This is a genomic window from Aeromonas bivalvium, assembly GCF_046078285.1.
GTDB lineage: Bacteria > Pseudomonadota > Gammaproteobacteria > Enterobacterales > Aeromonadaceae > Aeromonas > Aeromonas bivalvium.
This window is the reverse complement of record NZ_JBGXBV010000007.1, coordinates 55890-113560: the sequence shown is the minus strand read 5'-3', so window position 1 is coordinate 113560 and position 57671 is coordinate 55890. Positions and strand designations below refer to the sequence as shown.

The following is a 57671-nucleotide window of genomic DNA, read 5'->3' as shown; positions in this document are numbered from 1 at the left end:
TGGCCCAGCTTGTGGCGATAGCGCTTCTCCAGGGTCACCACGCTGCGTTCGCCGCGTACCAGCTCGCCATAGCAGGCCAGGCTGCGCAGCCAGTCCTTGGGATGGTGCAACTCGGCGGCCGTCCGATGCAGCAGCTCCTCCTCGCGGTAACCCAGCATCTTCTCGATGGCCGGGTTGGCCCACAGCAGGCGCCCCTGCAGATCCAGCTTGCCGATGCCCACCGGGGCGTGGGCCAGCATGCTGTCCATGGCGGGCAGAGGCAGCTTGGCAGGAACGTCTGTCCGGCTCAGGCTCAGCGCCAGCTCGCGGCCCGCCAGCGGCGCCAGCAGGCGCAGCACGCTCATCACCCTGTCCATGCTGTCCATCCCCTGGCGAAACCAGAGGCTGCAGATGCCGATGGTCTGCCCCTGGGCATCCCGCAGGGCAATGCCGGCATAGCCACGGACCCGATGGGCAATGAACAGGGGCGCCTGGGGGAACAGCTGGGGCAGGCGATCGCAGAACCAGGCCTCTCCCTGCTGCAGCACTATCTCCCCCGGGGTGGCGGCGATGGGCACTCGCGAGCCCTGGATGCCCAGGGTCGCCGGGAAGGCGGAATGCAGCTCGAACGAGGCAGTGACCGGATCCCGCCCTGCCACCAGCACCACATCGGCATCAACCGCCGCCGCGAGCTCTGTGACGAAGCTGTCAAAGTACCCCAGCCCACTGGCGTGGGACAGGTTTGACATGATCCGATAGACAGACGTGAGTGCTCGCCTCATGGCAAGATGCATTCTCTCCTGTGGGTATGGACTGCGACTCTACTCAAGCACGCAGATCAGTGCAAATGGGCGCGAGGCAAGGCCTTCAAATTACGTGAAAAAAGGGACCAATGGTCCCTTTTTCTCGCAAAAATCAGGCAGAGATCCCGCTATGGCACCAAAGTGTACCTGCTTGACACTCCCGAGCCCGAAGGGCGGCCGCATCAGGCCGCAATCCCGCTGTGGCGCAACAGGGCGTCCACCTTGGGTTCCCGGCCCCGGAAGGCGCGAAACAGCTCCATGGGTTCTTTCGAGCCCCCCTTCTCCAGAATGTGCTTCAGGAAGGATTGGCCTGTGGCCTGGTTGAAGATCCCCTCCTCTTCAAAGCGGGAGAAGGCATCGGCGGAGAGCACCTCGGCCCACTTGTAGCTGTAGTAGCCCGCCCCGTAGCCGCCGGCGAAGATGTGGGTGAAGCTGTGCTGGAAGCGGTTGAACGCAGGTGGGCTCAACACCGCGACCTGGCTGCGCACCTCATCCAGCAGTGCCGGGATCTGCCCGGGGTTGGCCGGATCGAACTCCTGGTGCAGGCGGAAATCGAACAGGGCGAACTCCAGCTGACGCAGCATCTGCATCGCCGCCTGGAAGTTGCGGGCGGTCAGCATCTTCTCCAGCAGATCCGCCGGCAGCGGCTCTCCCGTCTCATGGTGGCTGGAGATGAAGGCCAGCGCCTCGGACTCCCAGCACCAATTTTCCAGGAACTGGCTCGGCAGCTCCACCGCATCCCAGGCCACACCGTTGATTCCCGCCACGCCGGCCACATCGATCTGGGTCAGCATGTGATGAATGCCATGGCCGAACTCGTGGAACAGGGTCACCACCTCGTTGTGGGTGAACAGGGCGGGCTTGCCATCCACAGGGCCGTTGAAGTTGCAGGTGAGATAGGCCACCGGGTTTTGCAGGGAGCCATCCTGGCGGTAGCGACGACCGAGGCAGACATCCATCCAGGCCCCGCCCTGCTTGTGCTCGCGGGCATAGAGGTCGAGATAGAAGCTGCCGCGCAGCTCGTCTTCACCATCGAAGATATCGAAGAAACGCACGTCCGGGTGCCAGGTCTCGATGCCGTAGCGCTCGCGCACCTTCATGCCGAACACCCGGCGCACCACCTCGAACAGGCCGTTGACCACCTTGCCCGCCGGGAAGTAGGGACGCAGCTGCTCGTCGGAGATGGAGAACTTGTGCTGTTTGAGCTTCTCGGCGTAGTAAGGGAGATCCCAGGCGGCCAGCTCGCTCTGGCCATATTGCTCGGCGGCAAAGGCACGGATCTCCGCCAGCTCGGCCTTGCCCTGGGGCAGGGAGCGCTCGGCCAGGTCGGTGAGAAAGCCCACCACCTGCTGCGGTTTCTCCGCCATCTTGGTGGCCAGCGACAACTCGGCGTAGTTGGCGAAGCCCAGCAGTTGGGCCAGCTCCCGGCGCAGGGTGAGCAGCTCGGTCATGATGGCGGAGTTGTCCCACTTGCCGGCGTTCGGACCCTGATCCGAGGCGCGGGTGCAGTAGGCGCCGTAAAGCTCCTCGCGCAGCGCCCGGTTGTCGGCATACATCATCACCGGCAGGTAGGAGGGGATGTCCAGGGTGAACAGCCATCCCTCCTTGCCCTTCTGCTCGGCCATCTGGCGGGCGGCCGCCTGGGCGCTCGCGGGCAGACCGGCCAGCTCGGCCTCGTCGGTCACCAGCTTGCTCCAGCCCATGGTCGCATCCAGCACATTGTTGCTGAAGCGGGACGCCAGCTCGGAGAGACGAGCCTGGATCTCGCCATAACGCTGCTTCTGCTCCGCCGCCAGGCCTATGCCGGACAGGCGGAAATCCCGCAAGGTGTTTTCTATCTCCTTGCGCTGGGCGGCGCCGAGACGGGGGAAGTCATCGCTCTGGGCCAGCTCGCAATAGGCTTCATACAAGCCCTCATGCTGGCCGACATAGGTCTGGAATTCCGACAGCAGCGGCAGGCAGGCATCATGGGCGGCGCGCAGCGCCTCGCTGTTCTGCACGGCGTTGAGATGGCTGACCGGTGACCAGATGCGGGCCAGCCTGTCGTTGGCCTCTTCCAGCGGGGCGATCAGGCTGTCCCAGGTATGGGGGCCGCTCTGGGCCAGCACATCCTGGATCTTCTGCTTGCTGTCGGCGATGGCCTGCGCCACGGCAGGCTGGACATGTTCAGGCTGAATGCGGCTGAAAAGCGGCAAGGAGTCCATTGTCAGCAAAGGGTTATTCATCCTGTCGTACCTCATTTCTCAGCCCCTGCTGTCCAGAAGCCTTATCATTTTGCTTGGACCACCTAAGATGTAGGCTCCGGGCGCATTAATCAAGCCTTTGCCTGCAACACTCTCGACTCAGCCACAGCTTGCGGCAAACCCCCACGACAGCGGTGAGTGAAGCGGTTAAACTGATGCCCTTCCCATCCAGACCGCAAGGACGCCATGTCAGGACTCGTCATCAGGACCGCAAAGGCCACAGGCTTCAACGGCCTCTCCTATCGTCTGCTCTCCTACATTCTCATCTGCAGCACGGCCCTGGCCCTCATCATCACGGCGCTGCAACTGGTCTGGGACTACCGCAAGGATGTGGCCCTCATCGAGGGCAGCATCGGCCAGATCGAAGCCTCCTTCCTGCAACCCATCTCCGCCAGCCTGTGGAACCTGGACGAGGAACAGGTCAAGGTGCAGATAGAGGGCATCATGAACCTGCCCAACATGCAGTTCGTCATGGTCAAGGAGCTGCTGGGCAGTGCCGAGGTGCCCCTGCTGACCCAGGGGGTGGAGCGGGACAGGTACGACATCTCCCGCGAGTTCAAGCTGAGCTATCAGGGGGAGATGGTCGGCAAGCTGTTCGTGGCCGCGTCGCTGGAGCAGGTGTATCAACGCCTGATAGAGAAGTCCGTCCTCATCCTGATCAGCCAGACCATCAAGACCCTGGTGGTCTCCTTCTGCATACTGACCATCATCTACTATCTGGTGGTGCGCCACCTGCACCGCATCGCCCACTACGCCCAGCACTTCAACCTGGAGCGGCTGGACGTGCCCCTCACCCTGGAGGGGCGCACGCTGCCCCGCAAGAGACCCGATGAACTGGATGCCCTGGTTGCCACCCTCAACGAGATGCGCAGCCGGCTGCAGGACGAGTTCATGGCCCGCCATCGTTCCGCCGAGCAGCTGCAACAGGAGCGCGACTTCTCCGCCACCCTGATCAACTCGGCCAACATGATCATCTGCTGCCTGGAGCCCGACCTCACCATCGCCAGCGTCAACCCGGCCGCCGTCCTGCTCACCGGCTATCACCAGCAGGAGATCCAGGGGCGCAACTGGCTGTCTCTGTTCGTGGAGGAGGCGCAGCGCGACCCCATTCAGGCCAGGATCGCGCGCCAGGAGAAGATAGAGGATGAAGAGCTGACCATGTTCGATCAGGACGGCGGCGAGCTCACCCTGCAGTGGACCTTCGCCCCCTTCTACGAGGGGGAGAACCTCAAGTATCTGATTGGCTTTGGCTATGACATCACCCGCCTCAAGCGGATAGAGCGGGAGATCACCGAATTCAGCGAACAGCTCGAAGGCAAGGTGCAGGAGCGCACCCGCAGCCTGAGCGAGGCCAACGATCAGCTGGGCAAGGCCTATCACGACCTGAAGCAGGCCCAGCAGACCCTGGTGGAGTCGGAAAAGATGGCGTCGCTGGGTTCCCTGGTCGCCGGGGTCGCCCACGAGATCAACACCCCCATCGGCATCAGCGTCACCGCCTCTTCCTATCTGCAAGAGCAGGTCGCCGACTTCAGGCAGCACCTGGAGGCCAAGCAGCTCTCCCGCTCCTATCTCAATGAATTCACGGTCAATCTCGACGAGTCCATGCAGCTGCTGCAGGGCAATCTGCGCCGCGCATCCGAGCTCATCGCCAGCTTCAAGCAGGTGGCGGTCGATCAATCCTCCGAGGCCCGCTACAGCTTCAACGTCGCCGAAAACCTGCATCAGGTGGTGGTCTCCCTCGGTCACAAGCTCAAGAAGGCCCAGTGCGAACTGGATATCCAGTGCGATCCCAAGCTCAGCCTCTTCTCCTTCCCTGGCAGCTTCACCCAGATCTATTCCAACCTGATCCTCAACTCCATCCATCACGGCTTCGACGAGTGGGACAGACCCAAGAAGATCAGCATCCGGGTCGAGCGCCAGGGGGAGGATCTGGTCATCGACTATGCCGACAATGGCCGGGGCATCCCTCCCCACATACTGCCGCGCATCTTCGATCCCTTCGTCACCTCCAAGCGAGGCCACGGAGGCAGCGGGCTCGGCACCCACATCATCTACAACCTGGTGGTGCAGCTGCTGCGCGGACGCATCCATTGCAGCAGCGAACCCGGCCATGGCGCCCAGTTCCACATTCGCGTGCCCATGCAGGAGGGGTGAATCGGCTCCTCCCGGCACGGTTCAGGGCGCGCCCATGACCCCGCTGCCGGACACTGGCGCTTGTGAGCCGACCCTTTTGTCCCCATCATCGGGTATTGCACCCTCAACCAGTGGAGAGCCAACCCAATGGCACAGCATTTCGACTATATCGCCATCGGCGGCGGCAGTGGCGGCATCGCCTCCGCCAATCGCGCCGCCATGCACGGCAAAAAAGTTGCCCTGATTGAAGCCAAAGATCTGGGGGGAACCTGCGTCAACGTCGGCTGTGTCCCCAAGAAGGCCATGTGGTATGCCGGCCAGATCGCCGATGCCCTCAGATACGGACCCGACTACGGCTTCGACACCACCCTCAACCACTTCAGCTGGGCCAGGCTGGTGGAGTCTCGTCAGGCCTATATAGGTCGCATCCACCAGTCCTACGAAAATGTGCTGGGCAAGAACGGCATCACCGTCATCCGGGGCTTCGCCCGCTTTGTCGACAGCCACACCGTCGAGGTGAATGGCGAGCAATACAGTGCCGATCACATACTGATCGCCACCGGCGGCCGCCCCGAGGTGCCTGCCATCCCGGGGGCCGAATACGGCATCGACTCCGACGGCTTCTTTGCCCTGGAGAGCCAGCCCAAACGGGTCGCCGTGGTCGGCGCCGGCTATATCGCGGTCGAGATCGCCGGGGTGATGCAGGCCCTCGGTTCGGAAACCCACCTGGTGGTGCGCAAGCAGGGCCCCCTGCGCAGCTTCGACCCCATGATCCAGGAGACACTGGTGGAGATCATGGCCGCCGAAGGGCCCAGGCTGCACAACCACGCCATCCCCAAGGCCGTGGTCAAGAACGCCGACGACAGCCTGACCCTGCAACTGGAAGATGGCCGCCACCTCACGGTGGACTGCCTGATCTGGGCCATTGGCCGCGCCCCCGCCACCGACGGCCTCAACCTGGCCGCCACCGGCATCACCCTGGACGAGAAGGGCTATATTCCGACCGACAAGTTCCAGAACACCGCCGTCGCCAACCTCTATGCGGTGGGTGACAACACCGGCCGCATCCAGCTCACCCCGGTGGCCGTCGCGGCAGGCCGTCGCCTCTCGGAGCGGCTGTTCAACAACAAGCCGAGCGAGCACCTCAACTACGATCTGGTGCCGACCGTGGTGTTCAGCCATCCCCCCATCGGCACCATAGGCCTGACCGAACCGGAAGCCATCGCCGAATATGGCGAGGCGCAGGTGAAGGTCTACCGCAGCCAGTTCACCGCCATGTACTCGGCCCTGACCCAGCATCGCCAGCCCACCCGGATGAAACTGGTCTGCGTCGGCCCGGACGAGAAAGTGGTCGGCCTGCACGGCATCGGCTTTGCCATGGACGAAATCCTGCAGGGCTTCGGCGTCGCCATGAAGATGGGCGCCACCAAGGCAGATTTTGACAACTGCGTGGCCATTCATCCCACCAGTGCAGAAGAGTTCGTTACTATGAGGGGTTAATGTAGAAAACCCACCTACACACGTTCGTACTGTAGAAAAACTGATTGGCCAGAGCCTCGTTCTCTGGCCTTCATTTATCGACTCATCGATACACTGCCTCTTCTAACACGTTTATGCCCCATTCCAAGTTTGCGCAACAAAACCGTGAAGAATTTAAGCTGAGAATTGTCTGACTTTTCCTAATGGTTGTAATATCTGTTGAAGCGTAACAATAATGGCTCCAATTCAACGAGAGCACCATTTCAGGTACTGGTATTCCCATATAAAATTGAAATACCAGAACACGTCTTCCTGATTGCTTGCTGAACAGGAGATGGTGAATGGTAGGCAATTTCTGGCGGTGGAGAAGATCAAGAGTCGTTGTTCGATGCCGAAAAAGAAGGTTGTATGAAGATGAATTGTTAACAGGTGATCGATGCAACGTAACGTTATAGGATATTGTTTTTTAATCAGTTGAAAATTAAAAAGTGAAGTAATGCTCTCACCAAGACCCCTAATAATATTCCTGGCATTGCATATTTAAATAGTCGTACAAAACGATAGCTTAAACCCAAGAATATACCTACACCCGGCAAGTCGAATGTATTAACCAAAAATCCGGCGGAGGTATTTATCTGCGTAGCGGACATATTGCCTTGTTGAATCAAATCGGTCGCAACACCTAAATAAGCAGTCCCTCCACCTAGGTATTTTGCCAGAGTGGGCATAACAAACATGGAAGATATATCGACGGCGTTCAACAGAGGCAATAATGTTTGCTCTAGAGCTGTAACGGCTCCAGCGGCTTTGAGGATACCGACAATAGCAATTGACAAAGTTAGCATTGGAATAGCACCTACAGCTAATCTAATTGCGTCAATGCCGGCATCATTAATCACCTTTATTAAACTACTATGGGGCGAACTGTCATTTAATTCTTGGTCTGAAGAATGGCTGTCTTTATCTGATAAATTTCGTCCTGAGAAATACCAAGTCAATGAAGATGCACACAATCCACCGATGATAGAAATGACAATTGCCGCCGTCCAGTTGAGGCCTAAAGGGATCATTGGATAGAGAATATTGCCTTGAGCCATTGCTAATAGCATCGCCAAGGTTGCGGCTAAGTGTCGGTCTGATACACCTCGACTTTGCATAATAGACAGCGTAGCAAGTGGAGCCGCGAAACTGATAAAGTTCATCTGAAGTAAGGCGAAGGTGCTCATTCCTGTTAAGCCAAATGGCTTAACAATTGGAGTCAGTTTCTTAACAATGATATCCAATATTCCCTTTGTTTCCAGCACTTTCATGATACACAGCATAACTATCATAACAGGGAGAAGAGTATAGAGCGCGATATCAACAGAGAACCGACCTGAAGACAGAATAATTTCAATGAATGACATGCTGGATTCCTAAAATATACCTTTAGCCTTAAAAGTAGGGGGTTGTTAAAGTTGTGTTTATTTGATGGCGAAAATGGCATCTACCTGGAGAATCATGTTGAAAGGCAGTGAATTCGCACCCATAACTGAGCGAGTGTGACAGCCCTTTTCGCCTAAAACTTCGACCAGTAAGTCAGAGCAACCGTTAACAACTTTGGCATGATCAACGAAGTTATCGCTGGCATTGACCATACCAAATAATTTAACGACCGAATCAATACGTGATAAATCACCTAATACATCTTTAGCAACGGCTAGTATTTGCAACCCCACATTTCGCCCAGCCAAATAACCTTCCTGAACGGTAAGATAGTTACCCAAAGTTCCTGTTGTAAATTGCCCGCCTTCACTTCTTGGTCCTTGCCCAGATAAATAAAGCATATTTCCAACTAAACGAGCAGGTTGATATTGACCTGCCGGTTTAGGAGCTGGAGGTAAAACAAAATTAAGTAATTCAAGTGTTTTCTCTGGTGATATTGCCATACCAATCTTCTCAATCATTAGTTAATATTACTTGATCAGCTAAGCAATCGTGCGCTGCCTGATACTTTGATCCCAGAGCCAATTTGAGGTGAGATCTCAGCGGTTAAGCATGAAGGTATACCCATATCTTCCCCTTGATAAATCACGATAGATCCCCGATGCGGCCAAGTGATATCTCTGAGATATCCAGAAAGTGCTGCTGCTGCCGCTCCAGTTGCAGGGTCTTCAAATACTCCTCCTACAGGAAACGGATTTCGTGAGTGGAATACTTGATTCTGCTCAGCGTAAATCAGGTTGAATGTCACCAGCTTTTCTCGAAGCGATAAATGACGACCATCTTCTTGGTTATACTGCATCGCTTGCAATGTTTGTCTGTCTTTTAAGGCAAGGATCAAGTGATCTCCACCGCCATGAGCTATCGCAGGTGGAATTCGTAGATCAAGGTCTGTCTCACTGAGGCCAAATAAAGCGAGGGCTTCAGCGAGTAATTCCTTACCAATTGGGCGGCTATGAGTAGGTGGAGAGATAAATGAAGCCCCCCAGTCCTGCTCAGAGAAGTAGCCTTCGACACTGATTTGCGCGTGATTGAGTGTTAAGTGAAAGGTTCCAGGCCCAAAATCTCGCGCAAGAGCGGAGCCGAGCGCAATGGTTGCATGACCGCAAAAGTCTACTTCAACTTTTGGTGAAAAATACCGAACTCGCCAACCTGTATCGTTAGGAGCTGCAAATACAGTTTCCGAATAACCAATCTCTGCTGCCAATGTTTGCATGGTTTTGGTCTCAGGCATCAATTCACATAGAACAACGCCAGCGGGATTCCCCCCTTCTGAACCGTTTGAGAATGCAGCAACGCGCTGAATATTCATAATATTTTTCTCCGAAAGTAAGGAATTACAAAGATATGCCAATATATCAACGGGTAAGCGGTTCAAAGGAGGCCACTAAGTCTATTTCAACCAAAGCATCTTCAAGAGCCAGTTGTGAGATAACGGTAGAGCGAGTTGGCAAATGGTCGCCAAATGCGCGGGCAAATGCGGCATCAAATTTTTGAAAATTATTTCGTTCGGTAATCCATACACTGGCTTTTACGACGTTTTCCGGCCCCAAATTATATTTATCCAGGACCTTAAACTGATGAGCAAGAATTAAAGCTGTCTGCTCTTCAACATCACCATGGATTTTGCCGCTGCTATCGAACGCAAGCTGGCCGGATAAGAACAGTAATGAGCCTGATTTTATTGCTGGGGAAAGGTGTGGCATATTGAGATCTCCTTTGATTATCTTCTGGAGATGATTGTGTCAACATGCACTGTGGGAGGCAATATCTTAAATTTGCACAATACTCATGCATCATTTGCATGAATCATACTTAAAGGTAGCACTAACTATTTCCATGGTACTGGCTGAAATAGCTGTGAAATCCATTCACCAAATGCGTCCGTTCGAGCTGATACATAGTGACGCGACGCTCGAACCAGATAAATTCCTCCATCACTATCAAAATGCCATTGCGGCATTAGTTGCACTAAGGTCCCTGTATGTATGTCTTGAGCAACAAGCCACTCTCCAGCACCAAGTATTCCAATGCCAGCCCGTGCCGCTTCGAGCATGGCGATACTATCGTTAGTGACTAATGTTCCGTTGGTACGAACCATAGCTAGTTGCTGTCCATCGGAAAGGCGCCATATTGGGTAGGATTGAAGACTCGGGTTACCGATACAGTTGTGCTCAAGTAGTTGGTCTGGCTCTAGAGGCGTTCCATACTGTTGCAAATAATTAGGTGACGCAACAAGAATTCGTTTATGACTGGTCAGCTTACGTGCAACGAGACGACTGTCGGTTAGATCCCCAATTCGAATAGCAGCATCAAATCCACCTTCAATAAGATCAACATAATTATCACTATAGTTAATATCTAGCTCTAGATTGGGATACTTCACCATGAATTCTGGAATTTTCGGTGCTAACCACAAACGTCCCATAGTGGCTGGAAAAGCCAGTTTTAGTCTCCCGCTCAGATTATTCGCATTTTCAGTCGCTTCTTCTTGTGCTTCCTCTATAAGGTCAGTCGCTACCCTATATTTATCAGCGAGACGTTTGCCTGTATCAGTTAGGTGAACTTGGCGTGTCGTGCGTTCAACCAGACGAACACCCAGGCGGGTCTCCAATGACGCAATACGTTTAGAAATAATGGTGGGATGTCGTCCAATTGCTTTTCCAGCTGCGGCAAAATTTCCGTTAGCAGCAACGGCTAGCAGGGCTACAATTTCATCAATATGTTGGCTGTTTATTTTCATAATAAATAGGGGATCCTACGGTCAAGTAAACGCAAGCTACGTTATACAGCAACAGCTAATGTTCTAACAATTAACAATTTAACACCCCTGTTTTTGACCAGTAGACCTTAGGGACTGTCGTCCTCCTCGCCATTTCTCTCGCAAATCCGTCGTTCTTTACGCCGATTTTACGCCTGTCCCCGGGCGCTTTATGGCGCCTTTACGCCGGTTTTACATACCCTTTTCAGCGTCAATGACACCTTCGGGATCGACACGGATTTGCATCGATCCCCGACGCTAACTACCTCAACGGAGTCGTTATGAATTGGCTATATCTGCTGCTGGTCCTCGCCCTGATGGGCTATCTGCTGCGCGCACTCACGCGCACCCATGAGTGAGGGACCTGAAAATGCGGCAAGTAATTATCCATCCGGTGGCCTGTGAGCAGCCGAGCCTCGCGGGCTATCCAATGCGTGCACTGATGCACTGCGACCACGAGCGAGGGATCTGACATGTGGCAAGAAATCCTCTATCCGGCAGCCTTCGTGTTGCTGGTGCTGCTGCCGGCGCCCCTGCTTGGCAACTACCTGTACCGGGTGTTTGAGGGGCAGACCCGCTGGCTGGCTCCCCTTGAGCGCGCCACCCTGGCCGGCTGCGGCACCGATGGTCGGGAGCAGGACTGGAAGTCCTACGCCCTCAGCCTGCTGGCCTTCAACGGCGCCGGCTTCGGCCTGCTGTTTCTGATCCTGATGGCTCAGGGCCTGCTGCCCCTCAACCCGCAGCAACTGCCCGGGCTGAACTGGCAACTGGCCCTCAACACCGCGGTCAGCTTCATGACCAACACCAACTGGCAGGCCTATTCCGGCGAGGCCAGCCTCTCCTATTTCAGCCAGATGGTGGGACTCACCACCCAGAACTTCGTCTCCGCCGGGACGGGGGCGACCGTGGCCATCGCCCTGTTTCGCGGCCTATCCCGCCAGCAGACCCATCACATCGGCAACTTCTGGCGCGACCTGGTGCGATTCTGCCTCTATGTGCTGTTGCCCATGGCGCTGGTGATGGCTTTGCTGCTGGTATGGCAAGGGGTGCCCCAGAGCCTGTCTGCCTACCTGCCGTTCCAGGGCCTGGAAGGCCAGGATCAGCTGCTGCCGCTGGGCCCTGCCGCGTCGCAGATCGCCATCAAACAGCTCGGCTCCAACGGCGGCGGCTTCTTCGGGGTCAACTCGGCCCATCCGTTCGAGAACCCGACCGCCTTCAGCAACTGGCTGGAGATGGTGGCCCTGCTGCTGCTGCCCGCCGCCCTGGTCTGCACCCTGGGTCGTTACGTCAAGGATGCGGGCCACGGCCGCGCCATCCTGGCGGCCATGACACTGCTGCTGGTGCTGGGGCTCGCCGTCACCATCGGTCAGGAGCTGAAGGCAGACCCGAATCTGGCCCAGCTCAGCGACCAGGCTGGCAACTGGGAGGGCAAGGAGAGCCGCTTCGGCCCCGTGCTGTCCGGCATCTGGGCGGTGGCGACCACGGCCGCCTCCAACGGCTCGGTCAACGCCATGCACGACAGCTTCACCCCGCTGGGGGGCATGGTGGCCATGGTCAACATGCTGCTGGGCGAGGTGGTATTCGGCGGCGTCGGCGCCGGCATCTACGGCATGATGCTGTTCGTGCTGCTGACCGTGTTCCTGTGCGGCCTGATGGTGGGGCGCACCCCGACTTATCTCGGCAAGCGGCTCGGCATCACGGAGATGAAGTGGGTGGTCGCCAGCATGCTGGTCATGCCGGTCGGGGTATTGGTGATCGGTGGTCTCACCCTGCTGCTGCCCGGCTCGCACGCCGTGATCGGCCACGAGGGGCCCCACGGCCTGTCCCGGCTGATCTACGCCTATGCCTCGGCGGCGGGCAACAACGGTTCCGCCTTCGCCGGCTTCGGCGCAGGTGACAACTGGCAGTGCATCGCCATCGCCCTGGCCATGCTGCTGGGCCGCTTCGGCTACATCATCCCCGTGCTCGCCATCGCCGGCCAGCTCGCCCGCGCGCCTCGCCTGGACGCAGGAGAGAGCGCATTTCCGATCCGCGGCCCGCTCTTCATCACCCTGCTGATCATCACAGTCCTGCTGATAGGGGGCCTCTCCTTCCTACCTGCGCTGGCACTGGGTCCCATCGCCGAGCAGCTGAGCCTGACTCAGGGGGGCTTCTGATGATCGCCCTCTCGATCACCTTGCAGATGCCCATGGCCAACCTTTTGATACCGGGAGCTTTTCAATGAGCAAGTCCATCTCGATGACCACCCACACCGACAAGGTGAAGGGTAAGAAACCGGCCTCGCAGACAGTGCAGGCCATGGTGGAAGCCCTCTACCGCTTCAATCCCAGGGCGCTGATCGGCAGCCCCATCCTGTTTACCCTCTGGCTGGCGGCTGTGATGGCCACCATCGAGTCCCTTCTTGGCCAACCCCTGTCCGGGGTCGCCCCTTCGCTGGCCTGGCAGCTGACCGCCTGGCTCTGGCTGACCCTCTGGTTTGCCAACTTCGCCGAGACCCTGGCCGAAGGCCGTGGCAAGGCACGAGCCGACAGCCTGAAGGCGGGCATGAGCCAGCTCAAGGCGCGCCGGGTTGCCGACAGCAGAGACGATCAGGGGGAATGGGTGCCAGCCACCCTTCTGCGCAAGGGGGATCTGGTGCTGGTACGCAGCGGCGAGATGATCCCCGCCGACGGCGAGGTGATCGCCGGCATCGCCTCGGTCAACGAAGCCGCCATCACGGGGGAATCCGCCCCCGTCATCCGCGAGTCCGGCACCGACCGCAGCGGCGTGACCGGCAATACCACTGTGGTCTCCGACGAGATTTGGGTGCGGGTGACCAGCAATCCCGGGGAGAGCACGCTGGACAGGATGATAGCGCTGGTGGAAGGGGCCAAGCGTCAGAAGACCCCCAACGAGATGGCGCTGGACGCCCTGCTGGTGGGACTGACCCTGATCTTCCTGCTGGTGGTGGCCACCCTGCCCTGGTTTCTCACCTACAACGGCAGCCAGGTTCCCAGGCTCTATCTGATTGCGCTGTTCATCACCCTGATCCCGACCACCATAGGCGGCCTGCTCTCCGCCATCGGCATCGCCGGCATGGACCGGCTGGTCAAGCTCAACGTGATCGCCAAGTCGGGCCGTGCGGTGGAGGCCGCCGGCGACGTGCGCACCCTGCTGCTGGACAAGACAGGCACCATCACCTTCGGCAACCGCATGGCGGACGAGCTGATCCCGGCCCCCGGGGTCGATCCGACCATACTGGCCCAGGCCGCCATGCTGGCCTCGCTGGGCGACAATACCCCAGAGGGCAAGTCCATCCTGACCCTGGCCGGCAAGAGCCTGATCCAGCCGAGCCAGCTGGAGAGCGATGAGCTGATCCCCTTCAGCGCCGAGACCCGGCTGAGCGGCCTGAACCGCAACGGTCATCAATACCGCAAGGGGGCGGTGGATGCGGTGCTCGCCTATCTCGCCCTCGACGGCAAGGGGCTGCCCGAACCCATTCGCCAGGCGGTGGACAGGATAGCCCGCCAGGGCGGCACCCCGCTGCTGGTCTGTACCCAGGATCGGCTGCTGGGGGCTGTCTACCTCAAGGACATCATCAAGCCCGGCATCAAGGCCCGTTTCCAGGTGCTGCGCCACATGGGGATCCGCACCGTGATGATCACCGGGGACAACCCGCTGACCGCCGCCGCCATCGCCGCCGAGGCCGGGGTGGATGACTTCATCGCCGAGGCGACCCCGGAGAAGAAGCTGGCCTACATCCGCCAGGAGCAGGCGGACGGTCGCCTGGTCGCCATGTGCGGTGACGGCGCCAACGACGCCCCGGCCCTGGCCCAGGCGGACGTGGGCCTGGCCATGAACGAAGGCACCCAGGCCGCCAAGGAGGCGGGCAACCTGGTGGATCTGGACTCCAACCCCACCAAGCTGCTGGACGTGGTGCTGGTGGGCAAGCAGTTGCTGGTGACCCGGGGAGCCCTGACCACCTTCTCCATCGCCAACGATCTGGCCAAGTATTTCGCCATACTGCCGGCCCTGTTCGTCGCGGCCTATCCCCAGCTCGATGCCCTCAACCTGATGGACCTCGCCAGCCCACAGAGCGCCATACTGTCGGCCATCATCTTCAACGCCCTCATCATAGTGGCCCTGGTACCCCTGGCCCTGCGCGGGGTGGACGTGAAGGGCACGGCCGCCAGCCTGCTGCGCCGCAACCTGTTGGTCTACGGGGTCGGTGGCCTGCTGGTGCCCTTTGTCGGCATCAAGCTCATCGACCTCGCCATCACCGGCTTCGGCCTGGTGTGACGCCATGGCGTCGATGCAGGGGCTGGCTCGGCGCCAAAAAGAGCCGATCCCCCCTTGCATCCCATCCCCTTCAACCGTAAGGAAATACCATGATTGCGATTAGAACCCTGCTGACCCTGACCCTGCTGCTCGGTGTCGGCTACCCCCTGGCGGTGACCGGGCTGGCCCAGCTGATCTTCCCCTGGCAGGCCAACGGCAGCCAGCTCGTCGACAAGGACAACCGGCCCCTGGGCAGCGCCCTGCTGGCCCAGCAGTTCGAGCGGACGGACTACTTCCACTCCCGCCCCTCCGCCAGCGACTTCACCACGGTCGGCGGTGGCGGCAGCAACCTGGGGGTGAGTGCGCCCCAGCGTCACGACTTTGCCGGGCAGCAGGCCGGGACGGCCAGGGCGCTCTCCCCCAGCCTGCTGACCCGCTCCGGCTCCGGACTGGACCCCCACTTGCCGCTGGATGCGGTGCTGAGCCAGGTGAACCGGGTCGCCCAGGCCAGGGCGCTGGATCCCGCCCGATTGACGGCTCTGGTCAAGTCCCGGGTGGAAGCTGGTATCCTAGGGCCGCAGGTGATCAATATTCTCGAGCTGAACCTGGCACTCGATAAGGAAAAGGATGCGTGATGAGCAGCGGGCCGACGCCCTGTTGGCCAGCCTGGCAGAAGGCAGCAAGGGCAGGCTGAAGGTCTTCCTCGGCGCGGCCCCCGGCGTAGGCAAGACCTACGCCATGTTGCAGGCGGTGCGGGAGCAGGCCAGGGAAGGGACCGACATCCTGATAGGCGTAGTGGAGACCCATGGCCGCCAGGAGACCCTGGCCCTGCTCGACAAGCTGGCCATACTGCCGCGCAAGACCCACCTGCATCGCCAGCAGCGGCTCGACGAGATGGATCTGGATGGCCTGCTCGCCCGCAGACCCGCCATCGCCGTGGTGGACGAGCTGGCCCACAGCAATGCCCCCGGCAGCCGGCACGAGAAGCGCTGGCAGGATGTGCGGGAGCTGCTCGATGCCGGTATCGACGTCTACACCACCCTCAACGTGCAGCACCTGGAGAGCCTCAACGACCTGGTGTGGCAGCTGACCGGGGTCAGGGTCAGGGAGACCCTGCCCGATCGGGTACTGCTGGAGGCCGACAGCCTGGTGCTGATAGACCTGCCCCCCAAGGAGCTGCTCGATCGCCTGCGCGAGGGCAAGGTCTATGTGCCGCAGCAGGCCATGGCCGCCCTGCACTCCTTCTTCTCCCTCAACAATCTGACCGCCCTGCGCGAGCTGGCGATGCAGACCGCCGCCAGCCATGTGGAGGGAGATCTGCAACTGCAGTGGCAGGCGGCGGGCAAGAGCACCCAGCCCCTGCGGGGCAAGCTGATGGTCTGCCTCGGCGAGCAGCATGGTTCGGCCCTGGTGCGCCACGGCCACCGCCTCGCCCAGCGCCGCCAGCTGCCCTGGCTGGTGGTCCATGTGGACAGCCGTGGCCAGCGCTCCGCCGAACTGGAACAGGCCCTGGCCCTGGCCGCCCAGCTGGGGGCCAAGGTGCTGACCCTCTCCAGCCCGGCGGTGGCCGATACCCTGCTGGAGACCGCCGCCCAGCAGCAAGCCTCGCAGCTGCTGCTGGGCAAGCCCCACAAGGCACCCTGGCGCCGCTCCCTGGTGCAGCACCTGATGTCGCGGGCCCGGGGGCTGGAGATAAGCCTGGTGGACACGGGACCCCGGCAGCCTGGTCCCCTGCTGCGCCCATCGCCCCGGGGTCAGCTCAGCCAGAGCCTGCTGGCGGTCGCCATCATGGCGCTCACCTCCGCCATCGCCTGGGGGCTTTCCCACTGGCTGCCCGCCGCTTCCCTGCCGTTGCTGTTCGTGCTCGGGGTGCTGGCCACGGCCCTCACCACCAGCCAGCTGCCGGCGATCCTGGCCGCCATCCTGGGCTTTCTCGCCCACAATCTGCTGTTCACCGTGCCCTACTTCTCTCTGACGGTACACAGCCACAGCGATCTCTTGACCCTGCTGGTGCTGCTCATCGTCGGCATGGCCGCCGGACGACTCGCCTCCCGCCAGCGCCAGCAGCTGATTGGGCTGCGCGAGACCCAGCAGCTCGGCACGGCCCTGCTCTCCCTGAGCCAGGAGCTGGCCAGCGCCAACAGCCCGGAGGAGGTGCTAAGGCAGGGGGCCCAGGCCATCTCCCTGGCCCTGGCCCAACCCGCCTTCGCCATCGACAGTCTCTATCAGGGGCGCGCCGGCCCGGCCCCCTCCCCGCCGGGTCAGACCGACAAGGCGGCCATCGACTGGAGCCTCTCCCGCCAGCAGAGTGCCGGGGCCCATACCGCCACCCTCAATGCCGCCCTGGCCCAGTATCACCCCCTGACCGACGAGCTGGCCCTCGGCATCCTGCTGGCCCAGCCCCTCAGCGCCTCGGCCGAGCACCAGTTGCAGGCTCTCCTCACCGACATCCGCGCCGCCCTGGCCCGCATCGAGCTGAACGAGCGGCTGGCCCAGAGCCAGTGGCAGGCGGAGACGGACAGGATGCGGGCCGCCCTGCTCTCGTCTGTCTCCCATGATCTCAAGACGCCGCTGGCCGCCATCATGGGCGCGGGCAGCACACTGCTCGAATACGGGGATCGAATTGGTCGGGAGGACAGGGACGAGCTGCTCCACTCGGTACAGGAGGAGGCCCAGCGCCTGCACAGCTATGTGCAGAACCTGCTGGACATGACCCGCATCGGCTCCCCCGACTTCCAGCTGAAGCGGGAGTGGGTGGATCTGACCGAGCTGGTGGAGAGCGCCCGCCGCCGGCTGGATGCCTCCTGGCGCCAGCACAGCCTGCTGATCCACCTGGATCAGGCCCCGCCCCGCCTCTATGTCCACGGTGCCCTGCTCGAACAGGTACTGGTCAACATACTCGACAACGCCTCCCGCTATTCGCCGGCGGGCACGCCCATCGAATTTCGCGTCATGCTGGCCGAGCCGGACCTCATCATGGATGTGATCGACATAGGGGTCGGCATCGCCGCCGCGGACAGGGACAAGATCTTCAACCTCTTCTATACCCAACCGGTCGGGGATAGCGGCAGCCGTGGCACCGGCCTTGGCCTCGCCATCTCCCGCGCCATGGTGGAGGCCCACGGTGGCCGCATCTGGGCCTTCGCCGGCCCCAATGGCAACGGCACCTGCATGCGCATCTCCCTGCCGCTGGCCCTCAATGCACCGGGCCCGGAAGAAGAGACAGAAACGAGCGGCTCGGACCCGAGCCCCAGGAGGCCAGATGGCTCATATATTGGTCATTGATGACGAGATCCCGATCCGGCGCTTCCTGCGCATCAGCCTGGTGGCCGAGGGACATCAGGTGAGCGAGGCGGCCAGCGTACAGGAGGGGCTCAGCCAGTATCGCCACCTCAATCCGGATCTGGTCATCCTCGACCTCGGCCTGCCCGACGGCGATGGTCTTGCCGTGTTGCAGGCCATACGGGCCCACCACCCCCACCCTGTGCTGATCCTGTCGGCGCGGGATTCCGAACAGGAGAAGGTGCGCCTGCTGGACGCCGGGGCCAACGACTACATGAGCAAGCCGTTCGGCATTCAGGAAATGATGGCCCGCATCCGGGTGCTCTTGCGCCAGCGGGCCGGGGTCAGCAGCGGCGACCGCCGCCACTTCCCCCACTGCGGCCTGACCCTGGAGATTGGCAGCCACAGGGTGAGTCTGGCAGGAGAGGATATCTCCCTGTCCCGCAAGGAGTTCGCCCTGTTGCAGGCCCTGGTGTGTCACCCGGGCAAGCTGGTGCTGCAGACCCAGTTGCTCACCGAGATCTGGGGCCCCAGTCACAAGGAAGATACCCACTACCTGCGCATCGTCATCGCCAGCCTGCGCAAGAAACTGGGGGATAATCCCCAGCAGCCCTTGCTGATAGAGACGGAGCCCGGCATAGGTTATCGCTTCATCGGCAACTGATGTTTCACGTGGAACGGCGCCGACTGCACCAGAGTGCCAGCAGGCCGCAGCCCGTGATCAGCAGACCGAGATCCTGCAAGCCGGCCGCCACGGCCAGCCCCAGGCCGAGCAGCAGATAATAGGCCAGCCCGAACAGGGCACCTGCGCTGCCCGCCACCTCCCGATAGGCCAGCAGGGCCTGGCTCAGCACATTGGGAATGGCGATGCCAAACGCCACGACCCCCCCCATCATGGGCAGCAGGAACCAGAGCGAATCCTGGCTCGCCCAGACCAGCAGCCCGGCAACCAGTGCAAGCGATGCTGCCAACCGGACCAGGGATGCTGGCGACCATCCCGCCCCCAGCAACCTCCTGTTCAGCAGACTGCCGAGCAGGGTCGCCAGCGCCAGCAAGATCCCCGAATAACCAAACTCGCCGGTGCTCAATCCCAGTCCGGCAAACAGGAAAGGGGCCAGACTGTAGTAGCCAAACAGCATGGTGTTGAACAGGGCGACCAGCAGGGCACTGCGCCAGAGCCCGCCATCTTTCATCATCCGGCACGCCAGCGGCCAGAGCGCAACCCGCAAAGTCGTGGCTGGACGGGTTTCCGGCAGCCACCGACCGGCCACCAGCAGCAATACTGCCGCCAGCACCAGCAGGCCGCTGAAGACCCCGAGATAGCCAAGCCGCTCGGCCAGCAGGCCGCCGCTCACCAACCCCAGCACGGGGCTGAGGGAGAGCGCGATCCCCATCACCGAGAAGACCCGCGCCAGCTCGCCGCCCTGATAGCTGTCGCGCAGCATGGTCTGGGTCACCACGGAACCCACGGCGGCGCCGAAGGCCGAGATGACCCTGGCCAGTAGCAACACCTCGAACTCATTGGCCAACAGCGCCAGCAGGGTGCCGACACCATAGGTGAGCAGACCTGCCAGCATGGCGGGACGCCGCCCGACAAGATCGCAGAGCCTGCCCCAGCAGACCACACCCACCGCAAACGCCAGGAAATAGACCGACAGGGTCTGGGATGCCTGCCCCTCGCTCACCCGAAACTGGCTGGCGATCTGGGTCAGCACCGGGCTGTAGATGGTCTCCACCAGCTGGGGAAACATCATCAATCCCACCATCAGCCAACGGGGTGGCAACTTGTTGTTCATGACCAACCTCCTTCACAAGAGGTCGTCATTCTAGAGAGATGGGCACTGTCTGATTACAATGTGCAGGACTATAAATATCAGAAATCGGACATATGGCCTTTATCCTTCCCGATCACCCTTTCGACCCTGACCAGCAATCGGGTCCCGTGATCGGCATCGCCTCAGCCCTGGGCTGGCACGACTCCGGCCTGCACAGGCACCAGCGCCATCAGCTGCTGTTCGCCCAGGCCGGCTGCATGACGATCGAACTGGGCAACCGGGTCTGCCTGTTGCCGCCCAGCCGGGCGGCCTGGCTGCCGGCGGGCACCCCTCACAGAGTCTTGATGCGCGGGGTGGTGGCCTACCGCTCCCTCTATTTCATGCCAACCCCCACACAGCCGGAGGGAATGCAGGTGATCGCGGTCAATTCGCTGTTGCGGGAGATCATAGAGCGGATGGCGCTCTGGCCCTGGGACAAGCCACAAGCGGAGCAGCGCCGCATGCTGGCGCTGTTCGAGGAGGAGCTGGCGCAAGCGCCGCAGGAATCCTGGCAACTGCCGCTGCCGACGGACACGCGCCTGGGGGTCTGGTTACAGGAGTTGAAACGGGGCGAGGCCCTGCCCGATCGGCTCAACCGGCTGGCCGAGCGGGTGGGTGCCAGTGACAAGACCATAGGCCGCATCTTCATGAAGGAGACCGGCATGGGCTACCAGGCCTGGCGCCAGCAGTGGCGCCTGCTACGGGCCATGGAGCTGCTGGCAGAAGGGGAACCCATCAGCCGGGTCGCTTCTGCCCTGGCGTTCTCCAGCGACAGCGCCTTCATCGCCTTCTTCAAGCAGCATACGGGGCAGACGCCCCTGCGCCACCTCAACTCTCGGGGTGAGTGGCCACCGCGGGACTGGCCTCCACCACCAGGGTATCCAGGGCCAATGGTCTGAGGTTGCTGATGGCCTCGCGCACCAGATCCCGGGACGCTTGCAACTGCTGCTCCCGGATCTCCTGGTGCAGGCTGGCCAGATCCAGTTCGGGTCGGCTGGTCTCATCGGCCATGGCGGTCAGACTCAGGGTGCTCAATATCAGGGTGGCGATCAGGTGCTTCATCTTGCATTCTCCGGTGGTTATCCCTATGACTCCCTGACTATTCCAATAGTCATGCCAAAATCACAAAGCACTGATATAAAACACATTTATTTAAAACCATGATAAAAATAGCCAAGCGAGACTAATCATGGGTGCTGCTTTACACCAATAAATGGTGAATTTAGCCATGGCATCCATGGGATGTTCGTTCCACGTGGAACAAGGGATATTTTTCATCGACACCCGCTTTTGAACTGAGCTAAGGTGCTACATCCCCGTTACATACTCTGGATGCATTACCGAATGGAATTTTCCTTGTTCGGCGAGAAGTTCACTCGCCACGCCGGCATTACCCAACTCATGGATGACCTCAATCAGGGGCTGCTCAATCCGGACGCCATCATGCTGGGCGGCGGCAACCCGGCCCCCATTCCTGCCATGCTTGAGCGTTTTCACAGCGAGGCCAGGCAACTGCTCGACAACGGGGAACTGATCAAGGCCATGGCCAACTACGATGGCCCCCAGGGCAAGGACAGGTTCACCAGGGCCCTGGCCGCCCTGCTCAGCAAGGAGCTGGGCTGGGATATCACGGCTCGCAATATCGCCCTGACCAACGGCAGCCAGAATGCCTTCTTCTATCTGTTCAACCTGCTGGCGGGCGAGTTCGCCGACGGCCGCAAGAAGAAGGTGCTCTTCCCCCTGGCTCCCGAATACATCGGCTATGCCGACTCGGCCCTCTCGGACGATCACTTCGTCGCCTACAAGCCCACCATAGAGAAGCTGGCCGACGGCCAGTTCAAATACCATGTGGATTTCGAGAGTCTGGAGGTGGGTGACGACATAGGGGTGATCTGCGTCTCCCGCCCCACCAATCCCACTGGCAACGTACTCACCGATGAAGAGATAGAGCATCTGGATCAGATCGCCCGCGACAAGGGGATACCGCTGCTCATCGACAACGCCTATGGCGTGCCCTTCCCCGGCATCATCTTCAGCGAAGCCAAGCCGTTCTGGAACGCCAACACCATCCTCTGCATGAGCCTCTCCAAACTGGGACTGCCGGGCACTCGCTGCGGCATCGTCATCGCCGACGAGAAGATAGTCCAGGCCATCACCAACCTGAGCGGCATCATCAACCTGGCGCCGGGCAGCCTGGGGCCTGCCATCACCATCCCCATGATAGAGAGCGGCGACATCATTACCCTGAGCGAACAGGTGGTGAAACCCTTCTACCAGCAGAAGGCCAACTTCGCCGTCCAGCTGCTGCGGGACGCCATTCCCGACCCGCGCTTCCACATCCACAAGCCGGAGGGTGCCCTCTTCCTCTGGCTCTGGTTCGAAGGCCTGCCGATCCACTGTCAGGCGCTCTACGAGCGGTTGAAGGCGAAGAACCTGCTGATAGTGCCGGGTCACTACTTCTTCCCCGGCATCGACGACCCCGAGTGGCGCCACAGCCAGGAGTGCATCCGCCTCAACTACGCCCAGAGCGAAGATCTGGTGCGGCGCGGTGTGGCCATACTGGCGGACGAGATCAACGCCCTCTACGCTGGCTGACCCAATCCGGCGATGCAAAAACAGAGAGGCCTGCGATGCAGGCCTCTCTTCTCTCTATGGACTATGGGGCTGTCTGCCGTCTGGCTTAGCCGGGCAGCGCCAGCTGATCGGGCTTGCCGATGGGGATGGCGCGGGGCTTGAGCGCCTCCGGCAGTTCCCGGGCCAGCTCTATGGTCAGCAGACCATGCTCCAGTCTGGCCCCCTGCACTTCCACGTGCTGGCTCAGCTTGAAGGCGAGCTCGAAGTCGCGCTCGGCGATCCCCTGATGGAGGAACTGACGCTCACCGGCCGCAGCGTCCTTGCGCCCCTTCACCTTGAGGGTGCCGTTCTCGGTCTCCAGCTCCAGCTCGTCGCGCTCGAAGCCAGCCACGGCGACCGTGATGCGATAGCCATCCTGATCGCGCTTTTCGATGTTGTACGGGGGGTAAGCTGTGGTCTTCTGATCGAACAGACCTTCCAGCTCGCGGGCCATCCGCTCGAAGCCGACGGCATTGGAAGAGAGGTGAGAAAAATCGAGGTTACGCATGATCCTATCCTTCTAACAAGCAACAGGTTTGACTCTCCACAGGCCCGTCATCGGCACCTGGGAAACTTGAAAATCGCTGTGAGTTCAGGCTGTCAGCCGTTGATCTCGATCTTGCGGGGCTTCATCGCCTCGGGCACTTCACGGGCCAGATCGATGTGCAGCAGACCATTCTTGAGATCGGCCCCCTTCACCCGCACATAATCGGCCAGCTGGAAGCGACGCTCGAAACCGCGCTCGGCTATGCCTTGATAGAGATAGTGGCGCTCGGTGTCAGCCTGCTTGTTGCCCTTCACCGTCAGCAGATTTTCCTGGAAGCTCAGCTCCAGCTCTTCCTGGGTAAAGCCCGCCACCGCCATGCTGATACGGTAGTCGTTGTCACCCAGCTGCTCGATGTTGTAGGGGGGATAACCGGCATTGCCATTGCTGGCCGCAGATTCGATGAGATTGGCCAGACGATCGAAACCAATGGCAGAACGATAGAGCGGAGAAAAGTCGATAGAACGCATAGTATTACCCTCTTGTGAGCGATAACGGATTGTTTGCCCTCCATATGGACGGGCGCCTGGTCGAAACCTCTGTCGAGCGTTCCGGCCTTGTTACCTATATAGGGGCTCACTTTTTCCTTTCAAGGGAAAAAATGAAAGAAATTTTTGGTCGCCCGTCAGCGTCGAAAATGGCCCGATTAGCATGATATTCGGCCCGAGGGCCACTCATTCCTCGATCCGCTGCGCGCCATACTGGTTGTCCCCCAACCAGAGACCGGAGCACACCATGCAAGTAACCCAGGTTCGCAATGCCACCCTGCTCATCCACTACGCCGGCACCCGCTTCCTCATCGACCCCATGCTGGCCCCCAAGGGGAGCTACCCCGGCTTCGAAGGCATGGCCAACAGCCATCTTCGCAACCCCCTGGTCGAACTGCCCCTGCCCATGGCGGAGATCCTCGATGTGGATGCGGTGATAGTGACCCATGATCACCTCGACCACTGGGACCCGGCCGCTCAGCAGCAGGTCCCCAAACACCTCCCGCTGTTTGTGCAGCATCAGGAAGATGCCGACACCATGAGGGGATGCGGCTTCGAGGATGTGCGCCTGCTGGGCGAGGTCGGCGAGTTCGCCGGCATCCGCCTGCAACAGACGGAAGGCCGGCACGGCAGCGATACCATCATGGCCCTGCTGGGGGATCGCCTTGGCGAGGTCAGCGGAGTGGTTTTCTCCCATCCCGCCGAAAAGACCCTCTATCTGGCCGGCGACACCGTCTGGAATGCCCAGGTTGAACAAGCGCTGCACCGGCACCAACCCGAGGTCGTCGTCCTCAACTGCGGCAATGCCCAGGTGACAGGTCTGGGCGCCATCATCATGGGCAAGGAGGATGTGGCCGCCGTCTATCAGGCTGCGCCACAGGCCACCCTGATCGCCAGTCACATGGAGGCGGTCAATCATGCCCTGCTGACAAGGCGCGAGCTGCGCGACTACCTCGGCAAACAGGGGATGGCAACGCGGGTACTGGTGCCCGAGGATGGCGAGTCCATCACCCTCTGATCGAGCGGGCCATGTGACCACATGACCCTTCGGCTTTCTGTTGCCGTCCCTTATCATGGGGAGCCGAGTGCAAAGGAGTCTGCTACTATGCCCAATCCCATCGTCGTCGCCGTCATCACCTTCGATCACTTCAGCCCCTTTCACTGCGCCGTGCCCTGCCTCATCTTCGGCGACACCATGATGCCTGGCGCCTCCCTGTTCGAACTCAGGCTCTGCGCCGGCGACGCCACCCGCCAACCCGGTTCCGCCCAGGGCTTTCGCATCGACGCCAGCCACGGGCTGGAAGGATTGATCGGGGCGGGCATCGTCATCATCCCCTTCTGGCGCGATCCGGCCGAGCGACCGGCCCAGCCCCTGCTCGATGCCCTGGTTGCCGCCCGAAGCAGGGGCGCCCAGATAGTGGGGCTCTGTCTGGGCACCTATGTGCTGGCCTATGCCGGTCTGCTGGAGGGACGCAGGGCCTCGACCCACTGGGAGTTCGAACAGGACTTCATGGGCCGCTTTCCCGCCGTGCGGCTCGATACCAATGCCCTCTACGTGGACGATGAGGGTCTGATCACCTCGGCCGGCACCGCCGCCGGGCTGGACTGCTGCCTCTACCTGGTGCGCGAGCACCATGGCAGCCGGATCGCCAACAAGCTGGCCAGGCGGCTGGTGGTGCCACCCCATAGAGACGGGGGCCAGGCCCAGTTCATCGAGCAGCCGGTGCCCGCCTCCACCCGGGATGCCAGGATCAACCAGCTGTTCGATCACCTGCGCATGCACCTGGCCGAGCCCCACAGCCTGGACGCATTGGCAGAGCACTGCCTGATGAGCCGGCGCACCTTCACCCGTCGCTTCCAGCAGGCGACCGGCCTCTCCGTCGGGGAGTGGTTGCTGGCGGAGCGCCTCAGGCGCAGCCAGGAGTTGCTGGAGACGAGCGGCCATTCCATGGATCGCATCGCCGAGCTGGTGGGGCTGAAGACGGCCGCCATACTGCGCCAGCATTTTCGCGCCCGTTTCGGGGTATCTCCGAGTGAATGGCGCCGCTCTTTTCGTGGCGACCACGCCTGATGCCCCCTGTACCAGATAAACCCGCTATGGCAGGCTAAACCAGAAAGACTCAGGAGTCATACCATGTCCCGTTCCGAACGCCTGCTGGCCCTGCTCCAGCTGCTGCGCGGCCACCGCTACGCCATCACGGGCTCCGAACTGGCCAGCCAGCTTGGCATCAGCCTGCGCACCCTCTATCGGGATATCGCCACCCTGCAAGGGCAAGGTGCCCATATCGAGGGAGAACCGGGTATCGGTTATGTGCTGCGCCCCGGCTTCACGTTGCCGCCACTGATGTTCAGCGAGGAGGAGCTGGATGCGCTGGTGCTGGGGTCGCGCTGGGTCGTCGCGCACGGTGACGGCGCCTTGAGTGCATCGGCCAGCAGCGCGCTGGCCAAGATAGAAGCCGTGCTGCCCGCCGACTATCGCCAGCAGCTTCAGAGCAATGCCCTGCTGATCGGCACCTCCCGCAGCGACGGCCTCACAGATGAAGCGCCGCTGCGCAGCGCCATCCGCCGGCAGCGCAAGGTGACCCTCAGCTATCGGGATCTCAAGGAAGATAGTTCGGAACGCACCGTCTGGCCCTTCGCTCTTGGCTACTTCGAGCAGGTACGAGTCCTGGTCGCCTGGTGCGAGCTGCGTCAGGGCTTTCGCCACTTTCGGGTCGATCGCATCACCCGGATGCAGCCAGAGGAGAGCCGCTATCCCAAAAGCAGGGAGAGCCTGCTGAAAGCGTGGCGCACCACCCAGCAGATCCCGCAACCCAGATTCATTGCTGACAGAAACTGACAGCAGGTAGCGCCATGCTGACGGGGTCGGCGCCGATGCGCCCTCCCCAAATCAAGGAGCATCACCATGTTGTCAGTCCCACCGTTCACCATCCTCTATGTCACCGACCCGGCCAGCAGCGTCCACTTCTACCGCGAGCTGTTCGGTCGCCCGCCGGTGGAGGAGTCCCCTGCCTTCGCCATGTTCGTGTTCGAGTCGGGAGCAAAGCTGGCGATCTGGTCCAGTGCCACCGTCGAGCCCGCCGTGACCCAGGGTGCCGGCGCCATGGAGCTGGCCTTCCCCCTGCCCGACGAGGCCAGCGTCGATACGGGTCTGGCGAAGTGGCAGGCTCGCGGCCTGACCATAGTGCAGCAGCCGACCCGGATGGCGTTTGGCTACACCGCCATGGCGCTGGATCCCGATGGCCATCGCCTGCGTCTCTACTGCCTGGCACCGGAACTGGGCTGAGTCGCTACCATCAACATCAAGGCGGTTTCATGTTTCACGTGGAACATGCCATCTCCCCGCCCCTGACAATAAAAAAGCCGCTCACAAGGAGCGGCTTTCTGCTGTCTGACTGCGTCGATTAGACGTCGAGGTTGGCGACCCGCAGGGCGTTGGTCTCGATAAAGTCGCGACGTGGCTCTACGGCATCCCCCATCAGGGTGGAGAAGAGCTGGTCGGCACCGACGGCGTCTTCGATGGTGACTCGCAGCATGCGGCGGGCCTCCGGATCCATGGTGGTTTCCCACAGCTGATCCGGGTTCATCTCCCCCAGCCCTTTATAACGCTGGATGTAGATGCCGCGCTTGCCTTCGCCCATCAGCCAGTCGACCGCCTCGACGAAGCTGGCCACCGGCTTCACCTTCTCGCCGCGCTTGATGTAGCCGCCTTCCTCGATCAGGTTGGCGATCTCCTTGCCCAGGGAGACCAGCTGGCGGTACTCGTTGGACTGCAGGAAGTCGTAGCTGATCGGATACTCGCGATCGACACCGTGCTGACGCACCACGGCGTGGGGCACAAACAGGCTGCGCTCCTCGTCGCGACGGATCTGGATCTGGTACTGGATGCCGTGGTTGCTCTCGTTGAGCACGGCCTCCATGCCCTGGCACCAGGCCTGCAGTTCGCTCTCGCTGGCCAGCAGGGTTTCGTTCAACTCGGGCTGATAGATCAGCTGGGTCAAGACGGCATCCGGGGCACGGCGAGACATGCGGGTGATCAGGTGAGACACGGCACGGTGCTGGTTGACCAGACGCTCCAGCGCCTCGCCACCGATGGCAGGAGCCGACTCGTTGACATGCAGGGTGGCACCGTCCAGCGCCATGGCGGTCTGGTATTGCAGCAGCGCATCTTCGTCTTTCAGATACTGCTCCTGCTTGCCTTTCTTGACCTTGTAGAGCGGCGGCTGGGCGATGAAGACATAGCCACGCTCGATGATCTCGGGCATCTGACGGTAGAAGAAGGTCAGCAGCAGGGTACGGATGTGCGCACCATCCACGTCCGCATCCGTCATGATGATGATGTTGTGATAACGCAGCTTGTCCGGGTTGTACTCGTCACGACCGATGCCACAACCCAGTGCCGTGATCAGGGTGCCCACCTCCTGGGAGGAGATCATCTTGTCGAAACGGGCCTTCTCCACGTTCAGGATCTTGCCCTTGAGCGGCAGTATGGCCTGGTTCTTGCGGTTGCGACCCTGCTTGGCGGAACCGCCAGCAGAGTCCCCTTCCACTATGTAGAGTTCGGACAGCGCCGGGTCTTTCTCCTGACAGTCCGCCAGCTTGCCGGGCAGACCTGCGATATCCAGCGCCCCCTTGCGACGGGTCAGTTCGCGCGCCTTGCGGGCTGCTTCGCGGGCACGGGCTGCATCGATGATCTTGTTGACCACTATCTTGGCGTCGCCCGGGTTCTCCAGCAGGAAATCCGCCAGCTTCTCGCCCATCGCCTGTTCCACGGCCGTCTTCACTTCGGAAGAGACCAGCTTGTCCTTGGTCTGGGAGGAGAACTTGGGATCCGGCACCTTGACCGAGATAACGGCAATCAGACCTTCACGGACATCATCACCACTGGCGGCGGACTTGGCCTTCTTGCTGTAGTCCTCCTTGTCCATGTAGGTGTTGAGGGTGCGGGTCAGCGCGGTACGGAAGCCCACCAGGTGGGTGCCGCCATCCCGCTGGGGGATGTTGTTGGTGAAGCAGTAGACCCCTTCCTGGTAGGCGTCGTTCCACTGCATGGCGACTTCGACACCGATGCCGTCCTGCTCGGTGGTGAAGTGGAACACCTTGGGATGGATCGGCGTCTTGTTCTGGTTCAGGTATTCGACGAATGCCTTGATGCCGCCCTCGTAGCAGAAATGCACCTCGCGGCCATCCCGCTCGTCTTCGAGACGAATGGAGACGCCGGAGTTGAGGAAGGAGAGCTCGCGCAGGCGCTTGGCCAGGATATCGTAGTGAAACAGGGTGTCGCTGAAGATGGTCGAGCTCGGCCAGAAGCGCACTTCGGTACCCGTGCCGCTGCTGCTGTCGCCAATCTGCTTGAGGGGAGCCTGGGGTTCGCCCAGGTGATAGGTCTGCTCGTAGACATGGCCATTGCGACGAATGGTCAGCAGCAGCTTGTCGGACAGGGCGTTCACCACCGAGACGCCCACACCGTGCAGGCCGCCGGACACCTTGTAGGAGTTGTCGTCGAACTTGCCGCCGGCGTGCAGCACCGTCATGATGACTTCGGCGGCGGAACGGCCCTCTTCCGGGTGGATGTCGACCGGGATGCCCCGGCCGTTGTCACGTACCGAGACGGAGCCATCGGAATGGATCTTGACCTGGATATCGGAACAGTAGCCAGCCAGAGCCTCGTCAATGGAGTTATCGACGACCTCGAACACCATGTGGTGCAGACCCGAGCCATCATCCGTATCGCCGATATACATCCCCGGGCGCTTGCGGACCGCATCCAGCCCCTTCAGCACCTTGATATTCGAGGAGTCGTAACTATTTTCACTCATAGCTTACTCTCTGCCTTCTCTAGCGTTTCGGAGATCTTGCCTTGTTCCACGTGGAACAACTTGCAGTCATTCGCATCCATCATGTCTGCGAGCTGACCGGTATCGATGGCGGTGATAAACACCTGGGTCGCACATTGCTTCAGGCGGTTGGCCAACAGGCGACGCTTGTCGATATCCAGTTCAGAGGCAAAATCGTCAATTAAAAAAATACAGCCACGGCTGCTCTGTTGATTCAAATAGAGCCCTTGGGCCAGTCGCATGGCACAGACCAGCAACTTCAACTGACCCCGGGACAGAATATCCTGTGCCGGCACACCGTTCGCCTTGAGGCGCACATCGGCCTTCTGGGGGCCGACACCGGTATAACCCAGGTTCTGATCCCGTTCGAACCCCGCCTCCAGCAAATCGCCGAGAGGGGTGTCCTTCTCCCAGCCCCGATAGAAACCGAGACTGATGTCGAATTCCGGTAGAAAATCCGCCGTCATCTCCTGGATGAGTGGCGTAATGGCCTGACAATACTTGGCGCGAAAGTCTGCCAATTCACCACCCAGCCTTGCCAGCTCCTGATCCCAGAACGCCAGCTGACGATACTGGGTCGCCGTGCGTAGCAAGGCATTGCGCTGTTTCAGCAGCCGCCGCACCCGCCCCCACAGGGAGAAGAAGGTCGGCTCCTGATGAAACACGCCCCAGTCGAGCCAGGCGCGACGCGGTTGGGGACCTCCGGTCAGCAGGTCGAAGCCATCGGGGTGGATCAACTGCACCGGCAACAGCTCGGCGAGATCCGCCAGACGCTGGGCCTGGGCCCCGGCAATCTTGAGCTGGGTGTCGCCATTCTTCTCCTTGGCGAGGCCGATGGGAACCGTACGCCCCTCGAGCTCGCACTGGGCGAACAGGACAAATCCCTTCTCGCCCTGGCGAACGACTCTCCCGGTAAGATGAGTGCGAAAGGAGCGGCCCAGGCCAAGGTAGTGAATGGCTTCCAGCACGCTGGTCTTGCCGCTGCCATTGCTGCCCACCAGGATGTTGAGGCCGGGCGACAGCTGCAGGCTGGCGTGCTGGATGTTGCGAAAGTCGTTGAGCTGGAGTTTGACCAGGGACACGACTAGATCCGCATCGGCATGACCACGTATTGAGCGTCCTGACTGTCAAAATCCTCAATAATGGCACTGCTGATGGAATCGCTCAGGCTGACCCGGATCTGGTCACATTTTAACGTATTCAGCACGTCGAGCACATACGAGACGTTGAACCCTATCTCCAGCTCGCTGGCGTCATATTGTACGTCAAGCAGCTCCTCGGCTTCTTCCTGTTCCGGGTTGTTGGCGGTGATCCGCAGTAAATTTTGCTGCAGATTGAGACGCACCCCACGGAATTTCTCGTTGGAGAGAATGGCGGCACGGGAGAACGCCTGACGCATGTCTTCCCGCCCGGCGATCAGGGCCTTGTCGCTGCCACGGGGGATGACCCGGCGCCAATCGGGGAAGCGACCATCCACCAGCTTGGAGGTGAAGATGAAGCCATCGAGGGCGGCGCGCAGGTTGCTGCGGCCTACTTGCAGCCGTACCGGCTTGTCCTCCGCCTCCAGCAGGCGCACCAGTTCCAGCACCCCTTTACGGGGCAGTATGACCTGATGATCGGGCAGCGATTCCTGCACCACCTCCCGGCGGCAGGTGGCCAGCCGGTGACCGTCGGTCGCCACGGTACGCAGGCCGTGACCTTCGCTCTCGAACAGCATGCCGTTCAGGTAATAACGCACATCCTGGCTCGCCATGGAGAACTGGGTCGCCTCGATGAGTTTTTTAAGCTCCAGCTGGCTGATGTCGAACTCGAGCACGGACTCCCAGTCTTCGATGTTCGGGTATTCGGTCGCCGGCAGGGTCGACAGGTTGAAGCGGGAGCGGCCGGAGCGAATGATCAGCCGCTCGCCTTCGGTGTTGAGACGGATGTCGGCCCCTTCCGGCAGACCACGGCAGATATCCAGCAGCTTGCGCGCCGGTACCGTGGTGCGTCCATCCTGGCTGGCGCCCTCGAGATGGACCTGGCCTATCATCTCCACTTCGAGATCGGTCCCGGTCAGCGACAGCAGACCATGGCTCACATCGAGCAGGACGTTGCCGAGGATGGGCAGTGTCGGTCGGCCACCCAGGGCGCCCGACACCAGTTGCAGGGGACGTAACAGGGCCTCGCGGCTAATTTCGAGCTGCATCTGTGCTCTCCGTTGCTAGTAGGAGGAAAGGGTTGGCATATTCGAGCTGCATCTGTGCACTCCGTTCCGTTATCAGGACGAAAGGGTACGGATCAGGTTGGAATAGTCTTCCTTGATGTCGTGACTCTCCTCCTTCAGCTGCTCTATCTTGCGGCAGGCATGAAGAACGGTGGTGTGGTCACGGCCACCGAAGGCATCCCCTATTTCCGGCAAACTGTGGTTGGTCAGCTCCTTGGCCAGGGCCATGGCGAGCTGACGCGGGCGGGCAACGGAACGTGAGCGCCGTTTGGATAGCAGATCCGCCAACTTGATCTTGTAGTATTCCGCCACCGTCTTCTGGATGTTGTCGATGGTGACCAGCTTCTCCTGCAAAGCCAGCAGATCTCGCAACGCCTCGCGCACGAAGTCGATGTTGATGGCACGGCCGGTGAAATTGGCGTTGGCGATGACCCGGTTGAGGGCGCCTTCCAGCTCACGGACGTTGGATCGCAGCCGCTTGGCGATGAAGAAGGCCACCTCGTCCGGCAGGTGGATCTGGTTCTCGTCCGCCTTGCGCATCAGGATCGCGACCCGGGTCTCCAGCTCCGGCGGCTCGATCGCCACCGTCAGGCCCCAGCCGAAGCGGGACTTGAGGCGATCCTCGACACCGTTGATCTCCTTCGGGTAACGGTCCGAGGTCAGGATGATCTGCTGGTTGCCTTCAAGCAGGGCATTGAAGGTGTGGAAGAACTCCTCCTGGGAGCGCTCCTTGTTGGCGAAGAACTGGATGTCATCGATGAGCAGGGCATCGACGCTACGGTAATAACGCTTGAACTCTTCAATGGCGTTATTCTGCAGCGCCTTCACCATGTCTTGCACGAACCGCTCCGAGTGCATGTAGATGACCTTGGCGTCCTTCTTGCGATCCTTGATGGCATTGCCAACCGCATGGAGCAGGTGGGTCTTGCCCAGACCGGTACCACCATAGAGGAACAGAGGGTTGTAGGCACCACCCGGATTGTCGGCCACCTGACGGGCCGCCGCACGAGCCAACTGGTTGGACTTGCCCTCGACGAAATTCTCGAAGGTATAGTTCACGTTGGTGTTGCTCTTGTGGTTCGGCTCCGGCTTGGCTTCGTCCTTGCTTTCCCAGCTCTTCTGCAAGTTATTCACAGGCGCGGCGCCGCGCACCGGTGCTCTGGCAACGGCGACGGGGTGGGGACGATTTCCTATATCAAAACGCAAGGCGGGGCCATCAACGCCACAGATCTCGTTGATGATGCCATTGACCCGGAGCAGGTACTTGTCACGTACCCAGTCCAGGACGAAGCGATTCGGTGCATACAGGGTCAGAGTATTGTCACTCAACTCCGCTTGAAGCGGCCGGATCCACATGCTGAATTCTGCCGAGGGCAATTCATCTTGCAGCCGGTTAAGGCACTGCTGCCATAGCGAAGCAGTCACTCTAGACTCCCGTTTATTGATTAGCTAAAGACCGGCTATTCTACGTTTTTAACCGCTGGATCTCTAGCCGCCAGCTCGTGGATCCAGCAAATAAGATCCTTGACTTTCAAGGATCCAACGGCTCAGGATCCCATTTCATCCCCAAACTTACCCACAGCATGAACCAGGCTGGATCCGGGGTGATTCAGGGTTATTTGATATAACTAAATAAGATTTATTTTTCAGAGTTTATTCCAATAAAATTCACTCAACATCAGTCATTAAAACTAAAAGCACAGAACAACAGAGAGAGGTAACCCATGTCTTCATCCATCAAGCTGGTGTCCGGCGCCGCCATACTGCTGGCCATGCTCAGTGGCCAGGCCGTCGCCCAGGAGACCATCAAGGTCGGTATGTCTGGCAAATATTTCCCGTTCACCTTCGTCAAGCAGGACAAGCTGCAGGGCTTTGAGGTGGACATGTGGAACCAGATTGGCGAGCGCACCGGTTACAAGGTCGAGTTCGTCACCGCCAGCTTCTCCGGCCTGTTCGGCATGCTGGAAACGGGCCGGGTCGATACCATCTCCAACCAGATCACCATCACAGACGAGCGCAAGGCCAAGTACGACTTCTCTCAGCCCTACGTCTATGACGGTGCCCAGATAGTGGTGCGCAAAGGCAACAGCACCATCCATGGCATCAAGGACCTGGAAGGCAAGAAGGTCGCGGTGAACCTGGGCTCCAACTTCGAGGAGCTGCTGCGCAAGAACGATCCGGACAACAAGATGGACATCCGCACCTATGACTCCGCCTTCGAGCAGGATGTCGCCCTGGGTCGCATCGATGCCTTCGTGATGGACCGCGTCTCCACCGCCCAGCTGATCAAGGAATCCAAGCTGCCGCTGCAACAGGCAGGCAAGCCGTTCGAGACCATAGAGAACGCCCTGCCCTTCCTGAAGACCCCCAAGCAGCAGGCGCTGCTGGCCAAGGTTGACGAGGCGCTGACCGCCATGCGCAAAGACGGCTCGCTCAAGCAGATCTCCGAGAAGTGGTTCGCGGCGGACATCACCAGCAAATAAATGATGGAATTCGATCTCGCGTACACGCTGGGGCTGTTTCCGATCCTGCTCAAATACCTGGGCACGACCATGGAAATGGCCCTGTGGGGTTTCGTACTGGCACTCGTGCTGTCGCTGATGTTGGCGATAGTGCGGGTGTTTCGCGTTCCCGTCATTCACTGGCTGGCGATCCTCTATATCTCGTTCTTTCGAGGTACTCCGCTGCTCGTCCAGCTGTTCCTGCTCTATTACGGGCTGCCGCAACTCTTCCCCATCTTCGTGGGAATGGATGCCTTTACCGCCGCCATCGTCGGTCTGACCCTGCACTTCGCCGCCTACATGGCGGAATCCATCCGCGCCGCCATCCTGGGCATCCACAAGAGCCAGATGGAAGCGGCCCTCAGCATCGGCATGAGCAAGCTGCAGGCGATGCAGCGCATCATACTGCCCCAGGCAGCCCGCATCGCGACGCCGTCCCTGATGAACTACTTCATCGACATGATCAAGAGCACCTCCCTGGCATTTACCCTGGGGGTGGCCGAGATCATGGGCAAGGCGCAGATGGAGGCCTCCTCCTCCTTCAAGTTCTTCGAGAGCTTCATGGCGGTGGCCCTGGTCTACTGGGTGGTGGTCATCTTCTTCACCCGCTTGCAGCACCTGCTGGAAGTCCGTCTCAATCGAGCCTACTGAGGGACAACTCATGATCAAACTGAGCGGCCTCACCAAGGCATTCGATGACAATGTTGTGCTCAACAACATAGATCTGGAGATAAAGAAGGGGGAGATAGTCGTCATCATAGGGCCGTCCGGTACCGGAAAATCGACCCTGTTGCGCTGTCTCAACCTGCTGGAAACCCCGGATGCGGGTCGGCTGGCCATCGATGATATCCAGCTCGATCTGGCCAATGCCAGCGAACGGGAAGCCATAGAGCTGCGCAAGCGGGCCTCCTTCGTGTTCCAGAACTATGCCCTGTTCGCCAACAAGACGGCGCTGGACAACATAGCCGAGGGGCTGATCACCGTCTGGAAGCAACCCAAGGCGGAGGCTCGTGCCACGGCGCTCGGCATCCTCAAGGACATAGGTCTCGCCGAGAAGCAGGATGCCTACCCGGCCTCCCTGTCCGGCGGTCAGCAGCAGCGGGTCGGCATAGGCCGCGCCATGGCGGCCCACTCCAAGGTGATCCTGTTCGACGAGCCCACCTCGGCCCTCGACCCAGAGTGGGTGGACGAGGTGCTGGGGCTGATGAAACAACTCGCCCGCCAGCACCAGACCATGGTGGTGGTCACCCATGAGATCGAGTTCGCCCGCGACGTCGCGGATCGGGTGATCTTCATGGAGGGAGGCAGGATCGTGGAGCAGGGCCCGCCGGATCAGATACTGGTCAATCCGGTGGATCCTCGCACCCGGGAGTTCCTGCGCAAGGTGCTGAAATCCTGAGTTCTGGGCGGCCTGGCCGCCTTTTTTCATGGAGGATCCTTGTTAAACCCGGGCGGGCCAGTATAATCCGGAGCCCGCGATCCTCTGGATCCTGTGCCGGCCTTCGACTTATTTCACGGTCGATGACCGATACCGGCTTCGGCGGATTGACTAAAAGCCGAACTCTGTTTAGAATTCGGCCTCTTTTGCTAGTCGTCACACGCTATAGCTGGCGCGTCGGCTAAGTGTGACAATCAAAACTGTACAGTTATACGGAATCGAATCATGAAACGTACTTTTCAACCGTCCAACCTGAAGCGCAAGCGCTCTCACGGTTTCCGCGCCCGCATGGCTACCGCCAACGGTCGCAAAGTTCTGGCCGCTCGTCGTGCCAAGGGTCGTGCCCGCCTGGTAGTCTAATGCCTACCCAGCACACCTTCTCTCGGGAGTTACGTCTGTTAACTCCCGAACACTTCAAACGCGTTTTCGCCGAGCCTGTCCGGGCCGCTTCCCCGCAAATAACGCTTCTCGCCTGTCCCAATACTCTCGAACATCCCCGTCTTGGTCTCGCCGTGCCCAAAAAAGCACTCAAGCGTGCCGTCTGGCGTAATCGTGTCAAACGAGTGGTCCGGGAAAGTTTCCGCCTCAATCAAGCCAACCTGCCCGCTATCGACATCGTCGTGATCGCCAAGGCCGGCGTGAAGGAGATGGATAACGAGGAACTGTTCAAGTTACTGGAAAAGCTATGGCGCACTCTGTCACGCCGTTGCAATGGGTAGCTATCAAACTGATACGCCTGTATCAGCTAATCATTAGTCCCCTGCTCGGGCCGCGCTGCCGTTTCACCCCGACTTGTTCCCAATTTGCGATAGAAGCAATCCGACTTCACGGTTTCATAAAAGGCGTTTGGTTAGCCAGCAAACGTCTATTAAAATGCCATCCCTTATCCGAGGGTGGTTATGACCCGGTTCCGCAACCAAAGCGAAGAAACTGAAGACTATGCAATCACAACGCAATCTACTCCTGATCGGTTTGCTGTTCGTGAGCTTCCTGCTCTGGCAACAGTGGGAGTCCGACAAGGCTCCGAAGCCGGCCCCTGTGGCCCAAACCGAACATTTCGTGCCTGAAGCCGGTCAGACCGGTGATATTCCTCAGGTTTCCGAGCAAGCAACCACTGCCAATGCCGTCCGCAAGCTGGTCACCGTCTCCTCCGACGTGCTCAAGCTGACCCTGGACACCCAGGGTGGTGACATCGTCTCTGCCGAACTGCTGTCCCACAAGCTGGTAGAAGGCAAGGAGCAGCCGTTCGTGCTGCTGACCAGCCAGCCCCAGCATATCTATGTCGCCCAGAGCGGTCTGGTGGGTCGTGATGGCCCGGACAGCCGTACCGAAGGCCGTCCCACCTATGAAGCCGCCCAGACCAGCTACCAGCTGGCCGACGGTCAGGATCAGATCGTGGTTCCCATGACCTGGACCGACAGCAAGGGCGTGGTCTTCACCAAGGAGTTCGTGCTCAAGCGCGGTGATTACGCCGTGGGCGTCGATTACAAGATCGACAACAAGTCTGCCGATCCGGTCCAGGTACAGTTCTACGGTCAGCTCAAGCAGACCATGACCACGCCCAAGGATCAGGAAGGTCATGCCATGGTGGCCAGTGCCTACCGCGGTGGCGCCTTCTCCAGCGAAGACACCCGCTACAAGAAGTACACCTTCGACGAGATGAAGGATGCCGACCTGAACAAGACCACCCAGGGTGGTTGGGTCGCCATGCTGCAACACTACTTCGTCTCAGCCTGGACCCCCAACGCCAACGAGGCCAACAGCTTCTACAGCCGCGTGATCCCGGGCAAGGACCAGGCCATCATCGGCTACAAGGCCCCCATGGTTGACGTGGCAGCCGGCCAGCAGGCCGAAGTGACCAGCAAGCTGTGGGTCGGTCCCAAGCTGCAGGATCAGATGGCCAAGGTGGCAAACCACCTGGATCTGACCGTCGACTACGGCTGGCTCTGGTTCATCGCCCAGCCGCTGCACTGGCTGCTGACAGTGTTCCACGGCTTCGTCGGCAACTGGGGTGTGGCCATCATCATGCTGACCCTGCTGGTACGCGGCATCATGTTCCCGCTGACCAAGGCCCAGTACACCTCCATGGCCAAGATGCGCATGCTCCAGCCCAAGCTGGCTGCGCTCAAGGAACGCTTCGGTGACGATCGCCAGAAGATGTCCCAGGGCATGATGGAGCTGTACAAGAAGGAGAAGGTCAACCCGCTCGGTGGCTGTCTGCCGATCCTGGTGCAGATGCCCATCTTCATCGCCCTGTACTGGGCACTGATGGAGTCTGTCGAGCTGCGTCACGCGCCGTTTGCCCTGTGGATCACCGACCTGTCGGTGAAGGACCCCTTCTTCGTGCTGCCGATCCTCATGGGTGCCTCCATGTGGTATCTGCAGAAGATGAGCCCGACCACCATCACGGACCCCATGCAGCAGAAGGTGATGCAGTTCATGCCGATCATCTTCACCTTCATGTTCCTCTGGTTCCCGGCAGGCCTGACCCTGTACTGGCTGGTGAGCAACGTCATCTCCATTACCCAGCAGACCATCATCTATCGTCAGCTGGAGAAGAAAGGGCTGCACACTCGCACCTGATCTTCCCCCTGATGACAAAAGAGGCGGCCTTCGGGCCGCCTTTTTTATTACAATGTCCGCAATTACCGAACAGACGAGTCAAGCAAGATGACAACAGAGACCATAGTGGCCCAGGCCACCGCCCCCGGCCGTGGCGGCGTCGGCATAGTCCGCGTCTCAGGCCCCGCCGCCGAGCGGGTCGCCGAGACCGTGCTCGGCAAGCTTCCCCGGGTACGCTATGCCGAATATCTGCCGTTCAAGGACGAGCAGGGCCAGCCGCTGGATCAGGGCATAGCCCTGCTGTTCAAGGCCCCCAACAGCTTCACCGGCGAGGATGTACTGGAGCTGCAAGGCCACGGCGGTCCCGTCATCCTGGACATGCTGATCCGCCGTATCCTGCAGATCGAGGGCATCCGCCCCGCCCGTCCCGGCGAGTTCAGCGAGCGCGCCTTCCTCAACGACAAGCTGGATCTGGCCCAGGCCGAGGCCATCGCCGATCTGATCGAAGCCTCCAGCGAGCAGGCCGCCCGCAGCGCCATGCACTCCCTGCAGGGCCAGTTCTCCGGCAAGATCCAGCAGCTGGTGGAGAGTCTCACCCGGCTGCGCATCTATGTGGAAGCCGCCATCGACTTCCCGGACGAGGAGATCGACTTCCTCTCAGACGGCAAGGTGGCGGGGGATCTGTACGCCATCATGGACGAGCTGGATGCGGTGCGCGGCGAGGCCAAGCAGGGCGCCCTGCTGCGGGAAGGGATGAAGGTGGTGATCGCCGGCCGTCCCAACGCCGGCAAGTCCAGCCTGCTCAACGCCCTGGCCGGCCGCGAATCTGCCATCGTCACCGAAATTGCCGGCACCACCCGGGACGTACTGCGCGAGCACATTCATCTCGATGGCATGCCGCTGCACATCATCGACACAGCGGGCCTGCGCGATACCCAGGACAAGGTGGAGCAGATCGGCATCGAGCGCGCCTGGGCCGAAATAGAACAGGCCGATCGGGTGCTGTTCATGGTGGATGGCACCACCACGGACGCGGTCGACCCGCGGGAAATCTGGCCGGAATTCGTCGATCGGTTGCCAAAAAACATCGGCCTCACCGTGGTGCGCAACAAGGCCGACCTGACCGGCGAAGATCTGGCGCCGAGCGAAGAGCTGGGCCACGCCGTCTACCGCATCTCCGCCAAGACGGAGCTGGGGCTGCCCGCCCTGCGTGAGCACCTGAAAGCCTGCATGGGCTTTCAGGGCAACACAGAGGGGGGCTTCATGGCCCGTCGCCGCCACCTGGACGCCCTGGAGCGCGCCGCCGAGCGGCTGCTGGTGGCCAGGGAGCAGCTCGAGGTCTATGTGGCTGGCGAGCTGGTGGCCGAGGAGCTGCGTCTGGCGCAGGAGTCCCTCTCCGAGATCACCGGCGAGTTCAGCTCCGACGATCTGCTGGGGCGCATCTTCTCGAGTTTTTGCATCGGCAAGTAATGTGGTGAAAAATCAGCAATAAAAAGCAGCCATAAAGAACATAAGACATTGTAAATATTGGACTTTGTTTTTTACTGGCTGTTCTTACCTGATCTTGTTTCGTGAGAATTTACCCCGAGAGTACCCCGAAGTAACCTCTTGGGGTACTTTTGGGGGACACTCATGAAGATCAGCATCGAATACCGCGCACCGGACGCCGAAGGCAAGCGCACTGCGCGCTTAACCTACTACGCCGGCTCCTACCTTGATCCCGCCACAGGCATCCGCAAGCACAAGCGCAGCAGAGAGACCCTGGATCTCTTCCTGTACGACAAGCCGCGTACCCCGGCACAGCGGCTTCACAACAAAGAAACCCAGCGGGCAGCGGAAGCCATTCGCGCCAAGCGGCTCTTCGAATACGAGACCGGCAAACACCATCTGGATTTATCGAGCGCCCACAAGGCCAGCTTCTTTGAGTACTTCCAGGAAGTGACCGACCAAAAGGCGGCAGGCAGCAAGAGCAACTATTCCATCTGGGTGTCTACCCTCAAGCATTTGCGCCAGTACCATAAACTGCCTGATTTGACTTTCGAGGAGGTCGATCAGCTGTTCCTGGAGGGTTTTCGGCACTACCTGATGCACAAGGCCCGCACCAAAAGCGGCACGCCACTGAGCCGCAACACCCAAAGTGCCTACTTCAACAAGTTGAGGGCAGCCCTGAACCAAGCAGAGCAGGAGCGGCTGCTGATGGATAATCCGGTACGACGCGTCAAAGTCATCCAGGGAGAGAAGAACAAGCGCGTTTACCTGACCGAAGACGAGGTACGAGCCCTGGCCCAGGCCGAATGCCGCTATGACGTTCTTAAGCGCGCCTTTCTGTTCTCCTGCTGCACTGGCTTGCGCTGGTCCGACATTCACAAGCTAACCTGGGCAGAGCTTGAGCCCTTCTACGGCCATTACCGAATCGTCTTCACCCAGAAGAAGACTAGCGGCCTGCAATACCTGGATTTGAATGACATGGCGATGCAGCTGATGGGGCGCCCAGGCAAGGCAACAGAGCGGATCTTCAAGGGCCTCAAGTACTCGGCTTGGCACAACATGGAGCTCACCCGGTGGGCGTTGCAGGCCGGGATCACCAAGAAGGTCACCTTCCACAGCGCACGCCATACCTTCGCCGTCATCCAGCTTAACCGCGGCGTCGATATCTATGCCCTCTCCCGCTTGCTGGGGCACAGTGAGCTGAGAACTACCGAGATCTATGCCGACATCCTTGAATCGCGGCGCCGAGATGCCATGCTCCATTTCCCCAACGTATTGGAGTGATAGAAGATGGGACGCACCCTTGACGAGATCCTGGCCTGTGAGAAGCCTGAGGTGGTCGCAGCCGCCAGGCAGCAGGCGGAGCAGTTGCTTGGCCAGTTACCAAAAGAGGCAGAACCTGGCCAGGAAGAGCCAACAAAAGCGCCGGCGCCACCCAGCGCTGGTGTAGATGATCTTAGATAATCTAGATCGGATTTCAGGATCGCCCTGCAGCCCAAGTAGCACCTGGGTTTCGCTCAATTGGTTTGTGACCATTATCGTGAGCTTTGTGACCACTTTCGTGATGGTCTGTGACCATTATCGTGATAGCGCAGGCCGGCCTATGGTGAACCGCCCCTTGGCATGTTCATTTATTGACCAACCCAGTTCAGCCAGTTCATCCAGTGCCTTGCGGACTCGCGATTGCCGCTTGCGGTGGGTGGCCATGCTTGCCTCCTCAGGAAAGACATAAGCGACCAAGGTGTCTAATTGCACCACTCTACTCTGGCCACCATCGACCCAGGCACATAGCCGCTGATGCAACAATCTGGTGATGCTGCCATTCAGGCGCCGCACTTCTGTCATGTCGATACGAACATGACGACCAGTGCCCATAATGGCGGAGGTCAGCAAAGGATTGAGCGCCACAAAGAGCCCGTCGGTCAGGGCATCGCTGGCATAGTTCGCCAGCAGACGAAAACCGCTGCGCTGGCCAGCCACCTGCGCTATTACTGACACCTTCCACAACCGCTCGACACAGCGGCGCACCGTGTTGGTGTCACGAGGGTTGGCGTAGCCAACCTCCTTGGCCAGTTTGCGCAGGCTGCTTTTGACCACCAAGACGCGTTGCTGATTGGCGGCCCAGCGAGGCTCTAACAGGGTCCGTAAGGTGTTACCCTCCCCAGTAGCGGCAATGGGTTCGATGATGGCGCTGTAGTCCTCGATACCAGCCAGGGCAACCAGCCCCTGAAGCACGCGAAGGTCATCGGCACCCAGCGGCTCTGGCCCGGAAAACTCAATCTGATTGCCCCCACCGAATCGATACACCACATCCAGCTTGTCTCGGCGGCGCTGGCCACGAGAGATGGCTCTGAACAATCCTGGAGCCAGGCAGTGCATATGGTCGTGCCGGGCATGGGTCAATTCAAAGCAAGGCACGTTTGCCTCCCGCTCGGCGTGTTACGTCCAACCTGGCAGGGCGCAGCAGGCCATCTTCTTCTCGCACCAGCCAGCGCTCTGGTAGTGGCGGCACATAGTTGCTTTTACTAACCCCAAACCGCACGTAGCGATGGCTCTGCTGTGCCGACACGCTCAGCTGCTGCGCCTCCTTCCTGGTCATGGTGGCGAGGTAGCCCTGCCAGCGGACATTGTCTACCAGCACAGACGAACCACGGCTGGCCTGCTGCTGATCGCCAACCTCCTGGAAGGCGGCCAACTTGCTGGTGTGGTGCAAAAACAGCACGGCGCATCCCTGCCCCATGGCCAGCCGTTCCAACTGACCCAGCACCTGCGTCATGGCACAGGCCGCGTTCTCGTCGGCATTATGAAAACGCCGGAGGGTGTCGATAACGATCAACCTCACGCCCTCAGCCCAAAGGGCAATCGCTTCCAGCCATTGGCTGTCCAACAGGTTGGGGCTGGCTCCCTGAAGCGGTATCAACTTAAGGTCACGCTCAAGCGCCACACGCTGCCCTGCATCAAGGTTCTGACCCAAAGCGAACAAGCGGTGGTGTAGCACCGGCAGAGGGTCCTCGGCAGGCAGGTAGAGCACAGCTCCCTGTTCCAGCTTGCCAAGATCGAGCCAGTCCGGCCCGCCGGCTATCTGCATTGCCAACTGCAGTGCCAGCATGGATTTACCGGCACCGCCTGGTGACACCAAGGCTCCGACACAGCCCACCGGCAGCCCCGGTAAGACAAAGTCGATTGGCTTGGGAGGTTCGGTAAAGGCCGCCTGAAGATCAAGAGGCCAGTGAGATGCAATAAGCTCCCGCTCCATTACAGCCTCACAGCCCGCCATGACGGGCTTGCCGCACGTGCTTAGCCACATGCTCAGTGAGCTCTGAATCTGGGGAGATACGGTGAGAGAGCAACCAGTCCAGCAGTTCATCACGCTTAAAGTAGATCTTCTTACCCTGGGGCTTGTAATGCGGCAGGCGTTTTTCGCTAGTCAGCCGGTACACATAACCAACTGACACCCCTAGCAGCTCGGCACACTCTTCGGCACAAAGCACCTCCTTCAGCGCCTGCCCTTGCTGGCGTACCAGCTGTTTCAGCTCATAAAGCTCTTTCAGAATCGTCCCATTAGGATCGCTGTAAACTGACGGATTTTGTTCGCGCATGCAGATGGTCTCCTAGTTACAAACATCAGCATGCAAGAGCGTACCGGGAGCTTGGCGAAACCCTCGTCGCTGTAGTTGTCCGATTTGGGCACCAAGAGCGTTTTTTGCGGAGGGAAACTTTCACATGTGAAAGCCATACGTAAAACTTCATCTTCATTGATGCAAAAAAAGATCGAGCTTTGTGTTGACGGAACAGAGTCTCATCATAGACACTGGCCAAAGCATCATTAACGATGACGAGAAATTTTGTGAGATTAAAGCTGCATCAAATAGCCACAATCAGCGCCGGTTATCCGTTTCGCGGCAAGATCCCTGAGCACCCCGAGGGGAGTCTGACCGTGGTGCAGATGAAAGACACCTCGTCAGTGTTTGGTGTCGATTGGTCCGGCTGCTTGCGCAGTGAAGCAACGGGCAAGAAAGCGCCGGACTGGCTGCAAACCGGGGATATTCTGGTCGCGGCGCGAGGCAATCAAAACTATGCCGTGCTGGTTGATACCCGGCATGCCCTAATGCCAGCTGTTGCAGCCCCGCACTTTTATGTGGTGCGGCCACAACCTGATGCACTGATACCGGAATTCCTTGCCTGGCAGCTCAATCAGCTGCCCTGCCAGCGTTACTTCGAACTGCATGCCGAAGGCACCCTCACCAAGAGCATTCGCCGTACCGTGCTGGAAGAGGCCCCCATCGCAGTCCCGCCACTCACCAGGCAACACGGTATCATCGCCATGGCCCATACCCTGCGCGAAGAACAGCGGTTGCTAGAAAAGCTCATCGAGAACGGCGAGCGCATGATGAATGCCATAGCCGCAGACTTATTCAACAAGGAGGTAGAGCAATGAACGAGCAGCATCAGCCTTTTGAGCAACTCAAGCAGCTAGATGAGCGAGGCATTGAATATTGGTCTGCCAGGGCTCTGTCCAAACTATTGGGCTACTCCGAATACCGCCACTTCCTGCCGGTGCTGACCAAGGCCAAGGAGGCATGTGACAACAGCGGCCTACCTGCCTCAGACCATTTCGAGGATATCCTCGCATTGGTCACTATTGGCTCAGGCGCCCAACGCGAGCTGCAGGACGTAAAGCTCTCCCGTTACGCCTGCTACCTGGTGGTACAAAATGGCGATCCATCCAAACCCGTCATAGCAGCAGGGCAAACCTACTTTGCTGTGCAAACTCGCCGCCAGGAGCTCGCCGACGACGAAGCCTTCAAGCAACTAAGGGAAGACGAGAAACGCCTATTCCTGCGCAATGAACTGAAAGAGCATAACAAGCAACTGGTCGAAGCGGCACAGCAGGCGGGTGTGGCAACAGGCCTGGATTTCGCCATCTTCCAAAACCACGGTTATCAGGGCCTGTACGGCGGCCTGGACCAAAAGGCTATTCACGCCAAAAAAGGGCTGAAGAAAAGCCAGAAGATCCTGGATCACATGGGCTCCACCGAGCTGGCTGCCAACCTCTTTCGCGCCACCCAAACAGAAGAAAAGCTGCGCCGCGATCAGGTTCAGGGCAAACGCCAGGCCAATGAAACGCACTTCGAGGTTGGCCGAAAGGTACGCCAAACCATAGCCGAGTTGGGAGGCACCATGCCCGAGAACCTGCCCACACCGGACAACAGCATCAAACAAATAGAATCTGCCGCCAAAAAGCTGCAGGACACATCGTCAGAGGATTAAGCAGTGACCGACAAAATCAACCAAGACAGCATTAACAAAGCCCTGTGGGCCGCCTGTGACACCTTTCGCGGCACCATCAGCGCCGACACCTACAAAGACTTCATCCTCACCATGCTGTTTTTGAAGTACATCTCTGATGTATGGCAAGACCACTATGACGAGTACAAAGCCCAGTACGGCGACGAGCCACAGCTCATCGAAGAGATGATGAAAAACGAGCGCTTTGTACTGCCCAAGCAATCCAGCTTCTACGCCCTGTGGGAGCACCGCCATGAACCCGGTAACGGCGAGCGCATTGACCAAGCCCTGCACGCCATTGAAGAAGCCAACGGCACCAAACTCAAAGACGCCGGCAAAAGCGTGTTCCAGGACATCAGCTTTAACACCGACAAACTGGGTGAAGAGAAGCAGAAGAACACCATTTTGCGCCACCTCTTGGAAGACTTCGCCAAGCCGGAGCTCAACCTCAAGCCCAGTCGCGTTGGCACCCTGGATGTGATCGGCAACGCCTACGAATATCTCATCAAAAACTTTGCGGCCAGCGGCGGCCAGAAAGCCGGTGAGTTTTATACCCCGCCGGAGGTCTCTGATCTGATTGCCGAGCTGCTGGCCCCCGAACCCGGCATGAGCATTTGCGACCCGGCCTGTGGTTCTGGCTCCCTCTTGATGAAGTGTGGCCGCAAGGTGGTGGCCAACCACGGCAGTAAGCAATACGCCCTCTACGGGCAGGAAGCCATCGGCTCCACCTGGTCACTGGCCAAGATGAACATGTTCCTGCACGGCGAAGACAACCACAAAATCGAATGGGGCGACACCATCGGTAACCCTAAGCTGCTGGACAAAAACGGCGAGCTGATGCTGTTTGATATCGTTACCGCCAACCCGCCGTTCTCCTTGGATAAATGGGGCCATGACGAAGCCGAGCACGACAAGTTCAGCCGCTTTCGCCGGGGTGTACCGCCGAAAACCAAAGGCGACTATGCGTTCATCCTGCACATGATTGAAACCCTCAAACCCAAAAGCGGCCGCATGGCGGTAGTGGTGCCCCACGGCGTGCTGTTCCGGGGTTCAAGCGAAGGCAAAATCCGCCAAAAGCTGATTGACGAAAATCTGCTGGACGCCGTGATTGGCCTGCCGGAAAAGCTGTTCTTCGGCACCGGCATTCCCGCCGCCATCCTGGTGTTCCGTAAAGACAAGTTCGACGACAAAGTGATGTTTATCGACGCCAGCCGCGACTTTAAGCCAGGTAAAAACCAAAACCAGCTCACCGACGACAACATCAAGAAAATCGTCGCCACCTACAACGGCTGCGCCAATGTCGATAAATACGCCTATGTGGCCAGCCTGAAAGAGATCCAGGACAACGACTACAACCTCAATATCCCGCGCTACGTCGATACCTTTGAAGAAGAGGAAGAAATTGACCTGATGGCGGTACGCGCCGAACGCGATCAACTCAAAGCCCAACTGGTTGAGTTGGAAATCGAGATGGCGAAGTATCTTGAGGAGTTGGGATACAGCTCACAAGGTGGTTTGCAATGAAACTTCCAGATAGCTGGCAAAAAAGACCTCTGGGCGAATTATTCAAAAAAATTGTAGTGGGATACGTTGGCAATGTTAACGACCATTACTGTGATGCATCGAGGGGAATTCCATTTTATCGAACGCTTAATATTCGAGATGGTTACTTTCGTCATGATGAAATTCGTCATGTCACGAAAGAATTCAATGATAAGAATAAAAAATCACAAATTGAAAATGATGACATAGTGATTGCAAGAGTTGGTGCCAATCTTGGAATGGTTTGCAAGGTAAGCGGCCTTAGCGGTATGGCAAACATGGCTAATGCCATCATTATAAAGAACAAGTCAGCGAAAAATGCCAACTCTGACTTCTACACATACTTCCTTCTTTCGCCCTATGGGAAATCACAGATATATGCAGGGGCGGCAGGTGGTGCTCAGGGTGTATTCAACACAAAACTAACTCAAGAAATTAGTGTTCCTGTTCCTCCGCTCCCCGAACAAAATAAAATCGCCCAAATCCTCTCCACCTGGGATAAGGCCATCACCACCACCGAACAACTGCTCGCCAACAGCCAGCAGCAGAAAAAAGCCCTGATGCAACAACTGCTCACCGGCAAAAAGCGCCTGCTTGACAAAAATGGTGTGAGATTTAGTGGGGAGTGGAAGTCGTACCATTTGTCTCATGTGGCTGTAATTGTGATGGGCTCATCACCTAAATCTGAAGCATACAACGAAAATGGAATTGGTCTTCCTTTACTTCAAGGAAATGCAGATATAAAAAATCGCATTTCGGCCCCAAGGATTTTTACTTCTGAAATCACAAAAGAGTGTGAAATCGGTGACATATTACTAAGCGTTCGAGCCCCTGTTGGAACCGTCGCTATATCTGAGCATAAAGCTTGTATTGGTCGAGGAATAGCCGCATTGCATGCCAAGCCTAATTTTGACCAAAGCTTTATCTATCAATTCCTCCTTTGGTTCGAACCGAAGTGGGGCTCTCTATCCCAGGGAAGTACCTTCGAGTCAATAAATAGTGATGACATAAAAAATCTGAAGATTAAGGTGCCTAATTTCGTCGAGCAACAAAAAATCGCCGCCGTACTGTCCACCGCAGATGAGGAAATTACTGCTCTAAAACAGAAGCTCAATGCCTTAAAGCAGGAGAAAAAAGCCCTGATGCAGCAGCTATTGACAGGTAAGCGTCGGGTTCAAATTAACTAAATAGACAAGGAGTGTTTATGTCCGTATCGGAGATGTTTAAAGAGTTTCTCGACAATATCAAGGTTCAGAAATCTGACCAGTTCAAGCAACGCTACGAACAGATTACCAAGGCTTTGAATCTGAAATTCAGAGGGACGGACTCAACCACTGCGAACTCTTTGCAGGTTGGCTCATATGGCAGATACACCGGCATCAAAGGTATATCGGATCTCGATATGGTCTACATCATGCCATCATCAAAATGGGATGATTACAAAGACCATAAGCAGTCCAAGCTTCTAACCGACGTAAAGGAAGCTATTAAGTCTCGATATCCCTCTACTGACGTAAAAGTAGATGGGCTGGTTGTTTCTGTGAAATATCAGAGTTTTCACGTAGAAGTTCAGCCGGTATTCGATCGATATAACTCCGACGGGTCAGGTTACTTTGAATTTCCTCATACCGGAAATGGTGGTAGCTGGAAAAAGACCAAGCCCCGTCAGGAAATGAAAGCCGTCAAAGAGTTAAACGACGAGAAAAATAAAAACCTTCGCCTGCTGTGCAAGATGGCCAGAGCCTGGAAGAACAAGAGCGGAGCCGCCATGGGAGGTTTGCTCATCGATACCCTGGCCTACAACTTCATGAAATCCACGACTGATTATGATGACAAAAGCTACTTGTATTTTGACTGGTTAAGCAGAGATTTCTTTAAATTCCTTGCTGACCAAGATAAAAAAGATCACTACCAGGCTCCCGGCAGTAATCAGGACGTAAAAGTCAAAAAAGACTTCCGAAAAAAAGCCGAAGAAGCCTATGACCTGTGTGTTGAAGCAATAAATGCTGAAGGTACGGCCAAGGCAAATGAAAAATGGCGTGAAGTTTACGGAAGCAATTTCCCTAAAGCCGAAGCAGTCAAGGAAGCTGTAGCAAAAGCCTTGGCAACCTGGAGAGATACAGAGGAGTTCATCGAAGATCAATATCCCATTGATGTTCGCTACAACATGCGTCTGGATTGCGACGTTTCACAAAATGGCTTTAGAGAACACACCCTGTATCAGATGCTTTCTCAACGCATCCCCTTGTTAGCAAATAAAAGGCTTTTATTTAGAGTTGAGGATATAGAAGTTCCGCCACCATTCACTATAAAATGGAAGGTGTTGAACAGAGGTCTGGAAGCACAAAAAAAAGACCAAATCAGAGGGCAAATAGTGACTGATGAAGGGCACATGAGAAGGAATGAGCAAACCTCATTTAAAGGCGAGCATTTTGTTGAGTGTTACGCGATTAAAAATGATGTTGTGGTAGCTCGTGCATCCATTGATGTTCCTATTCAGTGAGGCCTATATGACAAAGTATGACTTGCTTCGAAGCATTGCCCAGAAAGGCTATGACGTAGGGTTTGGTGCCAAGAAGCATTTTGCTTCATATGACATCATTGAAAAAGCGCCGGGACTGATCAGCTTTCTATCAATGGCCTTTGGCATCATTTCTTTGGCGGTAGAAAACTCACCGACCAAATTGATCTCTTCCGGATTTGTTGTGCTAGGGGTGATTGGACTTTATGTCAGCATATGTGACCACGAAAAGGCAAAGTATGCGCAATGCGGCGTTTCTTTAACGAAGATTCTTAACGAATTGAAGGCTTTGTACTTGAATGTGAAAGCTATGGATGAGCAGGCAGATTTTTCTGATTTTGAAGCAAAACTATCAGAGCTGGAAAGTAAATATTACGCCTCCTGCATGAGCAAACAAATTCTCTTGAGCAACTGGTACGCACACTACAAGTTCTTTTGGGAACACCAGATAGACTGGATTGATGAGCAACTGAAGTTCGGACTTTTTAGAGACAAAGTCCCTCTATCGTTGTGGTTTTTGTTGCTCTGTACCCTGAGTGCTCTCGGATACTTTTGGTTCCAGCATGATGTCGTTGAGTTGTTCTGCTCTGCAATGAATAAAGCAGCAGAGGAGTAACCAGTGGATAACGACCTGATCCTCTACACAACCGACGATGGCCAATCCCAGTTAGTGCTGCGTGAACTGGGGGGGCAGGTATGGCTAACCCAACTGGAAATGGCGGAGTTGTACCAAACCAGCAAGCAGAATATCAGCAAGCACGTGAAGGCCATTTTGTCAGACAGGGAGCTGGCTGAAGGGGCAGTTGTCAACTCCAAGTTGACTACTGCGGCGGATGGCAAAGAGTACCTGACTCAGCTTTACGCACTGCCGATGATCATCGCTGTGGGCTATCGGGTACGCTCGACTCGTGGCACGCAATTTCGCCAGTGGGCAACACGTACCTTGGGCGAATACCTGACCAAGGGGTTCGCCATGGATGACGACCGCCTTAAAGACCCTAAATGGGACTACTTTGATGAACTGCTGGAACGCATCCGCGACATACGCTCGTCGGAGAAGCGTTTCTATCAGAAGGTTCGCGACCTATTGGCGTTATCTGAAGACTACCGGGCAAACGAAAAAGAGACGGGATTATTGTTTGCCGAGGTTCAAAACAAGCTGTTCTATGCCGTGACCGGCCACACCGCCGCGGAGCTGGTTGTCGAACGTGCAGCCCCCTCCAAGCCCAACATGAACCTCACCAGTTTTGCTGGCAATAAGGTGCGCAAAGCCGATGTGGTGGTCGCGAAAAATTACCTGCACGCAGACGAATTGGAGAGCCTCAATCGCTTGGTCAGCATGTTCTTCGAGTTCGCCGAGTTCAGGGCGAAAAACAAAGCCCATCTTCGCCTGCAAGATTGGCGTGAGTATGTCGATAAGTTTATGGATTTTAATGAGCAGCCACTGCTCAACAGCGCCGGGCGCATCAGTCGAAAACAGATGGAACAAATTGCCCACAAACATTACGAGGCTTTCCATTTGCAGCGCAGCAGGCAGGAGGCTCTGGCGGAAGACAAAAAAGAACTCAAGGAATTGGAAAGATTAGAGCAACGCCTGAACCAGAAAAGGAAGCAGACAAAGTGACCCAACCCGCCCCCAAATTTCAGGAAGAATACAGTGCCAAGTTACCGGCGCTGACGTTGTTAACCAACCTGGGGTGGTCCTTCCTCTCTCCTGAACAGGCGTTGGCCGCCCGGGGTGGCAAGGCCGATGAGGTGGTTTTACGCCAGGTGCTACGCAGTGAACTCCAGAAGCGCACCTTTACTTTTGCTGGCAAAAGCTACCCCCTGTCTGAAAAGGCCATTGATAACCTGATTGCCGAGGTGTGCAGCCCGGCCCTTAATGAGGGCCTGCTCACGGCTAATGAGCGCCTGTACAACCACCTGTTGTATGGCATCAGCGTGACCGAGTTTGTGGAGGGTAAAAAGGTCAATCCGACGGTTGCGCTGATTGACTGGCAAAACCCGGCCAATAACAGCTTTGTGTTTACCGAAGAGTTTACCGTTACCCGCTCTGGCGGCGTGGAAAGCCGCAGGCCCGACATAGTGTGCTTTGTAAACGGTATTCCGCTGGTGGTGATTGAGGCCAAACGCCCCGATGGCAATGCCAAAAAAGGCCCCACCATTGACGAAGGCATTTCCCAAAGCCTGCGTAACCAGCGCCATGACGAAATTCCGCTGCTGTTCGCCTATAGCCAGCTGCTGCTGTCTATTAACGGCAATGATGGCCGCTATGGCACCTGTGGCACGCCCGCTAAGTTTTGGGCCGCCTGGCGTGAAGAGGACATCAGTGATGCCCAGATGCACACCACCAAGAACAAAGCGCTTAACGACGCACAGTTGGCAAACCTCTTCAGCCATCGCCCGGCAAAAGACCTGGACTGGTACCAAAGCCTTGTCGCGGGGGGCGAGTTGGCGGTGACCGGGCAAGATCAACTGCTGATCAGCCTGTTAAGCCCTGCCCGACTATTGGAGATGACCCGTTACTTTACCTTGTTCGATAAAAAGGCCGGCAAAATCGTTGCCCGTTATCAGCAGGTGTTCGGCATCAAGCGACTGATTGAGCGCATCAATACTCGCAGCAGCACCGGCGGCCGTGAAGGCGGCGTGATCTGGCATACCACAGGGTCGGGCAAGTCATTCACCATGGTGTTTTTAAGTAAGGCGCTGATCCTGCACGACAGCCTGAAACAATGCCGCATTGTGGTGGTGACCGACCGGGTAGATTTGGAAGACCAGCTCAGCAAAACCTTTGCCTCTGGTGGTGAACTGGCCGGTAAGAAGGACAAAGCCGCCGCCATGGCCACCTCTGGCAAACGCCTGGCCGAACAGATCGGCAAAGGCACTGAGCGGATTGTCTTCTCGCTGATCCAAAAATTTAATACCGCCACCAAACTGCCGGAGTGCGTAAACAACAGCGCGGATGTGATTGTGCTGATTGATGAAGGCCACCGCAGCCAAGGCGGTGAAAACCACATCCGCATGAAGCAGGCGCTGCCCAATGCTGCTTTCGTCGCTTTTACCGGCACCCCGCTGCTAAAAGACGACAAGACCACCAATAAATTTGGCCCCATTGTCCACGCCTATACCATGCAACGCGCCGTGGAAGATAAGACCGTAACGCCACTGCTGTACGAAGAGCGCATTCCCGACTTGGACGTGAATGAACGCGCCATCGACAGCTGGTTTGAACGCATCACCGAGGGGCTTTCAGACGAACAAAAGGCCGACCTGAAGCGCAAGTTTGCCAAAAAAGGCCAAGTGTATAGCGCCGATGACCGTATCCGCCTGATTGCCCTGGATATCGCCAACCACTTCGTTAAAAACATCGACGACGGTCTAAAAGGCCAACTGGCCTGCGACAGCAAGCTGTCGGCCATCAAATACAAAAAGTACCTGGATGAGGCAGGCTTGTTTGAATCTGCCGTGGTAATGAGCCCCCCGGACAGCCGTGAAGGCAATACCGCCATAGATGAAGCCGCCACGCCGGAAGTGACCCAGTGGTGGAAAGACAACGTTGGCAGCCAGGACGAACAGGCTTACACCAAACATCTGATTGAGCGCTTCGACAAAGATGACTCTCTGAAGATCCTTATCGTGGTCGATAAGCTGCTCACCGGCTTCGATGAGCCGAAAAACGCTGTGCTGTACATCGACAAACCGCTGAAAGAGCACAACCTGATCCAGGCGATTGCGCGGGTAAATCGCCTGCATCCGAAGAAGCAGTTTGGCCTGCTCATCGACTATCGCGGCATTCTGGCGGAATTGGATACCACCATCGCCAAGTATCAGGATCTGGCCTCCCGTACCCAGGGCGGTTACGACATCAATGATATTGCTGGCCTCTACAACCAGATGAGTACCGAGTACAAGCGCCTGCCGCAGCTCTATAAGCAGCTCTGGGCCATATTCGATGGCGTCAAAAACAAGAACGATATCGAACAGTTGCGCCAGGTGCTGGTTCCAAAGATTGAAGAGCAAAAGCCTTTAGCGCCGGGAGAGAGCGGAGAGCTGGTTGACGTGCATCTAAAGGTGCGTGAAGACTTCTACGAAGCCCTAACGGCCTTCGCCAGTTGTCTGAAAGTCGCCCTGCAATCGGCCACCTTCTTTGAAGATAAAAGCTTTAGCGATGCCGACCGCCGCCACTACAAAGAAACGGTGAAGCAGTTCTCCAGCCTACGCCAACTGGTGCAGCAAGATGCTGGCGAAAGAATCGACTACGACGAATACGCCGATCAGGTGAAAAAGCTGCTGGATAAGCATGTGGTGGGTGTACAGGTCAAAGAGCCCGACGGCGTGTATGAAGTGGGCAAGATGGGCCAATCGACGCAGCCACAAGACTGGAGCGAAGATAAAACCCGCAACGAAACCGACATCATCAAGACCCGCGTAACCCGCATGATTGAGCAGGAGCTACGGGATGACCCTTACGCTCAGGAAGCCTTCTCAGCCTTGTTGCGTCAAGCCATTGAGGAAGCCGAAAAGCTGTTCGACCACCCACTGAAACAGTACATGCTGTTCCGTGAGTTTGAAGAGCAAGTACAAGACAGGCGCCTGGGGGATATTCCCGATGTGTTTGCCGGCAATCGCCACGCCCAGGCCTACTTCGGTGTATTCAAGAAAGTGCTGCCAGCCGCCTTGGCGGTGATGGACCAACAAGTGCAGGACAAATGGGTCAAGGTCGCCTTTGAAATCGACCAGGCGGTAGAAACGTCCGTTGCCGAGCACTCCATCAACCCGCAAAACATCGAAGCCGACATCCGTAAGAAGTTACTGCCGCGAATGTTCCAAGAATGCAAAGCCATTGGCGGCGGCATGGACCAGGCCAAGAACATTGTTGAGATGATTGTGCAGATCACCCGTGTGGGTTTGAGCGGACTGTAAGTTAGATGAATGTGCCGATAAAACCTCATAACCAGACCATGCACTTTCGCTACGGCGACGAGCAGATCACCGTTGAGCGAGTAAAGCGCCTGCAAGCCACGGGCAGGGTACTGATCAAGGTGCATCCGGATTGCCGGGTGATCGCATCTGCTCCCGAAGATGCCGACAACGAAGCCGTTCTATCCGCTGTAAAAAAACGGGGCCGGTGGATATATGAGCAGCTGCGTGACTTTCGCAAGCAGCTGGAGTTCACCACTGCGCGCCAGTACATCAGTGGCGAGAGCCACTACTACTTGGGTAAACAATACCTGCTGAAAGTGATAGAGGCCCCCGAACAGCTTCAAAGCGTAAAGCTGCTGCGCGGTAAGCTGGAGGTTTCTGTGCGAACAAAGTCCGCCCACAAGGTTAAAGCCCTGCTGGCTGACTGGTACAAAGCCCGCGCCAGAGAACTATTCGCCAAGCGCCTCGATGCCATGCTGGAGCAGGCACTATGGGTAGATGAACGTCCGCTACTGCGCATACTGACCATGCAAACCCAATGGGGAAGTTGTTCCCCCAATGGCCGTATCACCCTGAACCCCCACCTGGTTAAGGCGCCGAGGGAGTGCATTGATTACGTCATTCTCCATGAGCTTTGCCACATCGCCGAGCACAACCATAGCGATCGCTTCTACCGGCTGATGGGACAAGTGATGCCGGGGTGGGAGAAGACGAAAGCCAGGCTGGATGGGATGGCACATCAGCTGCTCACCGTGTGAAAGAGCAAACCATTATTCCAGATAGATAGGAATCATCGCGCCTGCTTTCCACCCCGCAGCTTGGAGTGGCCAAGGTAGCGGGTTTCAATAGGGAAGCCCGCCCCTAACATTCCAGATAGATAGGAAAGCCCTTATCAAGATTCCAGGGGCACGTTCTGAACCGACTTTCCACTATCTGGAATATCCGCACCAAGATTCCAGATAGATAGTTATGTGGAGGGGAACTGGACAGGGATTGGCCGGGGATGAGGGCGCTGATTCCACTGGTCAATAAGCCACTGGATTCCATAGTTCCAACTTTGTCACGAACGAACAAACTCAACATTTTCAATAAGTTGTTTGAACACCAACGCCTTCGGTGCCATGCTGAAATTATGTTCATTGGTGGAGCGTTTTGATGGATGCGTTCAGTTGGGGGATGGTGGGCTTGCTGGCCTTCTTCACCCTGGTATTTGTGTGGAGCCTGTATAGCTACAAGGCCCACGCACAAGAGCGGCACCATGAAACCGATCGCTGATATCGGCCTGATGGCGGTTGTGGTACTGGGCTTGATGGCACTGGGTAACACGCTATTCGCTTGGCTGCTGATCTGCCTGCCTCTGGTGTATTGGTGCTGGCCAATACTGGCATGGGCTACCAGGCGGCCCATCACGGCCAGGCTGCTGCTACTGGCCCTTGCCGCCCTCACCTGCTGGCATTGGCCCGCCGGGCTGTTCACAGCGCTGAGCATCTCGCTTATCTGGTCGGTGAAAACCCTCAAGGCAAGCCCTCGCCCACAGCGCAAGGGTGGGCCGGTCATCAAAAAGTACTACTTCTGGAACTGACTGCGCGCTTCCTTGGCCACACTGGCGATAAGGTGCCGAGAGCAGCCAAGCATCTCCTGAATTGCTGAATAGCTGTGTCCTGTCACCAACAGCCTGGCGATGTGTTGACGCTTCTTCTCATCCTTCTGCCTACCACGGTATTTGCCCTCCTCTTTGGCTTTGGCAATGCCTTGCCGCTGCCGGCGCCGCCTGTCGTCGTAGTCCTTGCGGGCCACGGCGGCCAGCATATCCAACAGCATTCCGTTGACGGCCTGCAAGATGGCGCTGGTGAAATCGGAGCCGCTGTCACCCTGTAATGCCACCCAGGAGGTTGGCAGCTCGGGGGAAACGATGGCCAGTTGCTTCTGCGCCAAGCGCGCCTTCAACGTCTGCCAGTCGCCCTGGGTTAAACGGGCAAGGCGGTCAATCTGTTCCACCAGAACAATGTCTCGGGGCCCAGCATCGCGGATAAGCCGCATCAGCTCGGGCCGGGCCAGCGTAGCCCCGGATTCGTTCTCAACATAAAAAGAGGCGATCTGGTGGCCATGCTCCCGGGCAAAGGTCACCAACTGCTCCTTGGCGCGCTCAGCGTCTTGATCGGCAGTGGAGGCTCGCAGATAAGCGCGAATGAACATCGACGTCACCCTTAAGTCTGTTTTAAATAGTTCCTCAACTTTAGTGCATTTGTCATTTTCAGAAGACGACTGCACCAGTTGATTGGGCGTAATGGCTGTTGTGCAGCCAGCTCCTGACAGTTCAATATCAGAAGTGATCTGCACCAATCTCGACTATGCTCAATACTCGTGTGCACCAAAGCGAGGTGAGCGGGGTTCTAGGGATTTTCCGTCCAAATGCGACATTCAGACTGCTAAGTGATTGATTTATTGTGACTGGCTATGTGAAGCGCCAAAAAAGTAATACCCCTCTGGAGGCCGCGGACGGCGTGGCCTCCAGAGCACTTTGTCGTTTTTGGACGGAAAATCCCTAGAACCCCAATGTTCTCGGCCTGGCGTGGCTCGGCCTGATCGGAGCGGGTTTAACCTACTTCCTTTGGTTCCGGGGGATCTCGCGACTCGAACCTACAGTTGTTTCCTTACTGGGCTTTCTCAGCCCGGGGACCGCCGTGTTGCTAGGATGGTTGTTCTTGGATCAGACGCTGAGTGCGCTTCAAATCATCGGCGTCCTGCTCGTGATCGGGAGTATCTGGCTGGGCCAACGTTCCAACCGCACTCCTAGGGCGCGTATAGCTTGCCGGAAGTCGCCTTGACCCGCATGGCATAGGCCTATCGTTTCCACGATCAGCGATCGGCTCGTTGCCCTGCGCCGCTCCAAAGCCCGCGACGCAGCGCCGGCAGGCAGAGCAAGTAGAGGGCAGCGCCTGCAATCCATGCCCACCCGTTCCACGTTGTTATAGAAGCCGCATAGATCGCCGTGAAGAGGAGGGGTCCGACGATCGAGGTCAGGCTGGTGAGCGCCGCCAGTGAGCCTTGCAGCTGCCCCTGACGTTCCTCATCCACCTGCCTGGACAACATTGTTTGCAGCGCCGGCATTCCGATGCCACCCGAAGCAAGCAGGACCATGATCGGGAACGCCATCCATCCCCGTGTCGCGAAGGCAAGCAGGATGTAGCCTGTGCCGTCGGCAATCATTCCGAGCATGAGTGCCCGCCTTTCGCCGAGCCGGGCGGCTACAGGGCCGGTGATCATTGCCTGGGCGAGTGAATGCAGAATGCCAAATGCGGCAAGCGAAATGCCGATCGTGGTCGCGTCCCAGTGAAAGCGATCCTCGCCGAAAATGACCCAAAGCGCGGCCGGCACCTGTCCGACAAGTTGCATGATGAAGAAGACCGCCATCAGGGCGGCGACGACGGTCATGCCCCGGGCCCACCGGAACGAAGCGAGCGGGTTGAGAGCCTCCCGGCGTAA

52 protein-coding genes and 1 pseudogene (2 of these 53 cut by a window edge) are annotated in these 57671 nt (G+C 58.2%); 33 read left to right on the top strand and 20 right to left on the bottom strand.

Features of this window, described 5'->3' with window-relative positions; all coding sequences use genetic code 11:
* Both ACEUCR_RS15720 and prlC read right to left on the bottom strand, forming a co-directional pair.
* A protein-coding gene (locus ACEUCR_RS15720; protein ID WP_408791347.1) for an EAL domain-containing protein crosses the window boundary here: on the bottom strand, nt 1-761 show its beginning. The gene continues 1786 nt to the left of window position 1, outside the view; the window shows 761 of its 2547 coding nt (coding positions 1-761); it begins with the start codon at nt 759-761; its stop codon lies off the left edge, out of view.
* A gap of 203 nt (nt 762-964) precedes the next feature.
* Nucleotides 965-3007 (bottom strand): oligopeptidase A, encoded by a 2043-nt coding sequence (gene prlC / locus ACEUCR_RS15715; protein ID WP_111874408.1) that lies wholly within the window; start codon nt 3005-3007, stop codon nt 965-967.
* Between the two features lie 204 nt (nt 3008-3211).
* Between prlC and ACEUCR_RS15710 the strand changes: the two genes are divergently transcribed.
* Complete coding sequence (locus ACEUCR_RS15710; RefSeq protein ID WP_408791345.1) at nt 3212-5179, top strand: ATP-binding protein; 1968 nt, start codon at nt 3212-3214, stop codon at nt 5177-5179.
* A 126-nt stretch (nt 5180-5305) separates the two neighbouring features.
* Complete coding sequence (gorA, locus tag ACEUCR_RS15705; protein ID WP_408791343.1) at nt 5306-6658, top strand: glutathione-disulfide reductase; 1353 nt, start codon at nt 5306-5308, stop codon at nt 6656-6658.
* Nucleotides 6659-7107: 449 nt separating this feature from the next.
* On the opposite strand, the gene ACEUCR_RS15700 is transcribed toward gorA, so the two are convergent.
* The 5 genes from ACEUCR_RS15700 to ACEUCR_RS15680 all read right to left on the bottom strand — a co-directional run bounded on the left by ACEUCR_RS15700 (nt 7108) and on the right by ACEUCR_RS15680 (nt 10862).
* Nucleotides 7108-8043, bottom strand: coding sequence for a nucleoside recognition domain-containing protein (locus ACEUCR_RS15700; RefSeq protein WP_408791341.1), 936 nt, complete (start codon nt 8041-8043; stop codon nt 7108-7110).
* A gap of 57 nt (nt 8044-8100) precedes the next feature.
* Nucleotides 8101-8583, bottom strand: coding sequence for a RidA family protein (locus ACEUCR_RS15695; protein WP_408791339.1), 483 nt, complete (start codon nt 8581-8583; stop codon nt 8101-8103).
* Between the two features lie 17 nt (nt 8584-8600).
* On the bottom strand, nt 8601-9431 hold the full coding sequence (locus tag ACEUCR_RS15690; RefSeq protein ID WP_408791337.1) for a PhzF family phenazine biosynthesis protein: 831 nt from the start codon (nt 9429-9431) through the stop codon (nt 8601-8603).
* A 46-nt stretch (nt 9432-9477) separates the two neighbouring features.
* Nucleotides 9478-9825 carry a RidA family protein gene (locus ACEUCR_RS15685; protein ID WP_408791335.1) on the bottom strand — a complete coding sequence of 116 codons (348 nt, stop codon included), beginning with the start codon at nt 9823-9825 and terminating at the stop codon, nt 9478-9480.
* A 125-nt stretch (nt 9826-9950) separates the two neighbouring features.
* Nucleotides 9951-10862: a LysR family transcriptional regulator gene (locus ACEUCR_RS15680; RefSeq protein ID WP_408791334.1), complete on the bottom strand. Its 912-nt coding sequence runs from the start codon at nt 10860-10862 to the stop codon at nt 9951-9953.
* Nucleotides 10863-11353: 491 nt separating this feature from the next.
* Here ACEUCR_RS15680 and kdpA point away from each other — a divergent pair, with 491 nt between their 5' ends.
* The 5 genes and pseudogenes from kdpA to ACEUCR_RS15655 all read left to right on the top strand — a co-directional run bounded on the left by kdpA (nt 11354) and on the right by ACEUCR_RS15655 (nt 19083).
* A complete protein-coding gene (kdpA, locus tag ACEUCR_RS15675; RefSeq protein ID WP_392443753.1) occupies nt 11354-13036 on the top strand; it encodes a potassium-transporting ATPase subunit KdpA in 1683 nt (560 codons plus the stop codon).
* A gap of 64 nt (nt 13037-13100) precedes the next feature.
* Complete coding sequence (gene kdpB, locus ACEUCR_RS15670) at nt 13101-15158, top strand: potassium-transporting ATPase subunit KdpB (RefSeq protein ID WP_052448079.1); 2058 nt, start codon at nt 13101-13103, stop codon at nt 15156-15158.
* An 89-nt stretch (nt 15159-15247) separates the two neighbouring features.
* Complete coding sequence (locus ACEUCR_RS15665; RefSeq protein WP_408760488.1) at nt 15248-15772, top strand: potassium-transporting ATPase subunit C; 525 nt, start codon at nt 15248-15250, stop codon at nt 15770-15772.
* A pseudogene (locus tag ACEUCR_RS15660) lies at nt 15765-18344 on the top strand (DUF4118 domain-containing protein); the annotation flags it as partial. The gene ACEUCR_RS15665 and the pseudogene ACEUCR_RS15660, both read left to right, overlap by 8 nt.
* A gap of 55 nt (nt 18345-18399) precedes the next feature.
* A complete protein-coding gene (locus ACEUCR_RS15655) occupies nt 18400-19083 on the top strand; it encodes a response regulator (RefSeq protein ID WP_042000316.1) in 684 nt (227 codons plus the stop codon).
* A gap of 4 nt (nt 19084-19087) precedes the next feature.
* Here ACEUCR_RS15655 and ACEUCR_RS15650 read toward each other — a convergent pair whose 3' ends face one another.
* The gene (locus ACEUCR_RS15650; protein ID WP_408791332.1) at nt 19088-20215 is read right to left on the bottom strand and encodes a multidrug effflux MFS transporter; all 1128 of its coding nucleotides are present in this window, start codon (nt 20213-20215) and stop codon (nt 19088-19090) included.
* Between the two features lie 92 nt (nt 20216-20307).
* On the opposite strand from ACEUCR_RS15650, the gene ACEUCR_RS15645 reads away from it, so the two are divergent.
* Nucleotides 20308-21132, top strand: coding sequence for an AraC family transcriptional regulator (locus ACEUCR_RS15645; RefSeq protein ID WP_408791330.1), 825 nt, complete (start codon nt 20308-20310; stop codon nt 21130-21132).
* Here ACEUCR_RS15645 and ACEUCR_RS15640 read toward each other — a convergent pair.
* Nucleotides 21062-21295, bottom strand: a complete 234-nt coding sequence (locus ACEUCR_RS15640; protein WP_392443747.1) for a hypothetical protein — start codon at nt 21293-21295, stop codon at nt 21062-21064. The genes ACEUCR_RS15645 and ACEUCR_RS15640 overlap by 71 nt on opposite strands.
* Nucleotides 21296-21577: 282 nt before the next feature.
* On the opposite strand from ACEUCR_RS15640, the gene ACEUCR_RS15635 reads away from it, so the two are divergent.
* On the top strand, nt 21578-22828 hold the full coding sequence (locus ACEUCR_RS15635; RefSeq protein ID WP_408791329.1) for a valine--pyruvate transaminase: 1251 nt from the start codon (nt 21578-21580) through the stop codon (nt 22826-22828).
* 85 nt (nt 22829-22913) lie between these two features.
* On the opposite strand, the gene ACEUCR_RS15630 is transcribed toward ACEUCR_RS15635, so the two are convergent.
* Nucleotides 22914-23354 carry an Hsp20 family protein gene (locus tag ACEUCR_RS15630; protein ID WP_042000329.1) on the bottom strand — a complete coding sequence of 147 codons (441 nt, stop codon included), beginning with the start codon at nt 23352-23354 and terminating at the stop codon, nt 22914-22916.
* 92 nt (nt 23355-23446) lie between these two features.
* Complete coding sequence (locus tag ACEUCR_RS15625; RefSeq protein WP_025325189.1) at nt 23447-23860, bottom strand: Hsp20 family protein; 414 nt, start codon at nt 23858-23860, stop codon at nt 23447-23449.
* A 265-nt stretch (nt 23861-24125) separates the two neighbouring features.
* Here ACEUCR_RS15625 and ACEUCR_RS15620 point away from each other — a divergent pair, with 265 nt between their 5' ends.
* The 4 genes from ACEUCR_RS15620 (at nt 24126) to ACEUCR_RS15605 (ending at nt 27164) form a co-directional block, all read left to right on the top strand.
* Nucleotides 24126-24896: an MBL fold metallo-hydrolase gene (locus ACEUCR_RS15620; protein WP_408791327.1), complete on the top strand. Its 771-nt coding sequence runs from the start codon at nt 24126-24128 to the stop codon at nt 24894-24896.
* An 87-nt stretch (nt 24897-24983) separates the two neighbouring features.
* Nucleotides 24984-25949, top strand: a complete 966-nt coding sequence (locus tag ACEUCR_RS15615) for a GlxA family transcriptional regulator (RefSeq protein ID WP_408791325.1) — start codon at nt 24984-24986, stop codon at nt 25947-25949.
* Nucleotides 25950-26012: 63 nt separating this feature from the next.
* Complete coding sequence (locus ACEUCR_RS15610) at nt 26013-26717, top strand: helix-turn-helix transcriptional regulator (protein ID WP_408791323.1); 705 nt, start codon at nt 26013-26015, stop codon at nt 26715-26717.
* Nucleotides 26718-26786: 69 nt separating this feature from the next.
* A complete protein-coding gene (locus tag ACEUCR_RS15605) occupies nt 26787-27164 on the top strand; it encodes a VOC family protein (RefSeq protein WP_111874442.1) in 378 nt (125 codons plus the stop codon).
* A gap of 118 nt (nt 27165-27282) precedes the next feature.
* On the opposite strand, the gene gyrB is transcribed toward ACEUCR_RS15605, so the two are convergent.
* The 4 genes from gyrB to dnaA all read right to left on the bottom strand — a co-directional run bounded on the left by gyrB (nt 27283) and on the right by dnaA (nt 33346).
* Complete coding sequence (gene gyrB, locus ACEUCR_RS15600) at nt 27283-29697, bottom strand: DNA topoisomerase (ATP-hydrolyzing) subunit B (protein WP_042000344.1); 2415 nt, start codon at nt 29695-29697, stop codon at nt 27283-27285.
* A complete protein-coding gene (gene recF, locus ACEUCR_RS15595) occupies nt 29694-30797 on the bottom strand; it encodes a DNA replication/repair protein RecF (protein WP_408747948.1) in 1104 nt (367 codons plus the stop codon). Before recF ends, gyrB begins: the two co-directional genes overlap by 4 nt.
* Before the next feature lie 2 nt (nt 30798-30799).
* Nucleotides 30800-31903: a DNA polymerase III subunit beta gene (dnaN, locus tag ACEUCR_RS15590; protein WP_042000350.1), complete on the bottom strand. Its 1104-nt coding sequence runs from the start codon at nt 31901-31903 to the stop codon at nt 30800-30802.
* A 72-nt stretch (nt 31904-31975) separates the two neighbouring features.
* The gene (gene dnaA / locus ACEUCR_RS15585; RefSeq protein ID WP_042000353.1) at nt 31976-33346 is read right to left on the bottom strand and encodes a chromosomal replication initiator protein DnaA; all 1371 of its coding nucleotides are present in this window, start codon (nt 33344-33346) and stop codon (nt 31976-31978) included.
* Between the two features lie 299 nt (nt 33347-33645).
* Here dnaA and ACEUCR_RS15580 point away from each other — a divergent pair, with 299 nt between their 5' ends.
* From ACEUCR_RS15580 to ACEUCR_RS15540, 9 genes are all read left to right on the top strand, one after another.
* Nucleotides 33646-34404, top strand: coding sequence for an amino acid ABC transporter substrate-binding protein (locus ACEUCR_RS15580; protein ID WP_392443736.1), 759 nt, complete (start codon nt 33646-33648; stop codon nt 34402-34404).
* Nucleotides 34405-35073 (top strand): amino acid ABC transporter permease, encoded by a 669-nt coding sequence (locus ACEUCR_RS15575; protein ID WP_111874393.1) that lies wholly within the window; start codon nt 34405-34407, stop codon nt 35071-35073.
* 10 nt (nt 35074-35083) lie between these two features.
* Complete coding sequence (locus ACEUCR_RS15570) at nt 35084-35821, top strand: amino acid ABC transporter ATP-binding protein (RefSeq protein WP_042000360.1); 738 nt, start codon at nt 35084-35086, stop codon at nt 35819-35821.
* 264 nt (nt 35822-36085) lie between these two features.
* Nucleotides 36086-36220, top strand: a complete 135-nt coding sequence (gene rpmH / locus ACEUCR_RS15565) for a 50S ribosomal protein L34 (RefSeq protein WP_005307156.1) — start codon at nt 36086-36088, stop codon at nt 36218-36220.
* Entirely contained in the window at nt 36220-36579 is a 360-nt protein-coding gene (rnpA, locus tag ACEUCR_RS15560; RefSeq protein WP_011707927.1) for a ribonuclease P protein component, read from the top strand. Before rpmH ends, rnpA begins: the two co-directional genes overlap by 1 nt.
* Nucleotides 36546-36794: a membrane protein insertion efficiency factor YidD gene (gene yidD, locus ACEUCR_RS15555; RefSeq protein ID WP_010672280.1), complete on the top strand. Its 249-nt coding sequence runs from the start codon at nt 36546-36548 to the stop codon at nt 36792-36794. Before rnpA ends, yidD begins: the two co-directional genes overlap by 34 nt.
* A gap of 5 nt (nt 36795-36799) precedes the next feature.
* Entirely contained in the window at nt 36800-38443 is a 1644-nt protein-coding gene (gene yidC, locus ACEUCR_RS15550) for a membrane protein insertase YidC (RefSeq protein ID WP_408791321.1), read from the top strand.
* 87 nt (nt 38444-38530) lie between these two features.
* Nucleotides 38531-39892, top strand: a complete 1362-nt coding sequence (mnmE, locus tag ACEUCR_RS15545; protein WP_042000368.1) for a tRNA uridine-5-carboxymethylaminomethyl(34) synthesis GTPase MnmE — start codon at nt 38531-38533, stop codon at nt 39890-39892.
* Between the two features lie 162 nt (nt 39893-40054).
* On the top strand, nt 40055-41194 hold the full coding sequence (locus ACEUCR_RS15540) for a site-specific integrase (RefSeq protein ID WP_134695581.1): 1140 nt from the start codon (nt 40055-40057) through the stop codon (nt 41192-41194).
* A 294-nt stretch (nt 41195-41488) separates the two neighbouring features.
* On the opposite strand, the gene repC is transcribed toward ACEUCR_RS15540, so the two are convergent.
* Genes repC through ACEUCR_RS15525 form a run of 3 tightly spaced genes read right to left on the bottom strand, consistent with a single transcriptional unit; the run spans nt 41489 to nt 43509 of the window.
* Entirely contained in the window at nt 41489-42268 is a 780-nt protein-coding gene (repC, locus tag ACEUCR_RS15535; RefSeq protein ID WP_232098026.1) for a replication protein C, IncQ-type, read from the bottom strand.
* A 46-nt stretch (nt 42269-42314) separates the two neighbouring features.
* The gene (locus tag ACEUCR_RS15530; protein ID WP_134695579.1) at nt 42315-43166 is read right to left on the bottom strand and encodes a helicase RepA family protein; all 852 of its coding nucleotides are present in this window, start codon (nt 43164-43166) and stop codon (nt 42315-42317) included.
* Nucleotides 43167-43173: 7 nt separating this feature from the next.
* Nucleotides 43174-43509 carry a helix-turn-helix domain-containing protein gene (locus tag ACEUCR_RS15525; RefSeq protein WP_134695578.1) on the bottom strand — a complete coding sequence of 112 codons (336 nt, stop codon included), beginning with the start codon at nt 43507-43509 and terminating at the stop codon, nt 43174-43176.
* A gap of 248 nt (nt 43510-43757) precedes the next feature.
* Between ACEUCR_RS15525 and ACEUCR_RS15520 the strand changes: the two genes are divergently transcribed.
* The 10 genes from ACEUCR_RS15520 to ACEUCR_RS15475 all read left to right on the top strand — a co-directional run bounded on the left by ACEUCR_RS15520 (nt 43758) and on the right by ACEUCR_RS15475 (nt 55767).
* On the top strand, nt 43758-44348 hold the full coding sequence (locus ACEUCR_RS15520) for a restriction endonuclease subunit S (RefSeq protein WP_232098025.1): 591 nt from the start codon (nt 43758-43760) through the stop codon (nt 44346-44348).
* Nucleotides 44345-45181 (top strand): DNA damage-inducible protein D, encoded by an 837-nt coding sequence (gene dinD / locus ACEUCR_RS15515; protein ID WP_134997016.1) that lies wholly within the window; start codon nt 44345-44347, stop codon nt 45179-45181. The genes ACEUCR_RS15520 and dinD overlap by 4 nt, the downstream gene beginning before the upstream one ends.
* A 3-nt stretch (nt 45182-45184) precedes the next feature.
* Nucleotides 45185-46723, top strand: a complete 1539-nt coding sequence (locus ACEUCR_RS15510) for a type I restriction-modification system subunit M (RefSeq protein ID WP_408791317.1) — start codon at nt 45185-45187, stop codon at nt 46721-46723.
* Nucleotides 46720-47928 (top strand): restriction endonuclease subunit S, encoded by a 1209-nt coding sequence (locus ACEUCR_RS15505; protein WP_134695574.1) that lies wholly within the window; start codon nt 46720-46722, stop codon nt 47926-47928. Before ACEUCR_RS15510 ends, ACEUCR_RS15505 begins: the two co-directional genes overlap by 4 nt.
* A gap of 17 nt (nt 47929-47945) precedes the next feature.
* Nucleotides 47946-49244: a nucleotide-binding domain-containing protein gene (locus ACEUCR_RS15500; RefSeq protein ID WP_134695573.1), complete on the top strand. Its 1299-nt coding sequence runs from the start codon at nt 47946-47948 to the stop codon at nt 49242-49244.
* A gap of 7 nt (nt 49245-49251) precedes the next feature.
* The gene (locus tag ACEUCR_RS15495; RefSeq protein WP_134695572.1) at nt 49252-49878 is read left to right on the top strand and encodes an SLATT domain-containing protein; all 627 of its coding nucleotides are present in this window, start codon (nt 49252-49254) and stop codon (nt 49876-49878) included.
* A 3-nt stretch (nt 49879-49881) separates the two neighbouring features.
* Nucleotides 49882-50886: a virulence RhuM family protein gene (locus tag ACEUCR_RS15490; RefSeq protein ID WP_134695571.1), complete on the top strand. Its 1005-nt coding sequence runs from the start codon at nt 49882-49884 to the stop codon at nt 50884-50886.
* Nucleotides 50883-54185 (top strand): type I restriction endonuclease subunit R, encoded by a 3303-nt coding sequence (locus ACEUCR_RS15485; RefSeq protein WP_134695570.1) that lies wholly within the window; start codon nt 50883-50885, stop codon nt 54183-54185. The genes ACEUCR_RS15490 and ACEUCR_RS15485 overlap by 4 nt, the downstream gene beginning before the upstream one ends.
* 5 nt (nt 54186-54190) lie before the next feature.
* Complete coding sequence (locus ACEUCR_RS15480; RefSeq protein WP_134695569.1) at nt 54191-54943, top strand: M48 family metallopeptidase; 753 nt, start codon at nt 54191-54193, stop codon at nt 54941-54943.
* 500 nt (nt 54944-55443) lie between these two features.
* A complete protein-coding gene (locus ACEUCR_RS15475) occupies nt 55444-55767 on the top strand; it encodes a hypothetical protein (RefSeq protein WP_134695568.1) in 324 nt (107 codons plus the stop codon).
* Here ACEUCR_RS15475 and ACEUCR_RS15470 read toward each other — a convergent pair.
* Nucleotides 55752-56525 carry a recombinase family protein gene (locus ACEUCR_RS15470; RefSeq protein ID WP_425331400.1) on the bottom strand — a complete coding sequence of 258 codons (774 nt, stop codon included), beginning with the start codon at nt 56523-56525 and terminating at the stop codon, nt 55752-55754. The genes ACEUCR_RS15475 and ACEUCR_RS15470 overlap by 16 nt on opposite strands.
* A gap of 227 nt (nt 56526-56752) precedes the next feature.
* Here ACEUCR_RS15470 and ACEUCR_RS15465 point away from each other — a divergent pair, with 227 nt between their 5' ends.
* The gene (locus ACEUCR_RS15465) at nt 56753-57013 is read left to right on the top strand and encodes an EamA family transporter (protein WP_425330936.1); all 261 of its coding nucleotides are present in this window, start codon (nt 56753-56755) and stop codon (nt 57011-57013) included.
* A gap of 31 nt (nt 57014-57044) precedes the next feature.
* On the opposite strand, the gene tet(A) is transcribed toward ACEUCR_RS15465, so the two are convergent.
* Nucleotides 57045-57671, bottom strand: partial view of a tetracycline efflux MFS transporter Tet(A) gene (gene tet(A) / locus ACEUCR_RS15460; RefSeq protein ID WP_001973670.1) — the 3' portion only. It continues 573 nt past the right edge of the window; the window shows 627 of its 1200 coding nt (coding positions 574-1200); its start codon lies off the right edge, out of view — the gene reads right to left on this strand; it ends in the stop codon at nt 57045-57047.

What these genes read in the sequence shown, in the direction of transcription:
- ACEUCR_RS15685 (WP_408791335.1), bottom strand. Translation starts at nt 9,825, where the DNA reads ATGCCACACCTTTCCCCAGCAATAAAATCAGGCTCATTACTGTTCTTA.
- ACEUCR_RS15610 (WP_408791323.1), top strand. Translation starts at nt 26,013, where the DNA reads ATGTCCCGTTCCGAACGCCTGCTGGCCCTGCTCCAGCTGCTGCGCGGC.
- ACEUCR_RS15690 (WP_408791337.1), bottom strand. Translation starts at nt 9,431, where the DNA reads ATGAATATTCAGCGCGTTGCTGCATTCTCAAACGGTTCAGAAGGGGGG.
- ACEUCR_RS15655 (WP_042000316.1), top strand. Translation starts at nt 18,400, where the DNA reads ATGGCTCATATATTGGTCATTGATGACGAGATCCCGATCCGGCGCTTC.
- ACEUCR_RS15650 (WP_408791332.1), bottom strand. Translation starts at nt 20,215, where the DNA reads ATGAACAACAAGTTGCCACCCCGTTGGCTGATGGTGGGATTGATGATG.
- rnpA (WP_011707927.1), top strand. Translation starts at nt 36,220, where the DNA reads ATGCCTACCCAGCACACCTTCTCTCGGGAGTTACGTCTGTTAACTCCC.
- ACEUCR_RS15475 (WP_134695568.1), top strand. Translation starts at nt 55,444, where the DNA reads ATGAAACCGATCGCTGATATCGGCCTGATGGCGGTTGTGGTACTGGGC.
- kdpA (WP_392443753.1), top strand. Translation starts at nt 11,354, where the DNA reads ATGTGGCAAGAAATCCTCTATCCGGCAGCCTTCGTGTTGCTGGTGCTG.
- gyrB (WP_042000344.1), bottom strand. Translation starts at nt 29,697, where the DNA reads ATGAGTGAAAATAGTTACGACTCCTCGAATATCAAGGTGCTGAAGGGG.
- prlC (WP_111874408.1), bottom strand. Translation starts at nt 3,007, where the DNA reads ATGAATAACCCTTTGCTGACAATGGACTCCTTGCCGCTTTTCAGCCGC.
- ACEUCR_RS15615 (WP_408791325.1), top strand. Translation starts at nt 24,984, where the DNA reads ATGCCCAATCCCATCGTCGTCGCCGTCATCACCTTCGATCACTTCAGC.
- ACEUCR_RS15640 (WP_392443747.1), bottom strand. Translation starts at nt 21,295, where the DNA reads ATGAAGCACCTGATCGCCACCCTGATATTGAGCACCCTGAGTCTGACC.
- mnmE (WP_042000368.1), top strand. Translation starts at nt 38,531, where the DNA reads ATGACAACAGAGACCATAGTGGCCCAGGCCACCGCCCCCGGCCGTGGC.
- ACEUCR_RS15695 (WP_408791339.1), bottom strand. Translation starts at nt 8,583, where the DNA reads ATGATTGAGAAGATTGGTATGGCAATATCACCAGAGAAAACACTTGAA.
- ACEUCR_RS15505 (WP_134695574.1), top strand. Translation starts at nt 46,720, where the DNA reads ATGAAACTTCCAGATAGCTGGCAAAAAAGACCTCTGGGCGAATTATTC.
- ACEUCR_RS15575 (WP_111874393.1), top strand. Translation starts at nt 34,405, where the DNA reads ATGATGGAATTCGATCTCGCGTACACGCTGGGGCTGTTTCCGATCCTG.
- ACEUCR_RS15700 (WP_408791341.1), bottom strand. Translation starts at nt 8,043, where the DNA reads ATGTCATTCATTGAAATTATTCTGTCTTCAGGTCGGTTCTCTGTTGAT.
- dinD (WP_134997016.1), top strand. Translation starts at nt 44,345, where the DNA reads ATGAACGAGCAGCATCAGCCTTTTGAGCAACTCAAGCAGCTAGATGAG.
- ACEUCR_RS15580 (WP_392443736.1), top strand. Translation starts at nt 33,646, where the DNA reads ATGTCTTCATCCATCAAGCTGGTGTCCGGCGCCGCCATACTGCTGGCC.
- ACEUCR_RS15645 (WP_408791330.1), top strand. Translation starts at nt 20,308, where the DNA reads ATGGCCTTTATCCTTCCCGATCACCCTTTCGACCCTGACCAGCAATCG.
- ACEUCR_RS15495 (WP_134695572.1), top strand. Translation starts at nt 49,252, where the DNA reads ATGACAAAGTATGACTTGCTTCGAAGCATTGCCCAGAAAGGCTATGAC.
- rpmH (WP_005307156.1), top strand. Translation starts at nt 36,086, where the DNA reads ATGAAACGTACTTTTCAACCGTCCAACCTGAAGCGCAAGCGCTCTCAC.
- gorA (WP_408791343.1), top strand. Translation starts at nt 5,306, where the DNA reads ATGGCACAGCATTTCGACTATATCGCCATCGGCGGCGGCAGTGGCGGC.
- ACEUCR_RS15635 (WP_408791329.1), top strand. Translation starts at nt 21,578, where the DNA reads ATGGAATTTTCCTTGTTCGGCGAGAAGTTCACTCGCCACGCCGGCATT.
- kdpB (WP_052448079.1), top strand. Translation starts at nt 13,101, where the DNA reads ATGAGCAAGTCCATCTCGATGACCACCCACACCGACAAGGTGAAGGGT.
- ACEUCR_RS15630 (WP_042000329.1), bottom strand. Translation starts at nt 23,354, where the DNA reads ATGCGTAACCTCGATTTTTCTCACCTCTCTTCCAATGCCGTCGGCTTC.
- ACEUCR_RS15710 (WP_408791345.1), top strand. Translation starts at nt 3,212, where the DNA reads ATGTCAGGACTCGTCATCAGGACCGCAAAGGCCACAGGCTTCAACGGC.
- yidD (WP_010672280.1), top strand. Translation starts at nt 36,546, where the DNA reads ATGGCGCACTCTGTCACGCCGTTGCAATGGGTAGCTATCAAACTGATA.
- dnaN (WP_042000350.1), bottom strand. Translation starts at nt 31,903, where the DNA reads ATGCAGCTCGAAATTAGCCGCGAGGCCCTGTTACGTCCCCTGCAACTG.
- ACEUCR_RS15530 (WP_134695579.1), bottom strand. Translation starts at nt 43,166, where the DNA reads ATGGAGCGGGAGCTTATTGCATCTCACTGGCCTCTTGATCTTCAGGCG.
- ACEUCR_RS15625 (WP_025325189.1), bottom strand. Translation starts at nt 23,860, where the DNA reads ATGCGTTCTATCGACTTTTCTCCGCTCTATCGTTCTGCCATTGGTTTC.
- yidC (WP_408791321.1), top strand. Translation starts at nt 36,800, where the DNA reads ATGCAATCACAACGCAATCTACTCCTGATCGGTTTGCTGTTCGTGAGC.
- ACEUCR_RS15570 (WP_042000360.1), top strand. Translation starts at nt 35,084, where the DNA reads ATGATCAAACTGAGCGGCCTCACCAAGGCATTCGATGACAATGTTGTG.
- ACEUCR_RS15525 (WP_134695578.1), bottom strand. Translation starts at nt 43,509, where the DNA reads ATGCGCGAACAAAATCCGTCAGTTTACAGCGATCCTAATGGGACGATT.
- ACEUCR_RS15620 (WP_408791327.1), top strand. Translation starts at nt 24,126, where the DNA reads ATGCAAGTAACCCAGGTTCGCAATGCCACCCTGCTCATCCACTACGCC.
- ACEUCR_RS15665 (WP_408760488.1), top strand. Translation starts at nt 15,248, where the DNA reads ATGATTGCGATTAGAACCCTGCTGACCCTGACCCTGCTGCTCGGTGTC.
- ACEUCR_RS15540 (WP_134695581.1), top strand. Translation starts at nt 40,055, where the DNA reads ATGAAGATCAGCATCGAATACCGCGCACCGGACGCCGAAGGCAAGCGC.
- ACEUCR_RS15680 (WP_408791334.1), bottom strand. Translation starts at nt 10,862, where the DNA reads ATGAAAATAAACAGCCAACATATTGATGAAATTGTAGCCCTGCTAGCC.
- ACEUCR_RS15480 (WP_134695569.1), top strand. Translation starts at nt 54,191, where the DNA reads ATGAATGTGCCGATAAAACCTCATAACCAGACCATGCACTTTCGCTAC.
- ACEUCR_RS15500 (WP_134695573.1), top strand. Translation starts at nt 47,946, where the DNA reads ATGTCCGTATCGGAGATGTTTAAAGAGTTTCTCGACAATATCAAGGTT.